Consider the following 55,595-nt stretch of genomic DNA (forward strand, 5'->3'; position numbering starts at 1 on the left):
TACGGGGCGCTGCGGCAACGCGCCCCCGAAGGGGCGCGGGGAACTGCGCGACCAGCCACGACGGCGCCGCACCCGATCACCACCCCATCGCGGCACCCCCGGCGGAACACATACCCTGCACACATGACCCCGCAGGCCGCCACCCCCGCCTACCGCAGGCTGTCCGTCGAGGAGCGGCGCAGCCAGCTGCTCGACGCGGCCCTCTCCCTCTTCGCGCACCGCGTGCCCGAGGACGTCTCCCTGGACGACGTGGCGGAGGCGGCCGGGGTCTCCCGCCCACTGGTGTACCGGTACTTCCCGGGCGGCAAGCAGCAGCTCTACGAGGCCGCGCTCAGGTCCGCCGCCGAGGAGCTGGAGCACTGCTTCGACGAACCCCGCGAGGGCCCGCTGCTGCCCCGGCTGTCCCGGGCCCTCGACCGCTACCTGACCTTCGTCGACCAGCACGACGCGGGTTTCAGCGCCCTGCTCCAGGGCGGCAGCGTGGTGGAGACCTCGCGGACGACGGCGATCGTGGACGGCGTACGACGGGCCGCCGCGCAGCACATTCTCAGCCACCTCGACGTCGCCGACCCCGGCCCCCGGCTCCGGATGACCGTCCGGATGTGGATCACCGCGGTCGAGGCGGCCTCCCTGATCTGGCTGGACGAGGAGAAGCAGCCGCCCGTCGAGGAGCTGCGGGACTGGCTGGTCGACCAGTTCGTCGCCGTGCTGAGCGTGACCGCGCGCCGCGACCCGCAGACGGCCGCCCTCGTCGACGCCCTCGCGGCGGATGGCTGAAACTGGTGCCGTGAAGAGTCAGGACACTCCCTTCGAGGGCGGCCCCATGGACGGGCGGGTGCTGCCCGTGCTGCTCGGCATGACCGGCCACCCCCCGAAGACGTACCGCATCCCGGTCCCGGACCCGGCCGGCGGCCCGCCCACCGTCCTGGTCTACCGCCGCGTGCCCCGTGGCCACAGCAAGCGCCTGGGCCTGACCCAGGGGTGGAAGTACGCGTACGACCCGACGGGCAAGGGCGGCGGCAGCGGTGGCGGCAGGCCGAAGTGGCCGTGGAGCAAGCCGGCCGACACCGACGGGTGACATCGTTGCGCCGAACCGCGCACACATACCGTACAAACCAGCCATACATGTCTGATTATCACCGTGCGGCACGGAGGGTCCGTCCCGCATCGGAGGTGATGACGTGTCAGGAGGGTTTCTGCGCCTGGTCTGTACGGCCGCGGTGGCGGCCCAGGCCGTCCTCGTGCCGGTACCCGCGCTCGCCGCGCCCGATCCGCAACGCCCGGTGGCCGAGCTGCTGACGGACCTGCAGCGGCTGTACCAGGAGACCGAACGGGCCACCGAGGCCTACAACGCGGCCGAGGAACGGCTGCAACGCCAGCGCGCCGAGGTGACCCGCCTGGACGACGAGCTGGCCAGGGCCAGGAACTCGCTGCGCACCAGCAGGACCGACGCGGGCCGGCTGGCCCGGGAGCAGTACCAGAACACCACGGGCATCTCCCCGTACATCCGGCTGCTGCTCGCCCGCGACCCGCAGCACGCCCTCGACGAGGGCCATCTCATCGGCCAGTTGGCCCGCCGGCGGGCCGAGGCGGTGGGACGCCTCGCGGACGACGAGCGCAAACAGACCGACCTGGCCCGCAAGGCCCGCAAGGCGCTCGACACCCAACTCACCCTCGCCGAGGGGCAGAAGAAGCAGCGCGACGAGGTACGGGCCCGGCTGTCCGACGTGGAACGCCTGCTGGCGGCCCTCACCCCCGCCCAGCTCACCGCCGTCGCCGACCTGGAGCGGACGGACACGGCCGCCGCCCAGCGCGAGCTGACCGCCTCCGGCGCCCTGAGCACGACCACGCTCCCGCCGTCCCAGGAGGGCGACCGCGCGGTGCGCTACGCGGTGCGGCAGCTGGGCAAGCCGTACCAGTGGGGTGCGGCGGGCCCGACGTCGTACGACTGCTCGGGCCTCACCTCACAGGCCTGGGGTCACGCGGGCACCCGCATCCCGCGCACCAGCCAGGAACAGTGGGCGCACCTGCCGCACGTGCCCCTGAACCGGCTGCGCCCCGGCGACCTCGTCGTCTACTTCCCCGAGGCCAGCCACGTGGCCCTCTACCTGGGCGACGGCAAGGTGGTCCAGGCCCCCCGCCCCGGCGCCAGGATCAAGATCTCCCCGATCGCCGCCAACCCCATCCTGGGCGCGGTACGCCCGGACCCGAGCGCAAGGCCGTTGGCCCACTACACGCCCCCGACCATCCCCAAGACGGCGGCAGAGGGGCCGGACGAGGTATTCGGCACTGTGCAGCCGACAGTCCCGACACCGACCTAGGAGAGGTGCGGGGCCGTATCGACATGCGGGGCGGACACCGCCCAAGGGGCGCTGGGGGTACCCCCAGCCGAAGGCTGGGCGAGGAACTGCGCGCTCGGCCCCCACTCACCCGCACCCGCAACTCAAGCCAGCAGCCCCGAGCTCTTCCACAAGCGGCGCCCGGCCCCCCGCAGCACCCCGATGTCGTCCAGGAAGTCGGTCAACCGCTTGGCCCCGGTCTGCATGACCTCCCGTCGATGCCCGCTGGCCCGCACCTGCGCCACCGCCTCCCGCCGGTCCAGCCCCACGTTCGTGTACACCTCGGGATTGACGAACGCCACCGAGAACACCCGGGCGAACTCCCCCGAGGTCACCCGGGTGAACTCCTGCGACCACCGCGGAGCGGTCACCATCTGCCGCCGCAGTTCCTCACGGGCGTACCGCACGTGCCGGGCCTCCTCGACCACGTGGATCCGTGTGACCCCCCGGACCAGCGTCTGCACCCGCTCGTCGGGGAAGGTCAGCCGCTGCATCCAGTCCAGCACCTCCTCGCCCAGCAGGGTCGCGGTGAACGACCCCGGCGTGGTCGAGATCGTCTTGAACAGGCGCCCCAGGTTCTGGTGGGCCCGGCTCACCGGGTACCAGGGCGCGTCGCCGCGCTCGATCAGCCGGGCGAACATCTTCGAGTGCCGGCACTCGTCCTCGATCTCGGTCAACGCGTACCGCACGTGCGCGGACGTCGCCGCCTTGTCGTAGACGTGCCGGACCAGCAGCTGCATCAGGATCAGCTCGAACCAGATGCCGAGCGAGGCCAGCGCGGCGGCCTCGTGCTGCGACAGCAGGATCCGCTGCTCCTCGCTCATCCGCTTCCACATCGGCGTGTCGTACAGCGACACCAGCTCCGGCGGCCAGAACCACTTGCCGTCCTCGAAGGGCGCGTCCCAGTCCAGCTCCTTGTCCGGGTCGAAGGAGTGCTTCGCGGAGGAGACGAGCAGCCGTTCGGCCACCTGCTCGCGGTCCTTGAGCAGGCCCAGTGCGTCCCGCAGTCCGTCGACCGCGTCGGCTTCCGTCAGGGTCGTCATGGCTCCCTCACCTCGTTACCCGGGGGTACGTCGTCGTCCGGTCTTATGAGACCGCGTGTCAGCAAGGCGGTCAATCCCCTGCGCGAGACTTGTTGACACCGGATCTACCGCTACCCCGGCCCCCGGATCGGAGCCTCAGAGCCCCAGCACCGCCCGCATCACCGCCCTGGCGATCGGCGCCGCGTCCCCGCCCCCGCTGATCTCCCCGCGGTCGGCCGCCGCGTCCTCGACCACCACCGCCACCGCGACCTTCGGCTCCACGTCCGTGTCCGCCTGCGCCCAGGACACGAACCAGGCGTACGGCACCCCGGAGTTGCCCAGACCGTGCTGCGCGGTGCCGGTCTTGCCGCCGACCGTGGCCCCGCGGATGGCCGCGTTGCCGCCGGTGCCCTCCCGGACCACGTCGACCATGAGTTCCTTCATGCGGACGGCCGTCGAGGGGCTCATCACCTGCCGCACCGGCCCCGAACCGCCGGTGCCCACCGTCTCCCCGGTCGGGCGCTCGGTCCGCTCCACGAGATACGGCGGCCGGGCCATGCCTCCGTTCGCCACCGCCGCCGCGACCATCGCCATCTGCAACGGAGTGGCCCGCGTGTTGTACTGCCCGATCGACGACAGCGCCAGCTGCGCCTTGTCCACGCTGGTGTCGAAGGTGCTGGTCGCGGCCGAGAACGGGATGCGCAGCTTCGTGTCGTTGAAGCCGAACCCCTGCGCGACGTTCGTCATGTCGGCGACCCCCACGTCCACGCCCAGCTTCGCGAAGACCGTGTTGCACGACCACTCGAAGGCCTCCCGCAGCGAGGCGTCCCGGCAGCCGTCCCCCTCGTTGGTCAGCCGGGTCGTCGTGCCCGGCAGCCGGTAGGGGTCGGGGGAGTCGGTCGGCGCGTCCAGATCGGTGACCACCCCCGCGTCCAGGGCGGCGGCAGCGGTGACCACCTTGAACGTCGAACCCGGCGGATAGGTCTGCCGTACCGCCCGGTTGAGCATCGGCTTCTCCGGGTCGTCGTTGAGCCGCGCCCAGGCCGAGGCGACCCTGTTGTCGTTGCCGGACAGTTCGGAGGGGTCGTAGGACGGGGTGGAGACCAGGGCGAGGATCCGGCCGGTCGCCGGTTCGATCGCGGCCACCGCGCCCTTGCGGGTGCCCAGGCCCCGGAAGGCGGCCTCCTGGGCGTACCGGTTCAGGGTGGTCACCACGTTCCCGCCGGGGGTCGGCACCCGGCTGCCGTCGTGCCACAGCGGGAACGGCGACAGCATCGGGTCGGTGCCCGCGAGCAGGCCGTCCTCGGCGTGCTCCAGGAACGTCGTGCCGTACAGCTGGGAGGCGAAGCCGGTGACCGGGGCGTACAACGGGCCCTGCGGATAGGTGCGTTCGTAGCGCAGCTGCTCCCGGCTGTCCCGGGAGCCGGTGACCGCCTCGCCGCCGACCAGGATGTTCCCGCGGGGCAGCCCGTAACGGGCGATCGTGGCACGGCGGTTGGCCGGATTGCCGTCGTAGGAGCGGCCCTGCACGACTTGCACGCGGGCGGCGTTGACGAGGAGGGCGAACAGCAGCAGGGCGCACAGGGCGCGGGCCCGGCGGACGTACGCGGCGGTCCCCTGCTGCCGGCTCACGGGGCCACCCGGCCGTCGTAGTGCCTGCGGGCCGAGTCGCTCACCCGGATCAGCAGGGCCACGATCGCCCAGTTGGTGACGACCGAGGAGCCGCCCTGGGCGAGGAACGGCATCGCCATGCCGGTCAGCGGGATCAGCCCCGTCACCCCGCCCGCGATCACGAACACCTGGAGGGCGACGATCGAGGCGAGCCCGACCGCGAGCAGCCGGGCGAAGGGGTCGCGCAGGGCGAGACCGGCCCGGTAGCCGCGCTCCACGAGCAGACCGTAGAGGAGGAAGATCGCGGAGAGCCCGGCCAGGCCCAGTTCCTCGCCCGCCGTGGCCAGGATGAAGTCCGACTTGGCGGCGAAGCCGATGAGCACGGAGTGACCGAGGCCGAGCCCGGCCCCGAGCACCCCGCCGGCGGCGAACGCGAAGAGGGACTGGGCGAGTTGGTTCGGTCCCTGGCCCGCGGCGATCGAGGCGAAGGGGTGCAGCCAGTCCTCGATACGGCCGTGCACGTGCGGCTCCAGCCGGCCGACGGCGACCGCGCCGACCACGGCGAGCAGCAGGCCGACGGCGATCCAGCCGGTGCGTCCGGTGGCGACGTACAGCATGACGACGAAGAGGCCGAAGAAGAGCAGCGAGGTGCCCAGGTCGCGTTCGAGGATCAGCACCCCGACGCTCACCAGCCAGATGGTGACGATCGGGCCGAGCACCCGGCCCGTCGGGAACTGCATGAACCACAGCCGGCGGCCCGCGTAGGCGAGCGCGCCCCGGTTGGCGGCGAGGTACGCGGCGAAGAACACCGCGAGCAGCACCTTCGCGAACTCGCTGGGCTGGAGGGAGAATCCGGCGATCCGGACCCAGATCCGGGCCCCGTTGACGGCCGGGAAGAAGATCGGGAGCAGCAGCAGGACGAGGGCGGCGGCCACGCAGACGTAGGCGTAGCGCTGGAGGACGCGGTGGTCGCGCAGCATCAGCACGACCACGATGAAGAAGCCGACGCCCAGCGTGGACCAGACGAGCTGGGCGGGGGCCGCGCGGTCGCCCGGGGTCTCCAGGTCCAGCCGGTAGATCAGGACCAGGCCGAGTCCGTTGAGCAGCACGCCGATCGGCAGCGGCAGCGGATCGGCGTACGGGGCACGCATGCGTACGGCGAGATGCGCGACGAGCGCGAGGATCCCGAGGCCGGCTCCGTAACCGGCGGCGCCGGGCGGGACGGTGCCGGTCCTGGCCAGCCCGACCGCGCAGTAGCCGGACACGCAGAGCAGCACGGCCAGCACGATCAGGGCGAGTTCGACGCCCCGGCGCCGGGGGAGGCGTTCGGCGGGCCCGGCGGGCGCGGTCGCCGTGAGGGTGGTTCCGGCCTTGGTCATGTCCGGAACTTACCCACATAGTGCGAGTTGCGTGCTTTGTTGGCTTGCGCCAGCGTGGCGTGGGGCCCGAGGGGCGGATGGCGGGTGCGGGCCCGTCGTGGCTGATCGCGCAGTTCTCCGCGCCCCTGAAAGCAAGTCGGCTGGTCCCACCTTTCTTGGGGGCGCTGGGGGTCCCCCGGCCGAAGGCTGGGGGAGGAACTGCGCGACAAGCCACCACGCGCCCGCAGCCGCACCACGCGCCCGCGCCTCCCACGGAAGCGCCGGCGTCGTCACCGCCCCCCCACGGAAGCGCCGGCGTCGTCACCGCGCCCCCCACGGAAGCGCCGGCGTCGTCACCGCGCCCCCTACGGGAGCGTCAGCACCGCCACCGCGCCCCCGTCCACCGCGTTGGTGAACGACAGCCGCGCGCCCAGCACCTCCGCCTGCCCCACCGCGATCGTCAGCCCCAGCCCGTGCCCCTTGGAGCCGCCCTCCGTCCGGAACCGCTGGGGACCGTGCGCCACCAGGTACTCGGGGAACCCGTCCCCGTGATCCCGCACGGTGACCTCCTTGCCCTCCACCGTCAGCACCACCGGCGCCCGCCCGTGCCGGTGCGCGTTGGCGACCAGGTTGCCCAGCACCCGTTCCAGCCGCCGCCGGTCGGTCTCCACCCACACGTCCCGGACCACCTTCACCTCGGTCTCCGTCCCGGACGCCTGCACCACCCGCTCGGCCAGCGCGCCCAGCGCCTCCGCGTCGGTCTCCAGGCGTTCCCGGCCCGCGTCGAGGCGGGAGATCTCCAGCAGGTCCTCGGTGAGCGTGCGCAGCGCCGCCACCCGGTCCCGCACCAGCTCCGTCGGCCGCCCGGGAGGCAGCAGTTCCGCCGCCGCGTGCAGTCCCGTCAGCGGGGTCCGCAGTTCGTGCGCCACGTCGGCCGTGAACCGCTGCTCGCTCAGCAGCTTGCTCTGCAACGACGCGGCCATCCCGTCCAGCGCGGCGGCGACCGCGGCCACCTCGTCCTGCGGCCGGGTCGGGTCCTTCGTCCGGGGGTCGTCCACCCGCGCGTCCAGATCCCCGGCGCTGATCCGCCGGGCCACCTGCGCGGTGCCGTGCAGCCGCCGGGTCACCCGGGTCACCGCGAACGCGCCCACCAGCAGGGTGGCCCCGATGGCCAGGGCCGACGACCAGAGGATGGACCCGTCGAGCGCGGCGATGGTGCGGGCCTGCTGGGAGTAGTCGACGGCCACCGCCAGCACCCGGTGCCGGTCGGCCGGACCCGCCGCCCACATGATCGGGCGGCCCTCGTCCTTGGAGACCATCGTGCCGCGCTCCCCGTTCAGCGCGAGCGCCCGCAGCGGCGTCGGCAGCCCTCGTGGGTCGACCCTGGCCTCCGGCAGCAGCCTGTCCCCGGCCTCGAAGTCACCGGTCGCCTCCGCGAGCCGGGACAGCGCCTGTTCGCGGGCCTGTGCCACGGTCTGGTCGGTCACCGACACGTGCACCAGCCCACCGAGGAGCGCGGCCAGCGCACAGCACATCACGGTGATGAACACGGCCGACTTCGTCGCGAGCGTCCCGGCCCAGCGGGGGAGCCTCATCAGGCACCCGCCGGGGCCGAAGCCGGGGCGGAGGTCGCGGAGGTCGCAGTGGTCGTCGTGGGGGCGGAGGTCGGGGTGAGGGCCGGTACCGGTACCGGTGCCGGTGCGCGGTGGTGGCGCCCCTTGCCCGTACGCAGGAACTCGTCCCGCGAGAACACCATGGCCTGGCGGTCCGGGTCCCACGCCCAGGTCGTGCGGTACTCGTACCCGGTGATCCCGGCCGGCGACCGTACGATCACCGCCCGCCCGGCCAGCTCGACCCCGATGATCGCGTCGTTGTCGTCGAGCACCTGCACCAGCCGGTGCTTCTCGACGGTGTACACGCGCAGCGCGGTCTGGTTCGTCGGGTACAGCCGGAAGCCGAGCGTCAGCTCGTCCCGCCCGTCCCCGGTCAGGTCCCGGTAGTAGGGCTTCAGCAGCGGACAGTCGGCGCCATCGCCGGCCGCCCCGCACGCCTTCATCCGGTTCACGGTCTCGTGGTACACCCCCTTGGACCCGTAGTCCGCGGGGTCGGAGGCGATCTCGGCGCGCACGACGGCCACCGGATCCACCGCGCGGATGTCGTCCCCGGGAACCGTGATCCCCTTCACGGTGTGCCTGCTGCCCTCGTCGTACGGCCAGGCCGGACTGGCCGCCGGCCGCAGATCGGGCCAGAGCTTCGCGGGACTGATCGCGGTCGGCGTCGCCCCCGCCGCGCGCAGCCCGCCGGAGTCGCCGCAGCCCGCCACCGCCACCGCCAGCAGGGCGACGGCGGCGGCGACGACGGCGCTGCGAAGGGGGCGACGGCTCGGCACGCTGCTCCTGGCTCGGGTACGACGGGGGTCCGGGCCGACGGATCGGGTGACGGCCCCGTACACCTTAGTCGTAGATTCGTATGGAAGTCCGTTTTGCACCGGAGGGGCCGGTGCAGAGGAGAGGCTACTCGGCGAGTTCCTCAAGGAGACGGGCGGTCGGCAGACCGGCCCGGAGGTAGGCGACGAACAGCTCGTTGTGCAGCGCCCAGGGCGAACGCCGGGCCCGCACCAGCCGGATCGCCTCCTCGGCCGTGCATCCCCGGTGCACCAGGGTCTCCGCGACCACCAGGCCCGCCCGGTTGTACCCGCTGTAGCAGCGCACCAGCACCGACCGCCCCGCGTCCAGGGCCTCGCCCGCCGCCCGGGCCAGCCGGATCACCCCCGCCAGCTGTGTTCCGTCCAGCGGTCCGTCGGGTATCGGCCAGACATGGTGTTCCACGCCCGCGTCGGGCCCGTGCCCGGGCACCCGCAGCAGACTCTGCACCAGATCGAACTCGTCCCGCACCACGACGGGCTCCAGCCGCCCCGACCGCCCGCGGAACTCATGACCGCCCATCCACAGCCCGGGCAGCACCTCGCTCCACGGACTGTCCGGAGCCGGGACCTCGTACCGTTCCCCACGGATCCGCATCGGCGCCTCCCCGCTGCGTGCGCCAACCCCAGTCAAAGGTAGCGGGGTTCTTGCCCCTGGAGCACCCCGCCTGTTCCCATGGTCGAGGGGTGATGTCGCAATGAGCGGACTGCGCGTCGTGCCGACCTGGCGCCACGGCCAGGAGCGGCTGTACGTCTGCCTCACGGACGGACGGAACATCGCCTGGTACGACCGTGAGGCGGGCCGGGTCAACCTCCTCGGCGAGGAGCACCTGGACGACGTACTGGAAGCCCTGCGGCCCTTCTTGACCGGCCCGGTCACGGTCGGCCCGCCACCGGTGCCCACGCCCGCCGAACTGGCCCGGCTGACCCTGCACCCGGACGACGACCTGGCACCCAACCGCCCCGGCGAGGCGCTGCTGATCGCGATCGACCGGGACCCCGGCCCCTCCCACCGCCTGCGCCCCGACCCGCGCCGCCGCGCCCTGGCCGCGGAACAGTCCGTGGGCGACGCCCTGGACCGCCTGGACGGCGCCGGCTGGCACGCCCTGCACTCCGTGCCGCTGCCCGGTGGCGACCGCATCCACCACCTGCTGATCGGCCCCGGCGGCATCTTCTGCGTGCACGCGCTCCCCGCCCGTAAGCAGAAGGTGGTGGTGGCCGACCCGATGGTCACCCTCGGCCGCCGCGATCCGCAGCCGCTGCTGCGCCGGCTGCGCGCCGACGCCGACCGGGCCTCGTACGCCCTCACGGCCGAGGTCCGCCCGATCCTCGCCCTCACCGAACCGGCCGACGTGACGGTGCTCGCACCGCCCCGCGAGGCCCGCGTCCTGCGCGACCGCGACCTGCCGGACCTGGCCCGCCTGGGCGGCGTCCTCAAACCGGCCGACGTGGAGGCCCTGCACGCGATGGCACGGGACCGCAACACGTGGGGGCGGGTGTAGGGCGCTCCGCGGAGTGACCGGGCGGCTGCGGGGCGTTCGTGGCACGGGGGCAATGAGTGCTCACGGCACACGGGGGCAGTGAGTGCTCACGGCACACGGGGCAGTGAGTGCTCACGGCAGGGGGGGAGTGAGTGCTCACGGCAGGGGGGCCGAGCGGGCCGCGTCCAGCAAAGGGGCCAGGAGGTCGCCGTGGTCCTGGACGCGGGGCGCGATGTCCTCGGGCCGGAACACCAGCTGCCCCGCGGCCCGGCACTGGGCGACCTCCTCCCACGTCACCGGCGCCGACACCATCGGCTCCCGCCGCGCCCGCACCGTGTAGGGCGTGGCCGTCGTCTTGCGCCCCGCGTTCTGGCTCCAGTCCACGAACACCTTCCCCGGCCGCAGACTCCGCGTCATCCGGTGCACCACCAGCCGCGGCATCGCCCGCTCCGCCTCCACCGCCAGCCCCTTCGCGTACTCGCTGACCCGCTCGCTGCTCGCCCCCCGCACCCCCGCCAGCAGGTGCAGCCCCTTGGACCCGGCCGTCTTCGCGTGCGCCTCGATCCCGTCCGCCGCCAGCCGTTCCCGGAGCCACAGCGCGACCTCGCAGCAGTGCACGACCGTGGCGGGCCGCCCGGGGTCCAGGTCGAAGACGATCCGGTCGGCCTCGTCCGGGGACTGCGCGACCCACTGGTGCGTGTGGAACTCGGTGACCAGGTTCGCCGCCCACATCAGGCTCGCGAGGTCCTGCACCAGCACCATCCGCGCCACCCCCTCCGACCGGTGCACCTCGGTCGTCGTCACCCACTCGGGCGTACCGGGCGGCACGTTCTTGGCGAAGAACACCTGGCCGTCGGGGCCGTCCGGGTACCGGAGGAACGACACCGGCCGGTCCCGCAGATGCGGCAGCAGCACCCCGGCCGTCGTCGCGTAGTAGTGCAGCAGCTCACCCTTGGTGAACCCGGTCGCCGGATACAGCACCTTCTCCAGATTGCTGAGCGCGACCCTTCGCCCCTCCACCTCTGTGATCGGCGTCATACGATGACAATCTCACACAAACCGTACGACCCGGACGGAGGGAAGCCGCACGTGCGATCCATCTGGAACGGCGCGATCTCCTTCGGTCTCGTCAGCATCCCGATCAAGCTGGTGAACGCCACCGAGAGCCACTCGATCTCCTTCCGCCAGGTCCACACCGAGGACAACGGCCGCATCCGCTACCGCAAGTTCTGCGAGCTGGAGGACCGCGAGGTGACCCAGTCGGAGATCGGCAAGGGGTACGAGGACGCCGACGGCACGATCGTCCCGATCACCGACGACGACCTGTCCCACCTGCCCATCCCCACCGCCCGTACCATCGAGATCGTCGCCTTCGTGCCGGCCGACCGGATCGACCCGCTCCAGATGGACGCGGCGTACTACCTGGCCGCGAGCGGCGCCCCCGCGGCGAAGCCGTACACCCTCCTGCGGGAGGCCCTGAAGCGCAGCCACAAGGTGGCCATCGCGAAGTACGCGCTGCGCGGCCGGGAACGCCTCGGCATGCTCCGGGTGGTCGGCGACGCCATCGCCATGCACGGCCTGCTCTGGCCGGACGAGGTCCGCGCCCCCGAGGGCGTCGCACCCGACGTCGACGTCTCCGTCCGCGACAAGGAACTCGACCTTGCGGACGCCCTGATGGACACCCTCGGCGAGGTCGACCTGAAGGACCTGCACGACGAGTACCGGGAGGCCCTGGAGGAGGTCATCGCCGCGAAGGCGGCCGGCGAGACCCCGCCGGAGTCCCCCGAGCCGGCCCCGGGCGGCAAGGTCCTGGACCTGATGGCGGCCCTGGAGAAGAGCGTACGGGCGGCGAAGGAGTCGCGGGGCGAGTCGAAGGGTGAGTCGAGGGGCGAGTCGAGGGGCGAGGAGGCGGAGGTGACGCCGCTGACCGGCGAGAAGTCCGCGTCGAGGACGAAGAAGACGGCGGCGGCCAGGAAGACGCCCGCGAAGAAGACCGCGAGCAAGTCGGCGACGGCGAAGAAGACGACGGCGAAGAAGACCACGAGCAAGTCGGCGGCTAAGAAGACGCCGGCGAAGAAGACGGCCCGCAAACGCTCGGCGTGAGAGCGGGCGTGGGGGTCGGCGTGAGAGCGGGCGTGAGGGCTGGCGTGGGGGTCGGCGTGAGCGCGGGCGTGGGGGCCGGCGTGACCCTCGCCGCGTCCCGTCAGGCGACTTTCCGGGATGGAACGTCGGGCGGCTTTCCGGAAGCCTCGGGCGACTTTCTGGATGCCCGGTGCCTTCAGGCGGCCTTCTGGGAGGCGGCCGCGGCGGGGTGCAGGTCGTCGAGGGTGAGCCGGTGGGCCGGGGGATCGGGCAGGAGGGTCTCCTGGACGACCCGCAGTCCGGGGTCCACATGGAGCAGTTGGCCGGGCCCGAGCGGGCGCCAGTCGGCGTTCTCGTCCAGGCGCTCGCTGGCGACGACGACGGCGGGATGGTCGGTGAGGTGCGCCGAGTGGACCCGCATGCGGCCGTGGCTGCCGCTCTGGTCGAGGTGCCGGCTGCCGTGCTGCCCGCCCGGCCTGCGCTCGAGGACGTAGAGGTCATGGGTGTCCGGGTAGCGCAACGCCCACAGCTCCTGCGGGGTGGTGAGGACGAGGTTCAGGGCGTACACGGGCAGGTTCGCGGCGATCCAGCGGGTCGCCTGCCGGATGCCCTCGGTCACGTCACCGCCGTGGCGCCGGGTCTCCCTGGTGATCAGGGCGAAGTACCGCTCGGAGTCGGTGTCGCCCCGGACCAGCGAGCGGTCGTCGCCCAGGTGGGCGTCGAGTGCGTCGAGGCCTTCGATGACCCCGTTGTGCGCGAAGAGCCGTCCGTCCTGCTCGAAAGGGTGGGTGTTGCGCAGGTCGAGGCTGCCGGTGGAGGCGAAGCGGATGTGCGCGACGAAGGTCGCCGACTCCCGCTGCCGGGCCTCCTGCGCGAAGGCGCGGTCGCGGTAGGCCGCGATGGGCGCCTTGTCGACGTGCGGGGCGCCGTCCGGACCGAACCAGCCGAGCCCGGTGCCGTCGGGATCACGGTGGCTCTGCCGGCTGAGGCTGTCGGGCGCGTCGAGCAGCCAGAACGTGGCGTGCGCGCGGAGCGGGGCGCTGCTGAGACCGAAGAGGCGGCACACGGGACCCTCCTGAGGGCAGGCGGTTCATACTCGGCTCTGCTCTGCTTGGCTCTGCTCTGCGGTGCGTCGGACCCTTCAAAGACCGTACCGCCAAGGGGGAGGACGGCGCCAAGGCACCGCGTCCGTACGTCGGCCCCGCGCCGTCCTCGGCGTCACTGCACGTCCGACGAGGCGAACTGCACGAACCGCTCCAGCACCTCGCGCGCCTGCGTGGCGAGGGCGGCCAGCTCCGTCTTGTCGGCCGCCTTGTGCAGGGTGGAGGTCAGGGCGTAGGCATCCTGTGCGGTGTCGATCACCGGCCGGGCGCTCGCTATGAGCTGGACCCGGAACAACGCGTGCAGGGCGACCCCGCGAAGCCGGTGAGCCTCCGTACGGGCTTCGGGGTACGTGGTGGCACCGCCCGGATCCTGCTCCCTGCGGTGCCAGCGGTCCTGCTGTGCGCGCCGGAACTCCGTCAGCGCTCCGGCGAAGTCGCTGTAGACGGCCATCCGGTCCGCCCGAAGCTGCTGCTGACTCACGAACAGCCGCTCGCGCGCGGACGCGTTGCGCTGGAACGCGAACGTGACAGCGGAGCCCAGCAACGTGCCCACAATGGCGATCAACGCAGAGACGACACCATCCACGCGGGTATCAGACCACAAGACCGTCACTCCGACGGGGTGACGATCCCTCGATACCCGTCGAGGAGGGGGAAGCTGTAGGCGACGTCGTTCCGAGAGAGCTGGGAGAGCACATCTCCCTCACCCAGGACGAGGGAACCAGCGTCACCGTCAACGTCCCGGGGCGTAACCCGTCCATGGCCACCGTCCGCGTGCCGCTCGACCTGCCCGACGCCTGGACGGAGGCGTCACCCCGTGGTGGTGACGAGCTCGTCGAGCACCTGCTCCAGCAGGCTGTAGTCACCGAGGAAACTCTTCACCGAGGCGTCCTCATTGCGCTGAGGGTCCAACCCCGCCCAGTTCAGCTCGTATCCCGCGTCGGCGCTCAGCTGGGCCAGGAACACCCGCTGGGCACGGCCGTTGCCCTCGCGGAACGGGTGGAGGACGTTCATGTCGCCGTACAGCTCGGCCAGTCGGATGACGAACTCGTGCCGGGGGAGACCCCGCAGATGACCGGAGGAGGCGAGACGGCCGAAGACCTCGTCGGCGTAGGTCACCAGGTTTCTCGCCGGGCAGAACGGTGTGCGCTTGGCGATGTTCACCGTGCGTAACTCGCCTGCCCACGCATAGATGTCCCCGAAGACCGCGGCATGGAAAGCCTGAAGATGACGGAGGTCGTACCCGCCGGGCAGGGGGCGTTCGGCGAGCAAGACGAGGCGAGCCCTGGTGATGTCCGCCTCCGCCGCCGCCAACAATTGATGGTCGGTGATGCCGAGTTTGTTGCGCAGCACGCCGTTGGACATGGCGTACGGATCGTTCACCCTGCCCGCCGCTCCGAAGTTTGCTGGTGGCGGGCGATCGCGCGGGCGACAAGGGTGTCCGCGTCGAGGTCGCCCTTCACGTACGCCTCGGTGTCGCGGTCGGAGGCCTCGGAGGCGTGGAGCCCCTCGGCCTCGATGGAGCCGGTGGCCGAGGCGACGGCCGCACGTCGTGCCGCCCGGCCGCTCAGCGCCTCGAAGGCCTCGACGGACAGGAGGACGCCCTGCGGCTTGCGGTGGGCGCCGATGAGGACCGGATCGGCATCCGCGCCGGACTCCGACAGGTCGGTCAGAATCCGCGACAGCCTCGCGCGCGCGTCACTGACGGTCACGACCTCGGGGATCTCCATGCTGTCACCGTACCCATATAGAGTCATGAACCTGTACAGATTCTAGTACGGATTCCGACGGGATGCCCTCCGACCCGCCCGCCATCCCGCCGGCCTGCTCTTCGGCCGGCGTTCCTTGATCTTCACGCGATACCGATCTGCTCAGTGCGTCAGATCCAGCACGGCCGTACAGTGCGGATCGTCCCCCGGCTCCTCGAAGAGCTCCCGCTCCCGCGAGGCGGAGAACACCTCCGCGATCACGGCCGGCCCTGCCTCCGCGAGCCGGACGTCACAGGCCACGACCTCGGGGTCCCCCTGGTGGCGTACGTACAGCCGCATCCGGCCCTCGCTCAGATACAGGAAGCCGACCAGCAGCGACTCGGCCTTCTCCCGTTCCTCATAGCCCGGAACCGGGCAGTTGAGCGCGGTCAGCAGCGTGTGCGCCCGGTCCTCCAGCAGATCCTCGCCGGGCACCTCCTCCGAGAGCTCGATCAGTGGAGTGCCGAAGACGTGGTCCACCTGACCACCGGAGTAAAAGCGCACCTCGCCCGCCTCGTGCCGCACGCGGCTGACGGCCTCCCACGGGAGCAGCACCTCCTCCTGCCGGTGCAAGAGCGGGATCTCATAGATGGTGAGGAGGTCGGTGACGGTCGCCTTCCGCCGGCCGAGCGCGATCCGCACGGTCGGCGCTCCGGCGGGGCCCGGGAGCACACCGCGGACGCGCAGCTTCTTCACGATCGGAGCTTGGGTGTAGAGGATCAGATGCCCGGTCACGTCGGCCTGTGCCACGGCCACTTCCCATGGCGTCATTGCGGGTGTCTCCCTGTTCAGCGCATGAACTTGGCGGCGGACTGGTTCATCCAGTCGGGGCACTTCCTCATGCCCTTGCAGTAGGCGGTGATGACGCCGATCATCTGCCCGCTTCCGGCGTCGTACCGGTTGTCCTGGGTACGACGGGTGACCTGAGCCTTGACGATGATCTTCACCTGGGGGTGCGTACCGTCGAAGGCGTAATCCCACTATTCCAGGCCCCCCTTGCCGTCGTTCTTGTCCACCTTGCCGTTCAGGGGAGCGTTGACGATGCGGCTGGTGCGGATGTCGGCGGTGAACTTGAGCAGGGTGCCGGGTTCACCGCAACCCGTGCGCCGCCGCTGCCGCGAACACAGCCGTCACCCAGGTCCACAGCACCGCGAGCCCGACATGGCCCGCGGTGCGCAGGCGATGGCCGCGCCATGTGCGGGGTGAGAAGTAGGCGAACTCCATGATCCAGCGCAGGCCCCAGAACAGGGTCTGGCCACAGAGCAGGAACGTCGGCAGGGGTGCGCCGGTGAGCAGGGCCGGCGCGAAGGCCAGGGGAAGGGAACCGAGAAGTGCGCAGGTCAATGCGATGAAGAACAGGTGCGCGTAAGAGACCTGGCGGGTGAGCAGGCTGCTGCCGCGCAGGTCGGCGGGCCACCCCAGTATCCGCGGGAGCGCGACGTGCACCAGTCCCATGAAGATCAGGGCGCCCCCGACCAGGCGCAACTGGCCAGTGAGACTGAGAAGTTGGGTCACTTTCGGTCCTTGCTGAAGGCGAATGCCGTGATCAGGCCCGCGAAGCGGCGCTCGGCACTGTGTTCCAGCCCTGCGTGGGCGGCGAGCCGCAACCATTCCTGACGGGGCAGGAAGTGCCAGGCGCCGGGCCCGAACACGGCTGTGTTGGCGGCATCTCGCAGGTGCTCGGCGACCAGCAGTGTGCCGCCGGGCCGCAGCAGCCGGGCGCATTCGGTGAACAGCCGCTCCCGGTCCTGTGCGCGGCGCAGTTCGTGCGCGGCGAAGACGAGCAGGACGGCGTCGGCCGAGTTCGCCGGGTGCGGCAGCGTCTGTGGGCGGCCCGGTGCGGCGTGGCCGGGGGGAGGCACCCGGCGTCGGGCGCGGCGCAGGGACCCCTCGCTCGTCAAGGCCGGGTCGTACAGGTCGATGGCGGTGCGCTGGGCCTCCGGCCAGCGTGCGGCGAGTGGGGCGCTCACCTCGTCCAGGCCGGTGCTCACCACCACGTATGCCGACGGGATGCGAGGCAGTAGGTCCTCCAGCCAGTCGTACGTGTACAGGCCGGAGCGGTCGTAGACGTGCCAGCTCGCCGCCGTGGCGGTGCACAACAGAGCGAGTGCCGCGACCGATCCCGTCCGGGCGAGGGGGCCCAGCGCGCGAGGCAGACGTGGAGCAAGGAGGGCTGCAGCCGCCGCAGTCGCCGCACCCGCTGCGTACTGGGGCCAGTTGTAGGCGATGACGTCGCGGACGCCGGAGTGCCGCAGCGTCACCGTATGGCGCCGTTCTCGGTGCGGCGCACACCGCGGTGCCAGCCGTAGTCGACGCCCGCAACGTGGAAGGCGTTGGCGAGGACGGGGCGGGTTCCGGCGAGCGGGCCGTTGTCGAAGAAGGTCAGCCGGCGCACATCGACACAGACCGGCTGCGGGTCCCACTGCGTACGGAATGCCTTGACCACGATCACGGAGCGGGTCTGGGGTTCGTACTCGAAGGTGTAGGGCAGGGGGCCGGCGAAGCGGCGGGCGGCTCGGGCGTCGGCGAAGGGGCTGTGCGGGGGCAACGGCGCGGGAGCGCTGTGCAGGTCGGCACGCACCAGCAGGTCGGCGTGCCCGTCGGCGCTGTCGACCCGGAATTCCAGGGTGCCGTCCGTGGCGCGCGAACTGATGTGGGCAAGGCGGTAGTTGTAGCGGGTGAACAGGTTGCCGCCCAGCCGCATCAACCGGGCGTCGGTGTCGCTGCGCAGGATGCGCAACCCCCGCATGGTGCGCCCGCCAGGGGTGCGGAAGCGGGTGAAGACGCGGTATCCGGTCAGCAGGAAGTCACGGCCCAGCCGCGCGGGCAGGAACGCCGGCCGCAGGGCACGGGTGTCGACCAGGGCGGCGGCCACGAAGCCGTACTCCACGCCCTTCTCGCCGCGGGGGTACGTGTCAAGTTCCAGGCCCGGCGGCACCAGCTGGCGCAGCGCCTCGGCGGGCAGAGCGTAGGTCAGCACGAGCGAGTGCGCGAAATGCGTGCTCATCGCCATGGGATGACGTTGCACCAAGTGCCTCACGGGTCGATCCTCCTGTCCTCGGCGCCCGAGGGGTCTGCGCCCAGCCGCACGACGCGCACCACGCCCCACAGCGCCGATCGGTCCTGCGCCGCCCAGCCGGGTCCGGTCGCCGTGGGCTCGCGGAAGCTGCGCAGAACGACGATGCCGCCGGGACGCACGGCACGACGCACGGCGGCGCGCAGCCGGCCGGCGAAGGCGGGGCCAGGCCCGTCGAGCACGTTCGAGAGGGTCACCGCGTCATAGCCGGCCCGCGGAGCCTGTTCCAGTGCGTCGACCACGTCGGCGTGGACGAGGCGGACGTCCGGCGCGAACAGCGGCTGTGCCCCGGGAAGTTCGACCCCCGCGAGTAGCCGCCACATCCAGGGGTTAGAGGCATTGGCGTGCCCGGCGACGGTCCGCGCCAGGCGTCGTCCGAGCACCTTGTCGAAGCGTGCCGGGACCACTTGCGCGAACGAGGGGCGCAGCGCGACCGCGAGCGCGCCGCCCGGCCGCAGCGCGAGCCACATCAGATGTCTCAGCCCCGGGCTGTCCAGGGCAGTGCGCCAACGCCGGGCCTGTTCAGCCGGATCGTCGAGGGCGAGGAAGGCGCGCAGTGCGGGCCCGCGCCAGGCCGGCAGCAGCGCGCCGGCCGCTCCACGGCCCAGCCGCATCAGTGTCTCTGCGGAGCCGTCCGTGGTGGTTCTGCCGGCGAGCCGGTCACGTGCGTAGGCGAGTTGTACCGGGTTGACGTCGACGGCTGTCACCTCGTGACCGGCCTGCTGGAGGGCGGCGGCGGTGTCGCCCGCGGAGGCGATGCACAGCACCCGCGCCCCCGCGCTGGGCAGGACGCCGAGCTCGATACCGCAGTCCTCGTACATCCGCCCGAACAAGAGGCGGGGGCCGCCCGACCCGCTGATGATCCGGCCGCGTGCCCATGGTGTGCCGCTCACCGGACCGCCACTCCGGATGAGGTCCGTTCCACCAGCCAGACCAGCGCTACAAAGGCCAGATTCTGGGTGAGCATCCGCCCCGGTTCCGCTATGTGATCCAGGCCGAACAGCAGTCCGCCCGCGTTGAACACCACCACGAGCGCCGTCTGTACGACAGCGGCGGCCCGCGCCCACCGTCCGGAGAGCGCCCACAAACCGATGCCGGCCTCCGCGATCCCGATGACGATCAGCGCCGTCGTCACCGCCCAAGCCGGCATATGGGGAACGTCCCCGAGAATGGCCCGCTGATCGTCCCGCCCCGGCCAGACCTTGCACCACAGGCCCTCGTAGAACCACACCAGAGCAACAGCCCAGCGCGCCAGCACCCCTTGCCACCCCGTCACTACGCTCCGGTCTCCCAGCCCTTCGGGTGGTGCCCCTGCGGCGGGCGGTACATCGGACGCACCGGTGCGAAGCGCGGCCGGAGAAGACCCGACCAGAAAGTCCATGGACACCACTCCCGATCGCAGAATTGAACGCGTTCAAGAACAGTCTACTCATGTACGACCGTCGTAGATCAGGGGCGAGACGAAGCCTCTACCGAGGCCTGATCCGCGAGGACTCGATCGACGAGGGGCTGATCACGTCAAACCCGGCCGCCAGGCGGCGCGGACGCGGCAAGCGCGCCGGCCGCGCAGGACGAGAAGATGACCGTCCAACAGGTCATCACTGATCTGAACCGGCGCGGTGAAGCGTTCGAGATCGAATCCGGTCTGCCTGAGTCCGAGGTGCGCGCAGCGGCCGAAACCGCCGAGGCTGCCGACGCCGAACCGCCTTTGCGGTGGTTCGAGTTCTGCCGGAAGTACGTGGCCGGGCGGTGGCGTACGAGCGCAGCCAAGACCCGTGAGGGCATGGCGGACGGTCTTGCGGCCGTGACGCTCGCTATGGTCAAGCGCGACGATGCGACTCCCGAGAATGAGTCCCTGCGGCTGGCCCTCCGGTGGGGGATCGTGTCCGCGAACGAGGGGGAGGATCCGCCGGCCGAACTCAAGGCCGCGTACGAGTGGGTCACGACGACCGACCGGCCCTTGGGCGACTTGGCCGATGCCGAGGTGTTCGAGGATGTGCTGTACCGCGTCAGCTACAAACTGGACGGCACTCCGGCCGCGGGCGACACGTACAAGCCGCGCCGGCGGGCCCTGAACGCCGCTCTCGAACACGCCGTGGCCACGGGGGAGCTACCGGAGAACCCGCTTCAGCGGATCCGCCGGAAGCGCGTCGGGGCCAATGACGTGGTGGACCCGCGCGTCCTGGTGAACGCCGCACAGGCCCGGCAGCTGCTCACGTCCGTCTCCTGCATCGGGTCGTGGGATCGCTGCCGCGGACGGCGCCTGGTGGCTTTCTACGCGGTCCTGTACTCCGCGGGCCTGCGGCCCGCCGAGGCGGTCGGGCTGAGGCGGTCTGACTGCCACCTGCCGGAGACGGGCTGGGGCACGCCCACGCTGCGGGAGACACGCCCCCGTCTCCGGCAAGCAGTGGACTGACTCAGGCGAGCGGCATGACCGCCGCGGCCTGAAGGCGCGGGAAGCGACCAGCGACCGCCCGGTGCCCATCCCGCCCCTCCTGGTCACCATCCTCCGGGCCCACCTGAAGGGGTTCGGGACCGCCAAGGAAGGGCGCGTGTTCGGCAACGAACGTGCAGGAGTGGTCGGCTCTTCCACCTACTGGCGGGTGTGGAAGGAGGCGCGCGCGTACGCGCTTCCACCGGAGCGCGCGTCGACTCGCCGTCGGCCGGGCGCCCGTACGACCTGCGGCACGCGTGCATCACGCGGTGGCTGAACGCGGGAGTGCCGATTGCTGAAGTAGCCCGGAGGAATAGTCAATTCTTGTGGACGGGCTGGTCCAGCACGCTGCGGCAGTGTGCCCAGGCCGACTCGGACAGCAGCGGCCTCCACCGAGTGAAAAGGTCAAGTAGGTCGGCGCCGTAGCGGCTGCGAACCTCTGGGCTGATTGCGGCGATGTCCAGCTCGTTGGCGGCGGTAAGTTCAGCGAAGTCCCGACGCGCTTCGAGGCTCGGATACATCGGTGCGCCGGTGAACCGATCGACGAATGTGCCTGGATTATCGACCAGTCCGCGGTAGGAGGACTTGCGGTCGCAGGAGGCGTAGAAGTAGACGAGTGCCTCAGCCTCTATGCCGATCGCCTTGACCAGTTCCGCCCGGCGCCCTAGGTCCAGCAGCGCGACCGGGAACCCATCGGTCCCGTAGAACGCGTGACACAGTCCAGCCGATACCAGCGCCGGGCGAGCGCCCCACGAGGCGAGAAGGTCGCTGACTCGCTGCAGGTGCGCCAGCAGCGTTCCGCCGGGGTGCTCGATCCTTTCGGCTCCGGCCGCCTTCAAGATCGCCAGCGCCTCTGCGGTCATCTCAACATCATCCATCCGAACGATCGCCGTATGATCTGAAATCAACCATGATCATAGAGCGGAAAGCTGCCGATCATGCTGCAATCGCGTCAGCTCGTTCGACCAGCAGGCCGCGTTCGAAGCGTGCTCCGGCGCGCACGAGCGGGACGAGGTGGGCGCCGTTGACGGCCCGCCACCGGGCCTGGGCGGACTCGACGAGCTTGAACACCATCGCGAGCCCGGCGGCACGTGAGCCGGCGCCCTTGGTGACTTTGGTGCGGAGTCGGACGGTGGCGAAGGTCGACTCGATCGGGTTGGTGGTCCGCAGGTGGATCCAGTGCTCGGCCGGGTAGTCGAAGAACTCGAGTAGCACGTCCTGGTCGTCGGTGATCTTCTTTATGGCCTTGGGGAACTTGGCGCCGTAGAGCTTGGCGAAGGTCTGGATGGCCTGCTCGGCGTGTTCGCGGTCCTCGGCGTTGTAGATGTCCTGGATCGCCTTCTTCGCGGCTGGCTGGGCCGACTTCGGCATGGCGTCGAGGACATTGGCGGTTTTGTGAACCCAGCACCTCTGCTCGCGGGTGTCGGGGAAGACCTCGCACAGGGCCTTCCAGAACCCGAGGGCGCCGTCGCCGACCGCGAGCACGGGCGGGCGCATGCCCCGGCGGGCGCAATCCCGTAGCAGCGCGGCCCAGGACTCCGAGGACTCCCGGTAGCCGTCGGCCATCGCGACGAGCTCCTTGGTACCGTCCGCGCGGACCCCGATGACGACCAGGACGGCGGCCTTGGCCTCGTCCAGGCGTATGCGCAGGTGGATGCCGTCGACCCAGACGTAGACGTAGTCGGTGCCGGACAGGTCACGCTCCTGGAAGGCTGCGTGGTCGGCCTGCCACTGGGCGGTCAGCCGGGTCACCGTGGCAGGCGACAGGCCAGCCGAGGAGCCGAGGAACTGTTCCATCGCCGGAACGAAGTCGCCCGAGGACAGGCCGTGCAGGTAGAGCAGGGGCAGCACCTCGGCGATCTTCGGGGACTTGCGGCACCAGGGCGGCAGGATCGCCGAGGAGAACCGCTTGCGCTCGCCGGTGGTCTCATCGACGCGCTTGTCGTTCACCCTCGGGGCCTTGACCTCGATCACGCCGGCTGCGGTGGCGACTTTCCTGGGCTGGTGGTAGCCGTTGCGGACCACCAGGCGGCGGCCCACCTCGTCCCGCTCCTCGGCCAATTCGGCGATGTAGGAGTTGACTTCGGCTTCCAGCGCGGCGGCCAGCATCCGCCGGGCACCCTCACGGACGATCTCGTCCAACAGGGAGCCGTCCCGCGTGGAACCGTCGGCATTGACTACGGCGAGCACAGGGCGTGCCTTCCCGGCCGACGCCGCAACGTCGGCCTACTCGATGACCATCACGGGATCATTCGGGAAGGTACGCCCTCCGCGTTCCTCCCGGAACCGATCCACAGGTCTTGAGCATTGCTCAGTAGCCCGACGGGTCGGCAACTCCCCGGAAGTCATCCACCGCAGGTATCACGGTTGTATCGACGGTTACGAGGAGGCCGCGAACGCGAGGATTGCGAAAGTGCTGGAGGAGGAGGGCGACACGGTATAAGGCACGCAACGTTAGGGCCTTGGGAAACAAGTTCCCTCTGGCGCTGGTTCATGCGAGCCACCGTTTCATCGGCATCGCATTCCGCACCGCTGGCGGATCAGTTTTCCAGATTTCAACCAAGTTAGAAGTCCCCCGAGTGGCGCAACCCCGCATCTGGAGTAACCATTGATGCAGGCATTGTGGACGCCACCCGTAGGTGAGGTAAGTCACTGCCCCCGAGGCGAGCGTGCAATGGACCCCAGCATATGTCATGCCGGGCACCCTTTTCCGGAAAGAGCCAGATTCCTGGACCCATCAAAAGGTCAACCCAGAGCTCTCTTGGAGAGGTTGGAGATAATGTCAGTAGTCGACATAGGGTGGACCACGGTAGGCGCCAACGAATCCACCGGATGGTTCAATCACGGCTGGAATTCCAATCAATCAGTCGTGTACAGCATCATCGTCTTCCCGGGGGAGGGCGAGGGTGTGCCCAATCCAGTGGCGCACGCGACACTCACTCAAGGCGAGTCGTTTCAGCATGTAGATGGCACGACAGCCTACAAGTTCTACATACAGAACAATGCGCCGTTTAACTCATGCAACGTGCACGTTCTGGCGCAAGTTGATTCCCTGTGAACGTGCATGTCCGGAAGGCGGAGGGCAATCATGTCGCCAGTGAAGGTCACGATCGTGCACGATGAGGTGGGCCGCATTGTGTCCGTAGCACGCCCCGCACCCGATGCGCAGGTCACGGTGCTGAGCGGCGAAGGGGAGTCTGTGTTGGAGACGGAAGTAGGCGAAGAACTCGTACGTGAGCTGGCGACCGGGAAGCATAGAGTCGACGTCGCAGGCCAACGCGTCGTTCCCTATAACGGGTAGACAAGGACACTTGAACGGCTGGCCCCTTGCACCGCCGCGATCGCAGTGACCCCTGGATGCATCAGATGTACGAGCCCAGCTAAGTGTGCTGAGGCTCCGGCCCGGCTTCGCAAGCGGGGGCGCCATGGCTGCCGCACAGCCAGGAGAGCTTTCCGCTGGGGTTGCACAGCAGCCATGAGTCGCCCTCAGGGTGTGTCGGAGGTGTGTCGCGAACGCTGAGAGACAGCGAGAGAGGGCGGGAGTCAGTGAGACTGACTCCCGCCCTCATCTGTAGGCATCCGCCCTGGTCAGCGCCTTACTTCTGCTGATCCTCGGCGAGTGCCCCCGGCAGGATTCGAACCTGCGCACACGGCTCCGGAGGCCGTTGCTCTATCCCCTGAGCTACGGGGGCGTCTGGCCTTGAGCTGTTGCTCGCGGCGACGGGTAGAACACTACCAGCTCGGTCGGGGTGATCAGGAACGGGTTTCCCGGGGAGCGCTTCCCGGAGGGGCGGAACTCGGGAAAAGCCGGACGCGGTGGCCGGTCCCGACCTACTCTCGAGTTGTGCCAGGGGCGTCCGGCCGGGTCCTCGTTGTGGACGACAACAAGGTCATCCGGCAGCTGATCAGGGTCAATCTCGAACTGGAGGGTCTCGAGGTCGTGACCGCGGCCGATGGTGCCGAGTGTCTGGATGTCGTTCATCGCGTGCGGCCCGACGTGATCACCCTCGATGTCGTCATGCCCCGCCTGGACGGGCTGCGGACCGCCGCCCGCCTGCGTGCCGACCCGCGGACGCGGGACCTTCCCCTCGCCATCGTCAGCGCCTGCACCCAGCACGAGGTCGAGGCCGGGCTCGGCGTCGGCGTCGACGCCTTCCTCGCCAAGCCCTTCGAGCCCGACGAACTCGTGCGGATGGTGCGGGAGTTGCTGGAGCGTCGGAGGGGGCGGGGGAGACGCGGGCCTGCGGGACCCGACGAGGTGCCTGTGGGACCCGACGAGGTGCCTGCGGGATCCGAGGTGGAGGACGGTGCCGTCGAGTACTTCGGGGAGCGGGCGGCCGAAGGCAACCCCGTCTGTCCGTGACCCCGGTGACCCGTGCGACCCCGGCGACCCCGGTGGCCCGGCCGTGGTGAGGGGGAGGGGGGAGGGTGCCGGTATCCCGGTCTCAGGAGGCGCGGCCTCAGGTGGCCCCGGCTCATCAGGATGCCCGGCCCCGTCGGCCCGGCGGCACGCGGATCGTCCACATCGCGGACCCCGGCCCAACCGGCTCGCCTACCCACCCCCTTCCTCCCCTACGCTTGTCCCGTGACCCCCGTCGAGCTCTCCCGTACCGTGCTGCGCGCGGTGCGTCGTGCCGTGGATGAGGGGGAGCTGAGCGTGACCGTGCCGGAGCGGGTCGTGGTGACGCCGCCGGGGCCCGGCGGCTGCGGGGACTACGCCACCAACGTCGCGCTCCAGCTCGCCCGCCCGGCCGGGCAGCCCCCCCTGCGGGTCGCCGAGATCCTGCTGCCCCACCTCGCGGACTGCGCCGGCGTCGGTGACGTCGTCGTCACCGGGCCCGGGTTCCTCAACATCTCCCTCAGCGCCGCCGCCTCCCCGACCGCCACCCTCGTCGCCCGGATCCGCGCCCTCGGGGCCGCCTACGGTCACGGCGACGCCCTCGCCGGGCAGGTGGTCGCGCTCAGGGTGCCGTACGACGTGCGCGCCGAGGTCGTCGCCGACGCGGTGGTGCGGCTCGTCGCCAGTCAGGGCGGCCGGGGCGAGGTCGGGCACGGTGAACCCGTCACCCTGCGGCCCGTACCCGCGCCGGAGGACCCCGCGCCGCTCGGGCCCGACGCCGCCCAGTGGGCCCTGCTGCATCCCGCGGCGCACGACCGGCCCCGGATCACCGCCGACCATCTGGTGCAGCGGGAGAGCAATCCGCTGTTCCGGGTGCGGTACGCCCACGCCCGCTCGCGTGCCGCCGTGCGCGGCGCCGCCCGGCTCGGGTTCGGCGCCGAAGCCGGTGACCTTCCCGACGCGCCCGCCGCCCTCGTCGCCGCCCTCGCCGACCACCCCCGGATCCTCACCGCCGCGGCCACCCACCGCGCCCCCGACCGGCTCGCCCGGCACCTGGTCACCGTCGCCGATGCCGCCCTGCCGTTCCTCGCGACCGTGCTGCCCCGTGGTGACGAGAAACCCTCGGCCGCCCACCGTGCCCGGCTCGCGCTCGCCGAAGCCACCGGGACGGTGCTGGCCGGCGGCCTGTCCCTGCTCGGCATCGACGCACCCGAACACCTCTGAAGAGAGCGCCAGAAGAGCCATGAGCCGTTCCGCACACCCCGCCGGGCCCCGGCACGCCGACGTCCTGCCCGAAGGCCACTACGCAGCTCCGCCCGCCGACCTCAACGCGCTCGACGGCAAGGTGTGGGCCCAGACGGTCACCCGTGACGCCGACGGCGTCGTCACCGTCGGCGGTGTCGACGTGAAGACCCTCGCCGAACAGCACGGCACCCCCGCCTACATCCTCGACGAGACCGACTTCCGCGCCCGCGCGCAGGCCTGGCGCAGCGCGTTCGGGCACGACGCCGACGTCTTCTACGCGGGCAAGGCGTTCCTGTCGCGCGCCGTCGTGCGCTGGCTGCACGAGGAGGGGCTGAACCTGGACGTGTGCTCCGGCGGCGAGCTGGCCACCGCGCTGTCCGCCGGGATGCCCGCCGACCGGATCGCCTTCCACGGCAACAACAAGTCCGTCGACGAGATCACCAGGGCCGTCGAGGCCGGTGTCGGACGGATCGTGCTCGACTCCTTCCAGGAGATCGTCCGCGTCGCCCACATCGCGCAGGGACTCGGCAAGCGGCAGCGGGTGCAGATTCGTATCACCGTCGGTGTCGAGGCCCACACGCACGAGTTCATCGCCACCGCGCACGAGGACCAGAAGTTCGGGATCCCGCTGGCCGGCGGCCAGGCCGCGGAGGCCGTGCGGCGGGCGCTCCAGCTGGACGGGCTCGAGGTCATCGGGATCCACTCGCACATCGGGTCGCAGATCTTCGACATGTCCGGGTTCGAGGTCGCCGCGCACCGCGTGGTGGGGCTGCTCAAGGACATCCGGGACGAGCACGGCGTCGAGCTGCCCGAGATCGACCTCGGCGGCGGGCTCGGGATCGCGTACACCAGTGACGACGACCCCCGTGAGCCGCACGAGATCGCCAAGGCGCTGACCGAGATCGTGACGCGTGAGTGCGAGGCCGCCAAGCTGCGCACGCCGCGCATCTCCGTGGAGCCCGGGCGGGCCGTCGTGGGACCGACCGCCTTCACGCTCTACGAGGTCGGCACGATCAAGCCGCTCGACAACCTCCGCACCTACGTCTCCGTCGACGGGGGCATGTCCGACAACATCCGGACCGCGCTGTACGACGCCGAGTACAGCGTCGCCCTCGTGTCGCGGACCAGCGACGCCGCGCCGATGCTCGCCCGCGTCGTCGGCAAGCACTGCGAGAGCGGCGACATCGTGGTGAAGGACGCGTTCCTGCCCGGTGACCTGGCACCCGGTGACCTCATCGCGGTGCCGGCCACCGGCGCCTACTGCCGTTCCATGGCGAGCAACTACAACCACGTGCTCCGGCCGCCCGTCGTCGCCGTCCGCGACGGCGAGTCCCGGGTGATCGTCCGGCGGGAGACGGAGGAGGACCTGCTGCGCCTCGACGTCGGATGAACCGGCGCGTCGACCGACAGGCGTCGGCTGATCCGCAGTGCGGTCACGGCGGCGGCAACCGCCTGGCGTCGCGCACACGCGGCGACCGACAGGAGTCGCGCACACGCGTCGACCGACAGGCGTCGCGAGCACGCCGTGGCGTATCGGCGTCGACCGACGGGAGTGGAAGATCTTCGGTCCTTCGAGCGGAAGATCTTCTGTCTTCCGGCCCCACAGAATGAAATAGACGTCTCACGATCCGGACCGGGGGTAGAAACCACCGTCCGGTGAGTGAGACTGGTCCAACCGTAGACGGTATGAGGAAACGAGGTCGGATGATGCGTACGCGTCCGCTGAAGGTGGCGCTGCTGGGCTGTGGGGTTGTCGGCTCAGAGGTGGCGCGCATCATGACGACGCACGCCGACGACCTCGCCGCGCGGATCGGCGCCCCGGTCGAGCTGGCCGGTGTGGCGGTACGACGGCCCTCCAAGGTCCGCGAGGGCATCGACCCGGCGCTGGTCACCACCGACGCCACCGCCCTCGTCAAACGCGGCGACATCGACGTGGTCGTCGAGGTCATCGGCGGGATCGAGCCCGCCCGCACCCTCATCACCACCGCCTTCGAGCACGGCGCCTCCGTGGTCTCCGCCAACAAGGCGCTGCTCGCCCAGGACGGCGCCGCCCTGCACGCGGCCGCCGACCAGCACGGCAGGGACCTCTACTACGAGGCCGCCGTCGCCGGCGCCATCCCGCTGATCCGGCCGCTGCGCGAGTCCCTCGCCGGCGACAAGGTCAACCGGGTGCTCGGCATCGTCAACGGCACCACCAACTTCATCCTGGACAAGATGGACTCCACGGGCGCCGGCTACCAGGAGGCCCTCGACGAGGCCACCGCGCTCGGGTACGCGGAAGCCGACCCGACCGCCGACGTCGAAGGATTCGACGCGGCCGCCAAGGCCGCCATCCTCGCCGGGATCGCCTTCCACTCCCGGGTCCGCCTCGACGACGTCTACCGCGAGGGCATGACCGAGGTCACCGCCGCCGACTTCGCCTCCGCCAAGAACATGGGCTGCACCATCAAGCTGCTGGCCATCTGCGAGCGGGCCGGCGACGGCGGCTCGGTCACCGCCCGCGTGCACCCCGCGATGATCCCGCTGACCCATCCGCTCGCCTCGGTGCGCGGCGCGTACAACGCCGTCTTCGTCGAGTCCGACGCGAGCGGACAGCTGATGTTCTACGGTCCCGGCGCCGGCGGCGCCCCGACCGCCTCCGCGGTCCTCGGCGACCTGGTCGCCGTCTGCCGCAACCGGCTCAGCGGGGCAACGGGGCCCGGCGAGTCGGCGTACGCCGCCCTGCCCGTCTCCCCGATGGGCGATGTCGTCACGCGCTACCACATCAGCCTCGACGTCGCCGACAAACCGGGTGTTCTCGCCCAGGTTGCCACCGTGTTCGCCGAGCACGGGGTGTCCATCGATACGGTGCGGCAGACCGGCAAGGACGGCGAGGCCTCCCTCGTCGTCGTCACCCATCGGGCCTCCGACGCCTCCCTCTCCGGGACCGTCGAGGCGCTGCGCAAGCTGGACACCGTGCGGGGTGTCGCCAGCATCATGCGGGTTGAAGGAGAGTAACCAGCAATGACCCACCAGTGGCGCGGAATCATCGAGGAGTACCGGGACCGGCTGCCCGTCTCCGACACCACGCCGGTCGTGACGCTCCGTGAGGGCGGCACGCCCCTCGTGCCCGCGCAGGTGCTCTCCGAGCGCACGGGCTGCGAGGTCCACCTCAAGGTGGAGGGCGCGAACCCGACCGGGTCCTTCAAGGACCGCGGTATGACCATGGCCATCTCCAAGGCCAAGGAGGCGGGCGCGCAGGCCGTCATCTGCGCCTCCACCGGCAACACGTCCGCCTCGGCCGCCGCGTACGCCGTGCGCGCCGGCATGGTCTCGGCCGTGCTCGTGCCGCGCGGGAAGATCGCGCTCGGCAAGATGGGCCAGGCCCTCGTGCACGGCGCGAAGATCCTCCAGGTCGACGGCAACTTCGACGACTGCCTCACCCTCGCCCGCGGCCTGAGCGAGAACTACCCGGTGGCGCTGGTCAATTCGGTCAACCCGGTGCGCATCGAGGGGCAGAAGACGGCCGCCTTCGAGATCGTGGACATGCTCGGGGACGCGCCCGACATCCACGTCCTGCCGGTCGGCAACGCGGGCAACATCACCGCCTACTGGAAGGGCTACAAGGAGTACGCCGATGACGGCGTCTCCTCGAAGACCCCCCGGATGTGGGGCTTCCAGGCCTCCGGCAGCGCCCCGATCGTGCGCGGCGAGATCGTCAAGGACCCCTCGACCATCGCCACCGCGATCCGGATCGGCAACCCCGCCTCGTGGCAGTTCGCGCTGGCCGCGCGGGACGAGTCCGAGGGCCTGATCGACGAGGTGACGGACCGTGAGATCCTGCGCGCCTACCGGCTGTTGGCCGCTCAGGAGGGTGTCTTCGTGGAGCCCGCCTCCGCCGCCTCCGTCGCCGGTCTGCTGAAGGCCGCCGAGCAGGGCAAGGTGGACCCGGGCCAGCGCATCGTCTGCACGGTCACCGGCAACGGCCTGAAGGACCCCGACTGGGCCGTCGCCGGCGCCCCGCAGCCGGTCACGGTGCCGGTCGACGCGGCCGCCGCGGCGGAGCGCCTCGGCCTCGCCTAGAAAACCGCTCAAGGGGTACTCGAAAAGTGCTTGAGAAGTACTCGAGGAGTGCTTGAGAACCACTCGACCCGTTCGGCGCACTCGACCGACCCCGGCCGGGCAACCGGTGAGGAGCCTGTGGCGTCCTGACGAGGGGGCTCCCTACGAAGGGGGCACAGGGGGCTTACGACACGCATCGTGCGCCTCCTGTGCGCCCTATGTCGCCACAGAACCTTCCTTCGATAGGCTGTACCGAACCCGCCCGCTGCATATGCCCGCGCATATGGCGCGGTGCCGCGCCGTCTCCACGGCCCGAGGTTCCTTCACATACCCATCGAATGTCATTCGACCATCACGCAGCTCAAGGAGAGTCATCGAGCGATGGCCGGTCCAGCGTTCCGCGCCGCCGCCGTCCGGGTGCGCACCCCCGCCACCAGCGCCAACATCGGCCCGGGCTTCGACGCCCTGGGTCTCGCACTGGGGCTCTACGACGACGTCGTCGTCCGGGTGGCCGACTCCGGGCTGCACATCGACATCGCGGGTGAGGGCAGCGAGTCGCTGCCACGTGACGAGAGTCACCTCCTCGTACGTTCCCTGCGCACTGCCTTCGACCTGCTGGGCGGACAGCCCCGCGGCCTGGAGATCGTGTGCGCCAACCGCATCCCGCACGGCCGTGGTCTGGGCTCCTCCTCCGCCGCCATCTGCGCCGGCATCGTCGCCGCGCGCGCGGTGACCATAGGCGGCGAGGCCAGGCTCGACGACGCCGCGCTGCTGGAGCTGGCCACCGAGATCGAGGGTCACCCCGACAACGTCGCGGCCTGTCTGCTCGGCGGTTTCACGCTCTCCTGGATGGAGTCCGGCGCCGCCCGGGCGATCAGGATGGAGCCCGCCGATTCCATCGTTCCGGTGGTTTTCGTGCCCGGAAAGCCGGTCCTCACGGAGACCGCGCGCGGACTGCTCCCGCGCTCCGTGCCGCACGTCGATGCGGCCGCCAACGCGGGCCGTGCCGCCCTGCTCGTCGAGGCCCTCACCCGGCGCCCCGAGCTGCTGCTGCCCGCCACCGAGGACCGGCTGCACCAGGAGTACCGCGCCCCGGCCATGCCGGAGAGCGCCGCCCTGGTGGAACGGCTGCGCGCCGACGGGGTCCCGGCCGTGATCTCGGGCGCCGGACCCACCGTGATGGCCCTGGCGGACGCCGACAGCGCCGAGAAGGTGCAGGCCCTGGCCGGTCCGGAGTGGGCCGCCAACAGGCTCGACCTCGACGCGCGAGGGGCGAGTGTGCTGCCGCTCGCGACCTCCAGTGACATCTGACCGCGTGCGATTGCCGGATTTGGAGAGGGGGAATGTTTGTTGGATCCGGTAGTGTTAACCTCAAGTCTGCACCCGACCCCACCATGGCGAGGTGCTTCACGTCCCCGTCCGGGACAGACATTCTTCCGGGAGTCTCCCAAGCCATTCAGCGTTCTGTATGACGTACCTGGGCAGTACGCCGTACGCGGACTCTGAGCAGGCCGCTGGGCACGCTCCGGAACAGGTGCGACCACGCCAACGTGACACCGGGTGCCACGGCTGACGAAGCGCCGTCACCAGAAATTCTCTCCGCCGCTTTGGCGGACCACCGCCCCGGCACGGTCCACACAGCAAGGACCGAAGCCGGACAGCACAACCGGTCGCCGAGCCAGACAGGCCGACGTCCGCTCCAGGGAAGGACCCTTCGTGAGCGACACCACCGATCTGATGGGCGCACGTGTCGAGGAGACCGCTGCCGCGCCCGCCACGGACGCCTCCGCGCCTGCCTCCGGTGCCGGCTCCCGGCGGCGCCGCGGTACCGGCCTCGAGGGCATGGTGCTGGCCGAGCTTCAGCAGGTCGCATCCGGCCTCGGCATCAGGGGCACCGCGCGCATGCGCAAGAGCCAGCTGATCGAGGTCATCAAGGAGGCCCAGGCCGGCGGCGGCGCCCCCGCCAAGGCCGAGGCGGCCACCGAGACCAAGCCGAAGCGCCGGGCCACCTCCAAGGCCCGTACCGGGGACGACACCGCCGAGAAGAAGGCGGAGCAGCCCGCCGAGAAGGCCGTGGCCCAGCAGCAGATCGAGATCCCGGGCCAGCCGGCCGGCTCCCGCGCGAGCGAGGCCGAGCGCGGCGGGGACGACGCCCCCACCGAGCGCCGTCGTCGGCGTGCCACCGCCGAGGCGGGCAGCCCGGCCGCGGGCGGCGCGGAGACGATCGTCGCCGAGGCGAAGGCCGAGACGAAGGCCGAGACGCCCGCGCAGCAGGGCGAGGCGAAGGCCGACGCCGGTGACAGCGAGGCCCGTGGCCGCCGCGACCGCCGCGAGCGCGGCCGTGACCGCGACCGCCGCGGCAAGGGCGACGAGCAGCAGCAGGGCGGCCAGAGCGGCCAGGGCGGGCGTCAGGACCGGCAGGACCGCCAGGACCGTCAGCAGCAGGGCCAGGGCCAGCAGCAGGGCGGCGGCCGTCAGGACCGCAACGTGGGACCGCAGGACGACGACGACTTCGACGGCGGCCGCCGTGGCCGTCGCGGCCGCTACCGGGACCGTCGTGGCCGTCGTGGCCGTGACGAGATCGGCGGCGCCGAGCCGCAGCTGGCCGACGACGACGTCCTGATCCCCGTCGCGGGCATCCTGGACATCCTCGACAACTACGCGTTCATCCGGACCTCCGGCTACCTCCCCGGCCCGAACGACGTGTACGTCTCCCTCGCCCAGGTCCGCAAGAACGGCCTGCGCAAGGGCGACCACGTCACCGGCGCGGTCCGTCAGCCGAAGGAGGGCGAGCGTCGCGAGAAGTTCAACGCGCTGGTCCGCCTCGACTCCGTCAACGGCATGGCGCCCGAACACGGCCGCGGCCGCCCGGAGTTCAACAAGCTGACCCCGCTCTACCCGCAGGACCGCCTGCGCCTGGAGACGGACCCCGGCGTCCTCACCACCCGGATCATCGACCTCGTGTCGCCGATCGGCAAGGGCCAGCGCGGTCTGATCGTGGCCCCGCCGAAGACCGGCAAGACCATGATCATGCAGGCGATCGCCAACGCGATCACGCACAACAACCCCGAGTGCCACCTGATGGTCGTCCTCGTCGACGAGCGTCCGGAAGAGGTCACCGACATGCAGCGGTCGGTGAAGGGCGAGGTCATCTCCTCGACCTTCGACCGCCCGGCCGAGGACCACACCACGGTCGCCGAGCTCGCCATCGAGCGGGCCAAGCGCCTGGTGGAGCTGGGCCACGACGTCGTCGTCCTGCTCGACTCGATCACGCGTCTGGGCCGTGCGTACAACCTCGCCGCGCCGGCCTCCGGCCGCATCCTGTCCGGTGGTGTCGACTCGACCGCCCTGTACCCGCCGAAGCGCTTCTTCGGTGCGGCCCGCAACATCGAGGACGGCGGCTCCCTCACGATCCTCGCCACCGCCCTGGTGGACACCGGGTCCCGCATGGACGAGGTGATCTTCGAGGAGTTCAAGGGCACCGGCAACATGGAGCTCAAGCTCGACCGGAAGCTCGCCGACAAGCGCATCTTCCCGGCGGTGGACGTGGACGCGTCCGGCACCCGCAAGGAGGAGATCCTGCTCGGCAACGAGGAGCTGGCCGTCGTCTGGAAGCTGCGCCGGGTGCTGCACGCGCTCGACCAGCAGCAGGCGATCGAGCTGCTGCTCGACAAGATGAAGCAGACGAAGTCGAACGTCGAGTTCCTGATGCAGATCCAGAAGACGACGCCGACCCCCGGCAACGGAGACTGAGAGTCCCCGTAGATCTTCATAACCGGAAGCCGTCCCCCCTGGTGGGGGACGGCTTCCGGCGTTTCGCGACCGGTGTACGATCACGCCCTTCGGTCCCTTGACCGAACGTCGAACTCCATATCCCCAGGGGGGGACTCAGGTGGGCACACCCACGTCCGGGACCGGCCGTCACAGACGCCGGATACGTTTCGCTCTGCCCGTGGCCGCGGCCTCCGTCGCCGCCGCCGTCACGGCCGCACTGATCTCGACCTCCGCCAGCGCGGCCACCCAGCCGGTGCCGACGGTCAAGCCGGCCGTCAGCGCGCCCTCGCGGGCCACGCTGGAGCGGCGCGCCGTCGCCGCCGTCGCCGCCGTCAACGGCGGGACCACCACGACGAAGCCGTCGAGCGGCGGCTCCGCCGTCACGCCGAAGATCATCGGCGGCGGTACGACCACCATCGCCGCGGCGCCCTGGATGGCCCAGCTCTGGTACGACGACACCAAGGGCACCCCTGACGACACCAGCGACGACGTCGCCTTCTTCTGCGGCGGCTCGGTGATCTCGCCCACGAAGATCCTCACCGCCGCGCACTGCGTCAAGGGCTTCAAGTGGAGCACCACGAGGTCCGTGGTCATCACGGGCACCGCCGCGCTGCCCACCACCAACAGCGACGGCAGTGACAACCTGCACGGCGGCACCCTCTCCGGCGTGCTGCGCCAGTGGAACCACCCGTCGTACACCGTGTCGTCCCACGGTGTCCCCAACAACGACGTCGCCGTGCTCACCCTGGCCGCCCCGGTCAAGGCGACGCCGATCCGGATGACGACCAACACCGACACCGCGTCGTACACGGGCACGGCAGCCAAGACCGCCAAGGTCTACGGCTGGGGTCGCACCAGCTCCACCTCGGACGAGATCTCCCCGACCCTGAAGACGGCCACGCTGCCCATCCAGTCCGACACCACCTGCACGGGCGGCTACGGCAGCTACTACGTCAAGGGCCACATGGTCTGCGCCGGCAAGCCCGCCACCGGCACCGACACGGGCACCACCACGGCCTGCAACGGCGACTCCGGCGGCCCGCTGGTCGTCGGCGGCCGGATCGTCGGCGTGGTCTCCTGGGGCGTCCAAAACTGTGTCGCCAAGGGCGCCTACAGCGTCTTCTCCAAGGTCAGCACCTACGTCGGTGCCGCCTACGCGCAGATCGCCGACAGCAACCTGAGCTACACCGACGGCAAGGCCGACCTGTTCGCCCGCAGGTCGTCGACGAAGACCGGCTACGAGCTGGACTCCAAGGGCACCTCGCTCGCCTCCCGCGTCTCGTGGGGCGACTGGGGCGGCGTCAACCTGATCCTCCAGGCCGACCTGAACCGGGACGGCTTCCAGGACCTCGTCTACCGGGTGTCCTCCACCGGCGACGTGTACTGGGACCACTTCGCGCTCAACAGCGCCCAGACCAAGGGCTCCTGGGTCACGACGAAGCTCTTCACCAACTGGAAGAGCCGCAAGGCCGTCGTCATCCCCGGTGACCTCACCGGCGACTACCTGCCCGACGTCCTCTCCGAGGACTCCAGCGGCGTCCTGTGGCTGTACCCGGGCAAGGGCAACGGCACCTTCGCCGCCGCCGTCCGCATCGGCGGCGGCTGGAGCCAGTACAACCAGCTGCGCGGCGTCGGCGACTTCAACGGCGACGGCAAGGCCGACCTGCTGGCCCGCAGGAGCAGCGGCGGTGACCTGTACCTGTACAAGGGCACCGGCAAGTCCGGCACCGGCCTCTTCTCGGCCCGGGTGAAGGTCCGCTCCGGCTGGACCGGCTTCAACACCCTCGCCGCGGTCGGCGACCTGACCGGTGACGGCAAGGCCGACCTGGTGGCCCGTACGACCGGCGGCACGCTGTACCTCTACCCGGGCACCGGCAAGGGGACCAGCGAGATCTTTGCCACAAGGAAGTCGCTCGGCACCGGTTTCCAGCAGTACGACATCTTCGGCTGAAACGCCTGGTGAGTGGGGTTCGCCCGCACTCGCCCGATGACACGGTGTGCCCATCGCGTGACGCGGTGGGCACACCGCGTCGTGCAACCCTTTCCCGAGTTTCGCTGTCTGACCAGGCGGAGCGACGATGGTCCGGTACGTGCCGATGTTCCCGGTACGCCGGGCCTGACCCTGAAAGCAGGGGGTAACCGACCAGTCGTACGAGAACCGAGGAGCCCATGTCCGCCGAGAGCACGTCAGGGCCGCACATACCCGAGCCCCCCACGACGGCCGTCGGCCGCCGCGGCAAGGGCCGACGCCGCAAGCCGCCCGGCGGTGGCCACCGGGCGCTGCGGGTCACGGCCTGGACGGCGGCGGGCATCCTCGTCCTCGGCGGCACCGGCGTCGGCTACCTGTACTTCAAGCTCAACGGCAACCTCAGAACCGTCGACATCAACCAGATGCTCGGCTCCGACCGGCCCGCCAAGGTCGACAACGGTTCCGAGAACATCCTGGTCCTCGGCTCGGACACGCGCTCCGGCGCCAACCGGAAGCTCGGCGGCGGCGCCGACGACGGCAGCGCCCGCTCCGACACGGCGATGATCGTCCACGTCTACAAGGGACACCGGCAGGCGAGCGTGGTCTCCATCCCCCGGGACACCCTCATCGACCGCCCCTCCTGCACGGACGCGCAGGGCACCACGCACGACGCCGCGACCGGGGTGATGTTCAACTCCGCGTACTCCACCGGGGGCGCCACCTGCGCCGTCAAGACGGTCGAGGCCGTGACCGGCATCCGTATGGACCACTACCTGGAGGTCGACTTCTCCGGCTTCCAGAAGCTCGTCGACGAACTCGGCGGGGTCACCCTCACCACCACCAGGGCCATCGACGACCCGCAGAGCCACCTCGACCTCAAGGCCGGCGAGCACACCCTCGACGGGCAGCAGGCGCTCGGCCTGGTGCGCACCCGGCACGGCGTCGGCGACGGCTCCGACCTGGGGCGCATCCAGCTCCAGCAGGCGTTCGTGAAGGCGCTGATCAACCAGGTCGAGCAGGTGGGGGTGTTCACCAGCCCGAAGAAGCTGTACGACCTCGCCGACACCGCGACGAAGACCGTCACCGCCGACTCCGACCTCGGCTCGGTGAACTCCCTGATCGACTTCGCGAACGGGCTCAAGTCCATCGGTGCGCAGCACATGCACATGGTGACGATGCCGGTCCGGTACGACCCGTCCGACCCGAACCGGGTGGTGGTCGCCGAGGCGAAGGCGAAGCAGGTGTGGGCCGCACTGCGCGACGACGAGCCGATCCCGGCCTCCGCGACCAAGGGGACGGCGACGGGGCAGGCCGAGGGAGTCGTCACGTCGTCGTGAGGGTGCGGGCGGGCTGTGGCTTGTCGCGCAGTTCCTCCCCCAGCCTTCGGCCGGGGGTACCCCCAGCGCCCCTGAAGGGGCGCTGCAGCAGACGCCCCTGAAAGCGTCGCGCCTCGCCCCCTATGGGCGTAGCCCCTGGAATAAAGATCCAAGCCCCCCGGTTTTGGGAGATACGGCCAGCCCTGGCAGACTGGACCGTCGGCCCCGGTTCACGCCCCGCAGCCCGCGACGGCGACCCGGTGCCCTCCCGATATCTAGGAGAACCCCTTGAAGCGCGACATCCACCCCGAGTACGTCGAGACGCAGGTCAGCTGCACCTGTGGCGCCTCGTTCACCACTCGTAGCACGATCACCAGCGGCACCATCCGTGCCGAGGTCTGCTCCGAGTGCCACCCGTTCTACACGGGCAAGCAGAAGATCCTCGACACCGGTGGCCGTGTGGCCCGCTTCGAGGCCCGCTTCGGCAAGGCTGCCGCCGGCTCCAAGAAGTAGCGAGCCCGACTTCGCCGGTCCACGGCACGCCCCCCGTGCGGGGTGTGCCCGGACCGGCGTTTTTGGTCGCCCGCCCTTCCTTCCCCCGTGCCGCAGCAGTATCAGGAGCCAAACATGTTCGAGGCCGTCGAGGAACTCGTCGTCGAGCACGCAGACCTGGAGAAGAAGCTCGCCGACCCGTCGGTCCACGCCGACCAGGCCAACGCGCGCAAGCTGAACAAGCGCTACGCCGAACTCACCCCGATCGTCGCCACGTACCGCTCCTGGAAGCAGACCGGCGACGACATGGAGACCGCGCGTGAACTGGCCGCCGACGACCCCGACTTCGCCGCCGAGGTCAAGGAGCTGGACAAGCAGCGCGACGAGCTCACCGAGAAGCTGCGGCTGCTGCTGGTGCCCCGGGACCCGTCCGACGACAAGGACGTCATCCTGGAGATCAAGGCCGGCGCGGGCGGCGACGAGTCCGCGCTGTTCGCCGGCGACCTGCTGCGCATGTACCTGCGGTACGCCGAGCGCGTCGGCTGGAAGACCGAGATCATCGACGCCACCGAGTCCGAGCTGGGCGGCTACAAGGACGTCCAGGTCGCCGTGAAGACCAAGGGCGGCCAGGGCGCCACGGAGCCGGGGCAGGGTGTCTGGGCGCGGCTGAAGTACGAGGGCGGCGTGCACCGCGTGCAGCGGGTGCCGGCGACCGAGTCGCAGGGCCGGATCCACACCTCCGCGGCCGGTGTGCTCGTCACGCCGGAGGCCGAGGAGGTCGACGTCGAGATCAACCCCAACGACCTGCGGATCGACGTCTACCGGTCCTCCGGGCCCGGCGGGCAGTCCGTCAACACCACCGACTCCGCCGTGCGCATCACGCACCTCCCCACCGGGGTCGTCGCCTCCTGCCAGAACGAGAAGAGCCAGCTCCAGAACAAGGAGCAGGCCTTGCGTATCCTGCGCTCCAGGCTGCTCGCCGCGGCTCAGGAGGAGGCGGAGCGGGAAGCCGCCGACGCCCGCCGCAGCCAGGTCCGCACCGTCGACCGCTCCGAGAAGATCCGCACGTACAACTTCCCGGAGAACCGCATCTCGGATCACCGCGTCGGCTTCAAGGCGTACAACCTGGACCAGGTCCTGGACGGCGACCTCGACGCGGTCATCCAGGCCTGCGTCGACGCGGACTCGGCCGCCAAGCTCGCGGCCGCGTAAGGCACGTACGGCACGTACGGAACGTACGAGTTACGACACGGAGGACCAGCGTGCAGCAAGAATTTGGGGGGCGACCCCCAAGCCCCCGCAGTGTGCTGCTCGCCGAGGTGGCGCAGGCCGCCCAGCGGCTGGCCGACGCCGGCGTGCCCTCGCCGCGCAACGACGCGGAGGAGCTCGCCGCGTTCGTGCACGGCGTGAAGCGGGGCGCGCTGCACACCGTCAAGGACGCGGACTTCGACGCCCGCTACTGGGAGGTCATCGCCCGCCGGGAGCAGCGCGAGCCGCTCCAGCACATCACCGGGCGGGCGTACTTCCGCTATCTCGAACTCCAGGTGGGTCCGGGGGTGTTCGTGCCGCGCCCGGAGACCGAGTCGGTGGTCGGGTGGGCCATAGACGCGGTGCGGGCCATGGACGTCGTCGAGCCGCGCATCGTCGACCTGTGCACCGGTTCCGGTGCCATCGCGCTCGCCCTCGCGCAGGAGGTCCCGCGCTCGCGCGTGCACGCCGTGGAGCTGTCCGAGGAGGCGCTCCGGTGGACCCGCAAGAACATGGCGGGCTCCCGGGTGGACCTGCGCCAGGGAGACGCCCTGGACGCCTTCCACGACCTCGACGGCCATGTCGACCTGGTCATCTCCAACCCTCCGTACATCCCGCTCACCGAGTGGGAGTACGTCGCCCCCGAGGCTCGCGACTACGACCCCGAACTCGCGCTGTTCTCCGGCGAGGACGGCCTGGACCTCATCCGGGGCATCGAGCGCACCGCGCACCGGCTGCTGCGCCCCGGAGGCGTCGTCGTCATCGAGCACGCCGACACCCAGGGCGGCCAGGTGCCGTGGATCTTCACCGAGGAGCGGGGCTGGGCCGACGCGGCCGACCACCCGGACCTCAACAACCGCCCCCGCTTCGCGACCGCCCGCAAGGCGCTGCCGTGAGCACCCCGCATGCGGCGCGTACCCCGCAGGCAGTGTTTCCCGAAGTCCAGAGTTACGTGTACGAGGAGGCCCGCTAGACATGGCACGGCGATACGACACCAACGACGCGACCGACCGCGTGACGGGTCTGCGCGAGGCCGCGTCCGCCGTCCGCCGGGGGGAACTGGTGGTGCTGCCGACCGACACGGTGTACGGCATCGGCGCCGACGCGTTCACCTCGGAGGCGGTCGCCGACCTCCTCGACGCCAAGGGCCGGGGCCGCAACATGCCCACCCCGGTGCTGATCGGCTCCCCGAACACCCTGCACGGTCTCGTCACCGACTTCTCCGAGCTGGCCTGGGAGCTGGTCGACGCGTTCTGGCCGGGCGCGCTCACCCTGGTCGCCAAGCACCAGCCGTCCCTCCAGTGGGACCTGGGCGACACCCGTGGCACGGTCGCCGTGCGCATGCCACTGCACCCGGTCGCCATCGAACTGCTCACCGAGGTCGGCCCGATGGCCGTCTCCTCCGCCAACCTCACCGGTCACCCCTCGCCGGAGACCTGTGACGCCGCGCAGGACATGCTCGGCGACTCCGTCTCCGTGTACCTCGACGGCGGTCCGACCCCGGGCAACGTGCCGTCCTCGATCGTCGACGTCACCCGTGAGGTTCCGCTGCTGCTGCGCGCGGGCGCGATCTCGGCGGAGGAGCTGCGCAAGGTCGTACCCGACCTCGAGGTGGCGAATTGACAGCCCCTGACGCGGGGCGTGGCATAGGCAACGGGGAGCGCGCGGCGGAGATCACGACGACGTTCGTGGGGCTGCCGCGCGACAGCTTCCGCATCCTCCACGTCAGCACCGGCAACGTGTGCCGCTCGCCGATCACCGAGCGGCTGAACCGCCACCTCGTGACCGACCGGCTCGGCACGTTCCTGGGCGGCGGGCTGATCGTGGAGAGCGCGGGCACCTGGGGCCACGAGGGCGCCCCCATGGAGGCGAACGCGGAGGCCGTGCTCGCCGACTACGGCGCGGACGCCTCCGGGTTCGTGGGCCGGGAACTGCTCGACGAGCACGTCATCCGGGCCGACCTGGTGCTGACGGCCACCCGCGACCACCGCGCCCAGGTCATCTCCATGGGCCACTCCGCGGGCCTGCGCACGTTCACCCTGAAGGAGTTCACCCGGCTGGTCCGCGCGATCGACCCGGCGACCCTGCCGCCGCTCACGGACGGCGTGGTCGTCCGCGCCCGCGCGCTGGTCCGCGCGGCCGCCGCGCTGCGCGGCTGGCTGCTGGCCCCGACCGCGGAGGCGGACGAGGTCCACGACCCGTACGGTGCCCCGCTGCCGTTCTTCCAGTCCATCGGCGACGAGATACATGAGGCGCTGGACCCGGTGGTGACGGCGCTGACAGGTGTTCCGGCGCGGATGTAGCGACCCTCCGCACCCGTACGCACAAACCGCGCGTCCGTCGCATACCGGGCCTACATTGGACCTACGTCACCGCCGACCGCCCGGAGCCCGTCATGTCGGTCACCCCTGCCCTCGACGAGGGCGATCTGCTGCTGCGGCGCCAGGACCCCGAGCTGGCCGAGCTCTTGCTGGGGGAGCTGGCCCGGCAGTCGACGTCGTTGCAGCTGATCGCCGCCGAGAACTTCAGTTCCCCGGCCGTGCTGGCGGCGCTCGGCTCGCCGCTCGCCAACAAGTACGCCGAGGGGTATCCGGGCGCCCGGTACCACGGCGGCTGCGAGATCGTCGACGTCGCCGAGCGGCTCGCCGTCGAGCGTGCCAAGGCCCTGTTCGGCGCCGCCCACGCCAACGTGCAGCCCCATTCGGGCTCCTCCGCCGTGCTGGCGGCCTACGCCGCGCTGCTGCGCCCCGGTGACACCGTGCTCGCCCTCGGGCTGCCCTACGGCGGTCACCTCACGCACGGGTCGCCGGCCAACTTCTCCGGCCGCTGGTTCGACTTCATCGGGTACGGGGTGGACGCGGAGAGCGGGCTCGTCGACTACGACCAGGTGCGCGCGCTGGCCCGGTCGCACCGGCCCAAGGCGATCGTGTGCGGATCCATCGCCTACCCCCGCCACCTCGACTACGCCCTCTTCCGTGCGATCGCCGACGAGGCGGGCGCGTACCTGATCGCCGACGCCGCCCACCCGATCGGGCTCGTCGCGGGGGGAGCGGCGCCGAACCCGGTGCCGTACGCCGACGTGGTGTGCGCCACCACGCACAAGGTGCTGCGCGGGCCGCGCGGCGGGATGCTGCTGTGCCAGGCGCCCGAGCTGGCCGAGCGCCTGGACCGGGCGGTGTTCCCGTTCACCCAGGGCGGCGCGCAGATGCACAGCGTCGCCGCCAAGGCGGTCGCGTTCGGGGAGGCGGCGACACCGGCGTTCAGCGCGTACGCCCATCAGGTGGTCGCCAACGCGAAGGTGCTCGCGGCCCGTCTCGCCGAGCACGGGCTCGTGGTCACGACCGGCGGCACCGACACCCATCTGATCACCGTCGACCCCGCCCCGCTCGGCGTGGAGGGGCGCGTCGCCCGGGGACGGCTGGCCGCCGCCGGGATCGTCCTCGACTGCTGTGCTCTTCCGCACGGTGACGCACGCGGGCTGCGGCTGGGCACGGCGGCCGTGACCACCCAGGGCATGGGGGAGGAGGAGGTGACCCGGATCGGGGACCTGCTGGCGGCCGTGGTGCGCGGGACGGAGGTGGGGAGGGTGCGTGACGAGGTGCGGGAGCTCACGGGTAGATTTCCGCCGTATCCCCGCTGAGACGGGGTAGGCGCAGCGTCGTAGGCACCGTTGTGCGCCCGGTTCACAGCCGCACGTGCAACCATCGTCGCTACCCGGAAGTCCCCATCCATATGCGTCCCTCGCTAGGGTGTGGGGCTGTGATGGCCAGCGAGACCTGTGGGGAAGCCCGTGCGTGAATACCTGCTGACGCTCTGCATCACGGCCGCGGTGACGTATCTGCTGACAGGGCCGGTACGGAAGTTCGCGATCGTGGCCGGGGCGATGCCGGAGATCAGGGCCCGTGACGTGCACCGGGAACCCACTCCGCGGCTCGGCGGTATCGCCATGTTCTTCGGGCTGTGCGCGGGTCTGCTGGTCGCCGACCACATGACCAACCTCAACGAGGTCTTCGAGAAGTCCAACGAGCCGCGCGCGCTGCTCTCCGGGGCGGCGCTGATCTGGCTGATCGGTGTGCTCGACGACAAGTTCGAGATCGACGCCCTGATCAAGCTGGGCGGTCAGATGATCGCCGCGGGCGTCATGGTCATGCAGGGTCTGACGATCCTGTGGCTGCCCATCCCGGGTGTCGGCACGGTGGCGCTGACCCCGTGGCAGGGCACCCTGCTGACGGTGGCGCTGGTGGTGATCACCATCAACGCGGTGAACTTCGTGGACGGCCTGGACGGCCTGGCCTCCGGCATGGTGTGCATCGCCGCCGCGGCGTTCTTCATGTACGCCTACCGGATCTGGTACTCGTACGGCATCGAGGCCGCCGCCCCGGCCACGCTGTTCTCGGCGATCCTGATGGGCATGTGCCTGGGCTTCCTGCCGCACAACATGCACCCCGCGCGGATCTTCATGGGCGACTCCGGCTCGATGCTGATCGGCCTGGTGCTGGCCGCGGGCGCGATCTCGGTCACGGGCCAGGTGGACCCGGACGTGATGAACCTGTTCGCCGGGTCCGAGCGCAACGCGGTCCACCAGATGGTGCCGGTCTACATCCCGCTGCTGCTGCCGCTGACGATCATCGCGGTGCCGGCCGCCGACCTGGTCCTCGCGATCGTGCGGCGCACCTGGCGCGGCCAGTCGCCGTTCGCGGCGGACCGCGGGCACCTGCACCACCGGCTGCTGGAAGTCGGCCACTCGCACAGCAGGGCCGTGCTGATCATGTACTTCTGGGCGGCCCTGATCGCCTTCGGGGCGCTGGCCTACTCCGTGAACTCCGCGTCCATGTGGATCGTGCTCGGGGTGGTCTTCTTCAGCGCGGTCGGCCTGGCGCTGCTCCTGCTGCCGCGCTTCACCCCGCGGGCCCCGATGTGGGCGCAGTCCTTCGTGCCGCCGCGTTACCGCCGCCGCAGGGCCGCCCTGGCGGCCCAGGCGCCCGCCGCCGCAACTCCGCAGCCGGCGGCTGTAGTTGCGGCTCCGGAGCGCGGTCAGGCAAACGGTGCGACGGCCATCGGAGCCCGCTCCCGCGTGCTGGACCGGCGCACCTCGGGAAGCTCGCGCTGACCCTCGCCAAGGTAAGAATCTGACTAGAGCATTGCCAAGTCGTGGGGGAGTAAACACCCCCAATACCAGACAGAACGGCCCGGTTTTCGCTCAGACGGGCAGGTTCACTCTCATGTGTGACACCAAGCACACCCAACAGGTAAAGACCTCATCAAATAGTTTGTGATACGGTTCACGAGAACCCCGGACAGAGCCGACGGACGCAACCGCGTTGGTCCATTGGCGTGAGGCAGGCGTGAGGTTTTCGCCCCTCCGACCGGGACTACGCTCGTCCATGACGACACCTGCCCCCTGTGAAAGCGGAGTTGCCGCCATGCCGTCCAATGACGCCCGGATCCTGGCCCAGGCCGCCGTACCCACGGCCGCCGTCGGCGTGCTCGCCGCCGTCGTCGGCGGTGTGGTCGCGGGCGGCAAGGGAGTGATCGGGGCGCTCGTCGGGACGGTGATCGTGATCCTCTTCATGGGGATCGGTCTCTATGTCCTGCAGCGCACGGCCAGGTCCATGCCGCAGCTCTTCCAGATGATGGGCCTGATGCTCTACGCGGCCCAGCTCCTGCTGCTGGTCGTCTTCATGGCCGTGTTCAAGAACACGACGCTGTTCAACCCCCGGGCCTTCGCCATCACGCTCGTGGTCGCCACCCTCACGTGGATCGCCGCGCAGACCCGCGCCCACATGAAGGCCAAGATCCTCTACGTCGAACCGGACAAGGCCGACAAGGCCGAGAAGACCGGGCATTCGTCGTGAGGGGTAGGGCCGGGATAAAGACGTACGAGAGATCCTGCTATCGTCCGGTGCCAACTGCGGCATCGCGGGCGCGGGCATCTGAGCTGACGCCTGCTCAATCGCGAGGCGAGATGCCCCCCAGCCGCCCTCACATCCGTAACACCAGTCCCGTGCCGAACCGCGGCCCTGCGCCGCGCCGACACAACGAGGTTGCCGTACCCATGCGCCACGATGAAGGAGCCCGCGGTGAGTGCTGACCCGACGCAGACGCTCGCTTTCGACACGAGCTGCCACCTGTTCGACGGGTGTGGCTTCCCGGCTCCGGGCCTGCACTCGTTCCTGTTCAAGCCGCTCTTCGGCGACGCGGACAGCAGCGTGTACTTCAACAAGACGATGCTGCTGGCGCTGCTCGGGTCGATCATCATCGTGGGCTTCTTCTGGGCCGCCTTCGCGCGTCCGAAGGTTGTCCCGGGCAAGCTCCAGATGATCGCCGAGACCGGCTACGACTTTGTCCGTCGCGGCGTCGTCTACGAGACCATCGGCAAGAAGGAAGGCGAGAAGTACGTCCCGTTCGTCGTCTCGCTGTTCTTCTTCATCTGGATGATGAACCTGTGGTCGATCATCCCGATCGCCCAGTTCCCGGTCACCGCGATCATCTCGTACCCCGCGGTGCTGGCCGCCCTCGTGTACATCACGTGGGTCGTGCTCACCTTCAAGCGCCAGGGTTTCGTCGGCTTCTTCAAGAACGTCACCGGCTACGACAAGACGCTCGGCCCGGTGCTCCCGCTGTCGATGACGATCGAGTTCTTCTCGAACCTGATCGTCCGGCCGTTCACCCACGCCGTACGACTCTTCGCGAACATGTTCGCCGGTCACACCCTGCTGCTGCTCTTCACGATCGCCAGCTGGTACATGCTGAACGGCATCGGCATCGCCTACTCCGGTGTCTCGTTCGTCATGGTCCTCGTGATGACCGCCTTCGAGCTCTTCATCCAGGCTGTCCAGGCGTACGTCTTCGTACTGCTGACCTGCAGCTACATCCAGGGCGCGCTCGCCGAGCACCACTGAGCGCCAGCCCGACCACCCACCCAGGCATCCGGTGGCCAACCCCCACCGGTCATTGAAAGAGAAGGAAGAACCGGCATGTCCGCTCTCGAAACCATTGCCGCCGGCGTCCAGATCAAGGGCAACCTCGGTTCCATCGGTTACGGCCTCGCGGCGATCGGCCCGGGCGTCGGTATCGGCATCATCTTCGGCAACGGCACGCAGGCGCTCGCCCGTCAGCCCGAGGCCGCCGGCCTCATCCGCGCCAACCAGATCCTCGGCTTCGCCTTCTGTGAGGCGCTCGCCCTGATCGGTCTGGTCATGCCGTTCGTCTACCCGGCCTCCTGACCCGACCGTCGCGCACTTTTAGACGAAAGGCACTGATATGAGCCCCCTGGTTCAGCTGGCGGCGGAGGAGGCCGAAAACCCCCTCATCCCGCCGATCCCAGAGCTCGTCATCGGCCTCATCGCCTTCGTCATCGTCTTCGGCTTCCTCGCCAAGAAGCTCCTTCCGAACATCAACAAGGTTCTGGAGCAGCGCCGCGAGGCGATCGAGGGCGGTATCGAGAAGGCCGAGGCCGCGCAGACCGAGGCCCAGAGCGTCCTTGAGCAGTACAAGGCGCAGCTGGCCGAGGCCCGTCACGAGGCCGCGCGCCTGCGCCAGGAGGCTCAGGAGCAGGGCGCCGCGCTCATCGCCGAGATGCGCGCCGAGGGCCAGCGGCAGCGTGAGGAGATCGTCGCCGCCGGGCACGCCCAGATCGAGGCCGACCGCAAGTCGGCCGCGCAGGCCCTACGTCAGGACGTCGGCCAGCTGGCCACCGACCTGGCCGGCAAGCTCGTCGGCGAGTCCCTCGAGGACCACGCCCGGCAGAGCCGCGTCATCGACCGCTTCCTCGACGAACTCGAGGAGAAGGCCGAGGCGGCTCGATGACAGCGCACGGAGCGAGCCGCGAGGCCCTGGCAGCCGGACGCGAGCGTCTCGACGCGCTCACGGACTCCGTGTCCGTGGACGCGACGCGGCTCGCCGACGAGCTGGCGGCCGTCACCGCGCTGCTCGACCGCGAGGCGGGCCTGCGTCGGGTCCTCACCGACCCGGCGCAGTCCGGCGAGGCCAAGGCCGAGCTGGTCCGCCGCCTGGTCGGCGGGCAGGTCTCCGGGACCACCGCCGACGTGGTGGCCGGTCTGGTCCGCTCCCGCTGGTCGCAGCCCCGCGACCTGGTGGACGCGCTGGAGGAGCTGGCGGACGTCGCCGACCTCACCGCCGCGCAGAAGTCGGGCACGCTGGACGACGTCGAGGACGAGCTGTTCCGGTTCGGCCGGATCGTCTCCTCCAGCACCGAGCTGCGCGCCGCGCTCACCGACCGCAAGGCGACCGGCGCCGCCAAGATCGAGCTGCTGCACCGGCTGCTCGGCGGCCGGGCCAAGCCCGCCACCGAGCGTCTGGTCACGCGCCTCGTGACCGCGCCGCGGGGACGTAGCCTGGAAGCGGGCCTGGAGGCCCTGTCCAAGCTCGCCGCGGAGCGCCGCAACCGCGTCGTCGCCGTCGTCACCTCGGCGGTCCCGCTGAGCGAGCCGCAGAAGCAGCGCCTGGGCGCCGCCCTCGCGAAGCTCTACGGCCGCACGATGCACCTGAACCTCGACGTCGACCCCGACGTCGTCGGCGGGATCCGGGTGCAGGTCGGTGACGAGGTCATCAACGGTTCGATCGCGGACCGGCTCGAGGACGCGGCCCGCCGCATGGCGAGCTAGCACCCAACTCAAGAGTCAGTACGTACTTACGGCCCTGGTTGGGCCGGTGTGCAGAAGAATCCTGGGGGTCGCCCCCAGACCCCCCAAGTGAAACTTCGGGCCCAACAAGGAGAGCAGGGAACCCAGATGGCGGAGCTCACGATCCGGCCGGAGGAGATCCGGGACGCGCTGGAGAACTTCGTCCAGTCGTACCAGCCGGACGCGGCCTCGCGCGAGGAGGTCGGTACGGTCACCCTTGCCGGCGACGGCATCGCGAAGGTCGAGGGTCTTCCCTCGGCCATGGCCAACGAACTGCTGAAGTTCGAGGACGGCACCCTCGGCCTCGCGCTGAACCTGGAAGAGCGCGAGATCGGCGCCATCGTCCTCGGTGAGTTCAGCGGCATCGAGGAGGGTCAGCCGGTGCAGCGCACCGGTGAGGTCCTCTCCGTCGCGGTCGGCGAGGGCTACCTCGGCCGCGTCGTCGACCCGCTCGGCAACCCGATCGACGGCCTCGGCGAGATCGAGACGTCCGGCCGCCGTGCCCTGGAGCTGCAGGCTCCGGGCGTCATGGCCCGTAAGTCGGTGCACGAGCCGATGGAGACCGGCTACAAGGCCGTCGACGCCATGACCCCGGTCGGCCGCGGCCAGCGTCAGCTGATCATCGGCGACCGCCAGACCGGCAAGACCGCCCTGGCCGTCGACACCATCATCAACCAGCGCGACAACTGGCGCTCGGGCGACCCGAAGAAGCAGGTCCGCTGCGTCTACGTCGCCATCGGCCAGAAGGGCTCGACCATCGCCTCCGTGCGTGGCGCCCTCGAAGAGGCCGGCGCGCTGGAGTACACGACCATCGTCGCCGCCCCGGCGTCCGACCCGGCCGGCTTCAAGTACCTGGCGCCGTACACCGGCTCGGCCATCGGCCAGCACTGGATGTACGACGGCAAGCACGTCCTCATCATCTTCGACGACCTGTCGAAGCAGGCCGACGCCTACCGCGCCGTGTCGCTGCTGCTGCGCCGCCCGCCGGGCCGTGAGGCCTACCCGGGTGACGTCTTCTACCTGCACTCCCGTCTCCTGGAGCGCTGCGCCAAGCTCTCCGACGACATGGGTGCCGGCTCGATGACCGGTCTGCCGATCGTCGAGACCAAGGCCAACGACGTCTCGGCGTTCATCCCGACCAACGTCATCTCCATCACCGACGGCCAGTGCTTCCTGGAGTCGGACCTGTTCAACGCCGGTCAGCGCCCCGCGCTGAACGTCGGTATCTCCGTCTCCCGAGTCGGCGGTTCCGCGCAGCACAAGGCGATGAAGCAGGTCTCCGGCCGACTGCGTCTGGACCTGGCCCAGTACCGCGAGCTGGAGGCGTTCGCCGCCTTCGGTTCCGACCTGGACGCCGCGTCGAAGTCGCAGCTGGAGCGTGGCCAGCGTCTGGTCGAGCTGCTCAAGCAGGCCCAGTACCAGCCGATGTCCACCGAGGACCAGGTCGTCTCCGTGTGGGCCGGCACCACCGGCAAGATGGACGACGTCCCGGTCTCCGACATCCGCCGCTTCGAGAAGGAGCTGCTGGAGTACCTGCACCGCAAGGAGCAGGGCCTCATGACCTCCATCAAGGAGGGCGGCAAGATGTCGGACGACACCCTCACCGCTGTCGCCGACGCGATCGCCGAGTTCAAGAAGCAGTTCGAGACCTCGGACGGCAAGCTTCTCGGCGAGGACGCCCCGGCCGCGGCCAAGTGACGTAAGGAAGGGACCTGACTCATGGGAGCTCAGCTCCGGGTCTACAAGCGTCGCATCCGATCCGTCACCGCGACCAAGAAGATCACCAAGGCGATGGAGATGATCGCCGCCTCGCGTGTCGTCAAGGCGCAGCGCAAGGTGCGGGCCTCCGCGCCGTACGCGACCGAGCTCACCCGCGCGGTCACGGCGGTCGGTACCGGGTCGAACACCAAGCACCCGCTGACCACCGAGGCGGAGACGCCGACGCGTTCCGCGGTGCTGCTCCTGACGAGCGACCGCGGTCTCGCCGGCGCCTTCAACTCCAACGCGATCAAGGCCGCCGAGCAGCTGACGGCGCGTCTCGAGGCCGAGGGCAAGGAGGTCGACACCTACATCGTCGGCCGCCGCGGTCTGGCCCACTACAACTTCCGCGAGCGCAAGGTCGTGGAGTCGTGGTCGGGCTTCACCGACGAGCCCTCGTACGCGGACGCCAAGAAGGTCGCGGCGCCGCTGATCGAGGCCATCGAGACGGAGACGGCGGACGGCGGGGTGGACGAGCTCCACATCGTCTACACCGAGTTCGTGTCGATGATGACGCAGACGGCGCTCGACGCCCGGCTGCTGCCGCTGCGCCTCGAAGAGGTCGCGGAGGAGGGCGCCGCCAAGGGCGACGAGATCCTCCCGCTGTACGACTTCGAGCCCTCGGCGGAGGACGTCCTCGACGCCCTGCTGCCGCGCTACGTGGAGAGCCGCATCTACAACGCGCTGCTCCAGTCGGCGGCTTCGAAGCACGCCGCCACGCGGCGCGCGATGAAGTCGGCCACCGACAACGCGGGCGAGCTGATCAACACGCTCTCCCGTCTTGCCAACGCGGCCCGCCAGGCCGAAATCACCCAGGAAATCAGCGAGATCGTCGGAGGCGCCAGCGCCCTGGCCGACGCGACCGCGGGGAGTGACCGATAAATGACCACCACTGTTGAGACCGCGACGGCCACGGGCCGCGTCGCCCGGGTCATCGGCCCGGTCGTCGACGTGGAGTTCCCCGTCGACGCGATGCCGGAGATCTACAACGCCCTTCACGTCGAGGTGGCCGACCCGGCCAACGCCGGCGAGAAGAAGACGCTGACCCTGGAGGTCGCCCAGCACCTGGGTGACGGCCTGGTCCGCACCATCTCGATGCAGCCCACCGACGGCCTGGTCCGCCAGGCCCCGGTCACCGACACCGGCGACGGCATCACCGTCCCGGTCGGCGACTTCACCAAGGGCAAGGTGTTCAACACCCTCGGTGAGGTGCTGAACGTCGACGAGCAGTACACGGGCGAGCGCTGGTCCATCCACCGCAAGGCCCCGAACTTCGACGAGCTCGAGTCGAAGACCGAGATGTTCGAGACCGGCGTCAAGGTCATCGACCTGCTCACCCCGTACGTCAAGGGTGGCAAGATCGGTCTGTTCGGCGGTGCCGGTGTCGGCAAGACGGTGCTCATCCAGGAGATGATCTACCGCGTCGCCAACAACCACGACGGTGTCTCCGTGTTCGCCGGTGTCGGCGAGCGCACCCGTGAGGGCAACGACCTCATCGAGGAGATGGCCGACTCGGGCGTCATCGACAAGACCGCCCTGGTCTTCGGCCAGATGGACGAGCCCCCGGGCACCCGTCTGCGCGTCGCGCTGGCCGGCCTCACCATGGCCGAGTACTTCCGTGACGTCCAGAAGCAGGACGTGCTGTTCTTCATCGACAACATCTTCCGCTTCACGCAGGCCGGTTCCGAGGTCTCGACCCTGCTCGGCCGGATGCCCTCCGCGGTGGGCTACCAGCCGAACCTGGCCGACGAGATGGGTCTCCTCCAGGAGCGCATCACCTCGACCCGTGGTCACTCGATCACCTCGATGCAGGCGATCTACGTCCCCGCGGACGACCTGACCGACCCGGCCCCGGCCACCACCTTCGCCCACCTCGACGCGACGACGGTGCTCTCCCGTCCGATCTCGGAGAAGGGCATCTACCCGGCCGTGGACCCGCTGGACTCCACGTCCCGGATCCTGGACCCGCGGTACATCGCGGCGGACCACTACAACACCGCCATGCGGGTGAAGACGGTCCTCCAGAAGTACAAGGACCTCCAGGACATCATCGCGATCCTCGGTATCGACGAGCTGGGCGAGGAGGACAAGCTCACCGTCCACCGCGCCCGTCGCGTGGAGCGCTTCCTGTCCCAGAACACCCACGTCGCCAAGCAGTTCACCGGCGTCGACGGGTCGGACGTCCCGCTGGACGAGTCGATCGCCGCGTTCAACGCGATCATCGACGGCGAGTACGACCACTTCCCGGAGCAGGCGTTCTTCCTGTGCGGTGGCATCGAGGACCTCAAGGCCAACGCCAAGGAGCTGGGCGTCTCCTGAGCCCCGTGCTCTGACGGAGGGGGCGGGCGCGTCCCGCCCCCTCTCTCACGCCCTCTAGAATTGACCCCAACACCCGGCACCCCCTGCCGGGTGGTGACCCGAGGAGCCACCTTGGCTGCTGAGCTGCACGTCGCGCTGGTCGCGGCCGACCGAGAGGTCTGGTCCGGCGAGGCCACCCTGGTCGTCGCGCGCACCACGTCCGGCGACATCGGCGTCATGCCCGGTCACCAGCCGCTGCTCGGTGTGCTGGAGTCGGGCCCGGTGACCATCCGTACGAGTGAAGGCACCACGGTCGTCGCCGCGGTGCACGGCGGTTTCATCTCGTTCGCGGACAACAAGCTGTCGCTGCTGGCCGAGATCGCCGAGCTGTCGGACGAGATCGACGTCCAGCGCGTCGAGCGGGAGCTGGAGCGTGCGAAGGCGGAGGGCGACGCCACCGCCGAGCGGCGCGCCGACGTCCGCCTGCGGGCGGCGACGGCACGCTGACACCGCACGCTGTGCAATGACGTCATCCAGCCGCGGCTGGGACCTTCGGGTCCCAGCCGCGGCTGAGGTAGATCTGGGTCTTTTTACGTTCCATTACCTAGGAGACGGGGAGGTCGGTGCCGATGGTCCTCGCTCTGACTGTGGCCGGAATCGTGGTCGCGCTGGTGGTGGTGGGACTGTTCCTCTTCGGTCTGCGCCGCAGACTGATCCAGCGCTCCGGCGGCACCTTCGACTGTTCGCTGCGCTGGGACATCCCCGAGAAACCCGACGCCAACGGCAAGGGCTGGAGCTACGGCGTCGCCCGCTACAACGGTGACAGCGTCGAGTGGTACCGGGTCTTCTCCTACGCCTACCGCCCCCGCCGGGTCCTGGAGCGCGCCCAGATCGAGGTGGCCGGCCGCCGGCTTCCCGAGGGCGAGGAGGAACTGGCGCTGCTCTCCGACGCCGTGATCCTCTCCTGTACCCATCGGGGCACCCGCCTCGAACTCGCGATGAGCGAAGACGCGCTGACCGGATTCCTCGCGTGGCTGGAAGCAGCCCCGCCCGGTCAGCGCGTCAATGTGGCGTAGCCACATTCACCCTCCCCCAGACGAAGTGGTGTCCGGAGGAGGGCGAACGTTGCTCGGCGCTCTTACAGGTTGTTGCTGATGGCGCTCACCAGTTCGCCGTTGCTCGTGTCGCCGCTGAACTCCCAGAAGAACGCGCCGCCGAGGCCCTGGGACTTCGCCCAGCTCATCTTCCCGGCGATGGTCGACGGGGTGTCGTACGACCACCAGTTGCTGCCGCAGTGGGCGTACGCCGTGCCCGCGATCGTGCCGGTGGCCGGGCAGGACGTCTTGAGGACCTTGTAGTCCTCGATGCCCTGCTCGTAGGTGCCCGCCGCGGGTCCGGTGGCCGTGCCGCCCGGGGCGTCCTGGGTGACACCGGTCCAGCCGCGTCCGTAGAACCCGATCCCGATCAGCAGCTTGCTCGCGGGCACCCCGATCGCCTTGAACTTGGCCATCGCGTCGGCGGTGGTGTAGCCCGCCTTCGGGATGCCGGTGTACGAGGTGAGCGGGGAGTGCGGGGCGGTCGGGCCGGAGGCGTCCCAGGCACCGAAGAAGTCGTACGTCATCACGTTGTACCAGTTGACGTACTGTGCGGCGCCCGCGTAGTCGGCGGCCTCGATCTTGCCGCCGGCCGAGCCGTCGGCGGTGGTGGCCGCGGTGACCAGGGCGCTGGAGCCGAACCTGGCGCGCAGTGCGGCCATCACGTTCCTGAAGGCCGCCGAGCCGCTGGTGTCGCAGCTCAGTCCGCAGGCGTTCGGGTACTCCCAGTCGATGTCGATGCCGTCGAAGACGTCGGCCCAGCGGGAGTCCTTGACCAGGTTGTAACAGGAGTCCGCGAACGCGGTCGGGTTGGCCGCCGCCTGCGCGAAGCCGCCGGACCAGGTCCAGCCGCCGAAGGACCACAGGATCTTCAGGTTCGGGTACTTGGCCTTCAGCTCGCGCAGCTGGTTGAAGTTGCCGGCCAGCGGCTGGTCCCAGGTGTCGGCGACGCCGCTGACCGACTGGTCGGCGGTGAACGTCTTCTGGTAGTCCGCGTAGGCGTCGCCGATCGCGCACTGGCCGTTGGTGACGTTGCCGAAGGCGTAGTTGATGTGCGTGATCTTCGCGGCGGAGCCGGACGTCACCAGGTTCTTGACGTTGTAGTTGCGGCCGTAGATGCCCCACTCGGTGAAGTAGCCGAGCTTGACCTTGTCACCGGTGGTCGGGGGAGTGGTCGTACCGCCGGTGGTGTGCACCGCGACCGCGCCGCTGACCGGGCCGGTCTGGTTCGCGGTGTCCCGGGCCTGGACGGTGTACGAGTAGTCGGTGCCGGCCGTGAGACCCGTGTCGGTGTACGAGGTGGTGGTGACCGTGGCGACGACCTTGCCGTCGCGCAGCACGTCGTAGTTCTTGACGCCCTTGTCGTCGGTGGCCGCGGACCAGCTCAGCTTCACCGAGGTGTCGGTGATGCCGGAGGCGGTGGGGGTGCCGGGCGCGGACGGGGCCGAGTCGCCGGGGGTGGTGGTGCCCCCGTCACAACTTCCGCCGTTGATCAGGCAGTTGCTCGGCGATCCGGAGCCGGCCCCGTTGAAGCCGAAGGAGACGGAGGCGCCGGGGGCGAGGGTGCCGTTGTAGGACTTGTTCTTGGCGGTCCAGTGGGTGCCGGAGGAGGTGACGTCGGCGTCCCAGGCGGACGTCACCGAGGTCCCGGAGGGGAAGTCCCATTCGACGGTCCAGGAACTGATGGCGGCGGTGCCGGTGTTCTTGACGGTCCACTGGCCGCCGAAGCCGGTGCCCCAGTCCGAGGTCTTGGTGAAGGTCGCGGTCGCGGCCGTCGCGGCCTGGGCGGGGCTCGCGAGGCCGACCAGACCGGCCAGCGGGAGCAACAGGGTCGCGAACCCTGCCGCGGCTCTGTGTCTGAAGCGCATGCTGCGCCTCCCTCTTCGTCGGGGTGACGTGGGCATGACTGAGCCTTCATGCCCATGGTGTCGCGAGAATAGAAAGGTCTGGACCACCGGTCAATAGGTCTGGACCACCCTCGCGACACCGAGGTCGCTCCCCAACTCCCCTGCCGGGGCCGGGACTACCGCTCCCCGCCCGGCACCCACAGCACGTCACCGGTGTCCTTGTTGGCCGTGCGGGCCAGGATGAACAGCAGGTCCGACAGCCGGTTGAGATAGGTCGCCGTCAGCGGGTTCATCGTCTCGCCGTGCGCCTCCAGGGCGGCCCACGTCGATCGTTCGGCCCGCCGCACCACCGTGCAGGCCTGGTGGAGCAGGGCCGCGCCCGGGGTGCCGCCCGGCAGGATGAAGGAGCGCAGTTTCTCCAGGCGCTCGTTGAAGCGGTCGCAGTCCGCCTCCAGCCGGTCGACGTAGAACTGCTCCACCCGCAGCGGCGGGAACTGCGGGTTCTCCACCACCGGCGTCGACAGGTCGGCGCCCACGTCGAACAGGTCGTTCTGCACCCGGGTGAGGACGGCGACGAGCTCCTCGTCCAGCCCGCCCAGCGCGATCGCCGTCCCGATCACCGCGTTCGCCTCGTTGGCGTCCGCGTAGGCCGAGATCCGGAGATCGGTCTTGGCGACCCGGCTCATGTCCCCGAGGGCGGTGGTGCCCTGGTCGCCGGTCCTGGTGTAGATGCGCGTCAGATTGACCATGTGACCAGCCTAGGGCCCTTCTGATGGATCTCCGTGGGAGAAGGAGCGGTGTTCGGTGCGTGCGATCGGCGTGCGGGGTGGCGGGTCATGTGGCGGAGCCACCT

Annotated in this window: 55 protein-coding genes and 1 tRNA gene; 33 read left to right on the forward strand and 23 right to left on the reverse strand. The window is 70.3% G+C overall.

What is annotated here, in order from left to right:
• Positions 1-123: 123 nt before the first annotated feature.
• The 3 genes from AB0958_RS28700 (at position 124) to AB0958_RS28710 (ending at position 2,321) form a co-directional block, all read left to right on the forward strand.
• Positions 124-777 carry a TetR/AcrR family transcriptional regulator gene (locus AB0958_RS28700; protein ID WP_366893381.1) on the forward strand — a complete coding sequence of 218 codons (654 nt, stop codon included), beginning with the start codon at positions 124-126 and terminating at the stop codon, positions 775-777.
• Positions 770-1,078 carry a hypothetical protein gene (locus AB0958_RS28705; RefSeq protein WP_366893382.1) on the forward strand — a complete coding sequence of 103 codons (309 nt, stop codon included), beginning with the start codon at positions 770-772 and terminating at the stop codon, positions 1,076-1,078. The genes AB0958_RS28700 and AB0958_RS28705 overlap by 8 nt, the downstream gene beginning before the upstream one ends.
• Before the next feature lie 103 nt (positions 1,079-1,181).
• Positions 1,182-2,321, forward strand: a complete 1,140-nt coding sequence (locus AB0958_RS28710) for an NlpC/P60 family protein (RefSeq protein WP_366893383.1) — start codon at positions 1,182-1,184, stop codon at positions 2,319-2,321.
• A 122-nt stretch (positions 2,322-2,443) separates the two neighbouring features.
• Here AB0958_RS28710 and AB0958_RS28715 read toward each other — a convergent pair whose 3' ends face one another.
• The 6 genes from AB0958_RS28715 to AB0958_RS28740 all read right to left on the reverse strand — a co-directional run bounded on the left by AB0958_RS28715 (position 2,444) and on the right by AB0958_RS28740 (position 9,350).
• Entirely contained in the window at positions 2,444-3,382 is a 939-nt protein-coding gene (locus tag AB0958_RS28715; RefSeq protein ID WP_366893384.1) for a diiron oxygenase, read from the reverse strand.
• Positions 3,383-3,517: 135 nt separating this feature from the next.
• Positions 3,518-4,993: a penicillin-binding transpeptidase domain-containing protein gene (locus AB0958_RS28720; RefSeq protein WP_366893385.1), complete on the reverse strand. Its 1,476-nt coding sequence runs from the start codon at positions 4,991-4,993 to the stop codon at positions 3,518-3,520.
• A complete protein-coding gene (locus tag AB0958_RS28725) occupies positions 4,990-6,351 on the reverse strand; it encodes an FtsW/RodA/SpoVE family cell cycle protein (RefSeq protein ID WP_366893386.1) in 1,362 nt (453 codons plus the stop codon). Before AB0958_RS28725 ends, AB0958_RS28720 begins: the two co-directional genes overlap by 4 nt.
• A 344-nt stretch (positions 6,352-6,695) precedes the next feature.
• A complete protein-coding gene (locus tag AB0958_RS28730; RefSeq protein WP_366893387.1) occupies positions 6,696-7,925 on the reverse strand; it encodes a HAMP domain-containing sensor histidine kinase in 1,230 nt (409 codons plus the stop codon).
• The gene (locus AB0958_RS28735) at positions 7,925-8,719 is read right to left on the reverse strand and encodes a hypothetical protein (protein WP_366893388.1); all 795 of its coding nucleotides are present in this window, start codon (positions 8,717-8,719) and stop codon (positions 7,925-7,927) included. Before AB0958_RS28735 ends, AB0958_RS28730 begins: the two co-directional genes overlap by 1 nt.
• Positions 8,720-8,843: 124 nt before the next feature.
• Positions 8,844-9,350 carry a protein phosphatase gene (locus AB0958_RS28740; protein WP_366893389.1) on the reverse strand — a complete coding sequence of 169 codons (507 nt, stop codon included), beginning with the start codon at positions 9,348-9,350 and terminating at the stop codon, positions 8,844-8,846.
• A gap of 100 nt (positions 9,351-9,450) precedes the next feature.
• Here AB0958_RS28740 and AB0958_RS28745 point away from each other — a divergent pair, with 100 nt between their 5' ends.
• Positions 9,451-10,254 carry a nuclease-related domain-containing protein gene (locus AB0958_RS28745; RefSeq protein ID WP_366893390.1) on the forward strand — a complete coding sequence of 268 codons (804 nt, stop codon included), beginning with the start codon at positions 9,451-9,453 and terminating at the stop codon, positions 10,252-10,254.
• Between the two features lie 135 nt (positions 10,255-10,389).
• On the opposite strand, the gene ligD is transcribed toward AB0958_RS28745, so the two are convergent.
• Positions 10,390-11,271 carry a non-homologous end-joining DNA ligase gene (gene ligD / locus AB0958_RS28750; protein ID WP_366893391.1) on the reverse strand — a complete coding sequence of 294 codons (882 nt, stop codon included), beginning with the start codon at positions 11,269-11,271 and terminating at the stop codon, positions 10,390-10,392.
• Between the two features lie 51 nt (positions 11,272-11,322).
• Here ligD and AB0958_RS28755 point away from each other — a divergent pair, with 51 nt between their 5' ends.
• Positions 11,323-12,336 carry a Ku protein gene (locus AB0958_RS28755; RefSeq protein ID WP_366893392.1) on the forward strand — a complete coding sequence of 338 codons (1,014 nt, stop codon included), beginning with the start codon at positions 11,323-11,325 and terminating at the stop codon, positions 12,334-12,336.
• 175 nt (positions 12,337-12,511) lie between these two features.
• Here AB0958_RS28755 and AB0958_RS28760 read toward each other — a convergent pair whose 3' ends face one another.
• From AB0958_RS28760 to AB0958_RS28810, 11 genes are all read right to left on the reverse strand, one after another.
• Positions 12,512-13,381 (reverse strand): class II glutamine amidotransferase, encoded by an 870-nt coding sequence (locus tag AB0958_RS28760; protein WP_366893393.1) that lies wholly within the window; start codon positions 13,379-13,381, stop codon positions 12,512-12,514.
• A 152-nt stretch (positions 13,382-13,533) separates the two neighbouring features.
• On the reverse strand, positions 13,534-13,983 hold the full coding sequence (locus AB0958_RS28765) for a hypothetical protein (protein WP_366893394.1): 450 nt from the start codon (positions 13,981-13,983) through the stop codon (positions 13,534-13,536).
• 245 nt (positions 13,984-14,228) lie between these two features.
• Entirely contained in the window at positions 14,229-14,801 is a 573-nt protein-coding gene (locus AB0958_RS28770) for a Fic family protein (RefSeq protein WP_366893395.1), read from the reverse strand.
• Positions 14,798-15,148, reverse strand: a complete 351-nt coding sequence (locus AB0958_RS28775; RefSeq protein ID WP_366893396.1) for a type II toxin-antitoxin system Phd/YefM family antitoxin — start codon at positions 15,146-15,148, stop codon at positions 14,798-14,800. The genes AB0958_RS28770 and AB0958_RS28775 overlap by 4 nt, the downstream gene beginning before the upstream one ends.
• A gap of 141 nt (positions 15,149-15,289) precedes the next feature.
• A complete protein-coding gene (locus tag AB0958_RS28780) occupies positions 15,290-15,937 on the reverse strand; it encodes a hypothetical protein (RefSeq protein WP_366893397.1) in 648 nt (215 codons plus the stop codon).
• Between the two features lie 17 nt (positions 15,938-15,954).
• Complete coding sequence (locus AB0958_RS28785) at positions 15,955-16,113, reverse strand: hypothetical protein (RefSeq protein WP_366893398.1); 159 nt, start codon at positions 16,111-16,113, stop codon at positions 15,955-15,957.
• Positions 16,114-16,255: 142 nt separating this feature from the next.
• Entirely contained in the window at positions 16,256-16,681 is a 426-nt protein-coding gene (locus tag AB0958_RS28790; RefSeq protein WP_366893399.1) for a hypothetical protein, read from the reverse strand.
• Positions 16,678-17,427 (reverse strand): methyltransferase domain-containing protein, encoded by a 750-nt coding sequence (locus AB0958_RS28795; protein WP_366893400.1) that lies wholly within the window; start codon positions 17,425-17,427, stop codon positions 16,678-16,680. The genes AB0958_RS28790 and AB0958_RS28795 overlap by 4 nt, the downstream gene beginning before the upstream one ends.
• The gene (locus AB0958_RS28800; protein WP_366893401.1) at positions 17,424-18,179 is read right to left on the reverse strand and encodes a DUF2071 domain-containing protein; all 756 of its coding nucleotides are present in this window, start codon (positions 18,177-18,179) and stop codon (positions 17,424-17,426) included. The genes AB0958_RS28795 and AB0958_RS28800 overlap by 4 nt, the downstream gene beginning before the upstream one ends.
• 23 nt (positions 18,180-18,202) lie before the next feature.
• Complete coding sequence (locus AB0958_RS28805; protein ID WP_366893402.1) at positions 18,203-19,135, reverse strand: hypothetical protein; 933 nt, start codon at positions 19,133-19,135, stop codon at positions 18,203-18,205.
• Positions 19,132-19,623, reverse strand: coding sequence for a DoxX-like family protein (locus AB0958_RS28810; RefSeq protein ID WP_366893403.1), 492 nt, complete (start codon positions 19,621-19,623; stop codon positions 19,132-19,134). Before AB0958_RS28810 ends, AB0958_RS28805 begins: the two co-directional genes overlap by 4 nt.
• Positions 19,624-19,821: 198 nt before the next feature.
• On the opposite strand from AB0958_RS28810, the gene AB0958_RS28815 reads away from it, so the two are divergent.
• Positions 19,822-20,658, forward strand: coding sequence for a hypothetical protein (locus AB0958_RS28815; RefSeq protein ID WP_366893405.1), 837 nt, complete (start codon positions 19,822-19,824; stop codon positions 20,656-20,658).
• A 335-nt stretch (positions 20,659-20,993) separates the two neighbouring features.
• Here the strand turns inward: AB0958_RS28815 and AB0958_RS28820 are convergent, their stop codons facing one another.
• A complete protein-coding gene (locus AB0958_RS28820; RefSeq protein WP_366893406.1) occupies positions 20,994-21,539 on the reverse strand; it encodes a DUF6817 domain-containing protein in 546 nt (181 codons plus the stop codon).
• Between the two features lie 73 nt (positions 21,540-21,612).
• Positions 21,613-22,866, reverse strand: coding sequence for an IS256 family transposase (locus tag AB0958_RS28825; protein WP_366893407.1), 1,254 nt, complete (start codon positions 22,864-22,866; stop codon positions 21,613-21,615).
• 679 nt (positions 22,867-23,545) lie between these two features.
• On the opposite strand from AB0958_RS28825, the gene AB0958_RS28830 reads away from it, so the two are divergent.
• Complete coding sequence (locus AB0958_RS28830; RefSeq protein WP_366893408.1) at positions 23,546-23,734, forward strand: hypothetical protein; 189 nt, start codon at positions 23,546-23,548, stop codon at positions 23,732-23,734.
• Positions 23,735-24,296: 562 nt separating this feature from the next.
• On the opposite strand, the gene AB0958_RS28835 is transcribed toward AB0958_RS28830, so the two are convergent.
• Positions 24,297-24,368, reverse strand: a tRNA-Arg gene (locus AB0958_RS28835).
• A 152-nt stretch (positions 24,369-24,520) separates the two neighbouring features.
• Between AB0958_RS28835 and AB0958_RS28840 the strand changes: the two genes are divergently transcribed.
• The 26 genes from AB0958_RS28840 (at position 24,521) to AB0958_RS28965 (ending at position 52,877) form a co-directional block, all read left to right on the forward strand.
• Positions 24,521-25,039 (forward strand): response regulator, encoded by a 519-nt coding sequence (locus tag AB0958_RS28840; RefSeq protein ID WP_366893409.1) that lies wholly within the window; start codon positions 24,521-24,523, stop codon positions 25,037-25,039.
• A gap of 222 nt (positions 25,040-25,261) precedes the next feature.
• The gene (gene nrtL, locus AB0958_RS28845) at positions 25,262-26,239 is read left to right on the forward strand and encodes an ArgS-related anticodon-binding protein NrtL (RefSeq protein WP_366893410.1); all 978 of its coding nucleotides are present in this window, start codon (positions 25,262-25,264) and stop codon (positions 26,237-26,239) included.
• Positions 26,240-26,258: 19 nt separating this feature from the next.
• Positions 26,259-27,650 carry a diaminopimelate decarboxylase gene (gene lysA, locus AB0958_RS28850; protein ID WP_366893411.1) on the forward strand — a complete coding sequence of 464 codons (1,392 nt, stop codon included), beginning with the start codon at positions 26,259-26,261 and terminating at the stop codon, positions 27,648-27,650.
• Between the two features lie 317 nt (positions 27,651-27,967).
• Positions 27,968-29,257: a homoserine dehydrogenase gene (locus tag AB0958_RS28855; protein ID WP_366893425.1), complete on the forward strand. Its 1,290-nt coding sequence runs from the start codon at positions 27,968-27,970 to the stop codon at positions 29,255-29,257.
• 6 nt (positions 29,258-29,263) lie between these two features.
• Positions 29,264-30,322 (forward strand): threonine synthase, encoded by a 1,059-nt coding sequence (gene thrC / locus AB0958_RS28860; RefSeq protein WP_366893412.1) that lies wholly within the window; start codon positions 29,264-29,266, stop codon positions 30,320-30,322.
• 360 nt (positions 30,323-30,682) lie between these two features.
• The gene (gene thrB / locus AB0958_RS28865) at positions 30,683-31,612 is read left to right on the forward strand and encodes a homoserine kinase (RefSeq protein WP_366893413.1); all 930 of its coding nucleotides are present in this window, start codon (positions 30,683-30,685) and stop codon (positions 31,610-31,612) included.
• Positions 31,613-32,017: 405 nt separating this feature from the next.
• Positions 32,018-34,054 carry a transcription termination factor Rho gene (rho, locus tag AB0958_RS28870; RefSeq protein WP_366893414.1) on the forward strand — a complete coding sequence of 679 codons (2,037 nt, stop codon included), beginning with the start codon at positions 32,018-32,020 and terminating at the stop codon, positions 34,052-34,054.
• A 199-nt stretch (positions 34,055-34,253) separates the two neighbouring features.
• A complete protein-coding gene (locus AB0958_RS28875; RefSeq protein WP_366893415.1) occupies positions 34,254-36,026 on the forward strand; it encodes a trypsin-like serine protease in 1,773 nt (590 codons plus the stop codon).
• 218 nt (positions 36,027-36,244) lie between these two features.
• Positions 36,245-37,381 carry an LCP family protein gene (locus AB0958_RS28880; RefSeq protein ID WP_366893416.1) on the forward strand — a complete coding sequence of 379 codons (1,137 nt, stop codon included), beginning with the start codon at positions 36,245-36,247 and terminating at the stop codon, positions 37,379-37,381.
• Positions 37,382-37,648: 267 nt separating this feature from the next.
• Positions 37,649-37,873, forward strand: a complete 225-nt coding sequence (gene rpmE / locus AB0958_RS28885) for a 50S ribosomal protein L31 (RefSeq protein WP_062155333.1) — start codon at positions 37,649-37,651, stop codon at positions 37,871-37,873.
• A 114-nt stretch (positions 37,874-37,987) separates the two neighbouring features.
• Positions 37,988-39,064 (forward strand): peptide chain release factor 1, encoded by a 1,077-nt coding sequence (prfA, locus tag AB0958_RS28890; RefSeq protein WP_366893417.1) that lies wholly within the window; start codon positions 37,988-37,990, stop codon positions 39,062-39,064.
• A gap of 92 nt (positions 39,065-39,156) precedes the next feature.
• Entirely contained in the window at positions 39,157-39,996 is an 840-nt protein-coding gene (prmC, locus tag AB0958_RS28895; protein ID WP_366893426.1) for a peptide chain release factor N(5)-glutamine methyltransferase, read from the forward strand.
• A gap of 79 nt (positions 39,997-40,075) precedes the next feature.
• Positions 40,076-40,723 carry an L-threonylcarbamoyladenylate synthase gene (locus AB0958_RS28900; RefSeq protein WP_358983049.1) on the forward strand — a complete coding sequence of 216 codons (648 nt, stop codon included), beginning with the start codon at positions 40,076-40,078 and terminating at the stop codon, positions 40,721-40,723.
• Positions 40,720-41,403 carry a protein-tyrosine-phosphatase gene (locus tag AB0958_RS28905; RefSeq protein WP_366893418.1) on the forward strand — a complete coding sequence of 228 codons (684 nt, stop codon included), beginning with the start codon at positions 40,720-40,722 and terminating at the stop codon, positions 41,401-41,403. Before AB0958_RS28900 ends, AB0958_RS28905 begins: the two co-directional genes overlap by 4 nt.
• A gap of 92 nt (positions 41,404-41,495) precedes the next feature.
• Complete coding sequence (glyA, locus tag AB0958_RS28910) at positions 41,496-42,740, forward strand: serine hydroxymethyltransferase (protein ID WP_366893419.1); 1,245 nt, start codon at positions 41,496-41,498, stop codon at positions 42,738-42,740.
• 150 nt (positions 42,741-42,890) lie between these two features.
• Positions 42,891-44,210 (forward strand): MraY family glycosyltransferase, encoded by a 1,320-nt coding sequence (locus tag AB0958_RS28915; RefSeq protein ID WP_366893420.1) that lies wholly within the window; start codon positions 42,891-42,893, stop codon positions 44,208-44,210.
• Positions 44,211-44,523: 313 nt separating this feature from the next.
• Positions 44,524-44,955 carry a hypothetical protein gene (locus AB0958_RS28920; RefSeq protein WP_366893421.1) on the forward strand — a complete coding sequence of 144 codons (432 nt, stop codon included), beginning with the start codon at positions 44,524-44,526 and terminating at the stop codon, positions 44,953-44,955.
• Between the two features lie 210 nt (positions 44,956-45,165).
• The gene (gene atpB, locus AB0958_RS28925) at positions 45,166-46,002 is read left to right on the forward strand and encodes a F0F1 ATP synthase subunit A (protein ID WP_132888905.1); all 837 of its coding nucleotides are present in this window, start codon (positions 45,166-45,168) and stop codon (positions 46,000-46,002) included.
• A 75-nt stretch (positions 46,003-46,077) separates the two neighbouring features.
• A complete protein-coding gene (atpE, locus tag AB0958_RS28930; RefSeq protein WP_132888906.1) occupies positions 46,078-46,326 on the forward strand; it encodes an ATP synthase F0 subunit C in 249 nt (82 codons plus the stop codon).
• A 37-nt stretch (positions 46,327-46,363) separates the two neighbouring features.
• Positions 46,364-46,909 carry a F0F1 ATP synthase subunit B gene (locus tag AB0958_RS28935; protein ID WP_360524971.1) on the forward strand — a complete coding sequence of 182 codons (546 nt, stop codon included), beginning with the start codon at positions 46,364-46,366 and terminating at the stop codon, positions 46,907-46,909.
• Positions 46,906-47,727: a F0F1 ATP synthase subunit delta gene (locus AB0958_RS28940; RefSeq protein ID WP_132888908.1), complete on the forward strand. Its 822-nt coding sequence runs from the start codon at positions 46,906-46,908 to the stop codon at positions 47,725-47,727. Before AB0958_RS28935 ends, AB0958_RS28940 begins: the two co-directional genes overlap by 4 nt.
• A 126-nt stretch (positions 47,728-47,853) precedes the next feature.
• Positions 47,854-49,443: a F0F1 ATP synthase subunit alpha gene (gene atpA, locus AB0958_RS28945; protein ID WP_366893422.1), complete on the forward strand. Its 1,590-nt coding sequence runs from the start codon at positions 47,854-47,856 to the stop codon at positions 49,441-49,443.
• A gap of 21 nt (positions 49,444-49,464) precedes the next feature.
• Entirely contained in the window at positions 49,465-50,385 is a 921-nt protein-coding gene (locus AB0958_RS28950; RefSeq protein WP_132888910.1) for a F0F1 ATP synthase subunit gamma, read from the forward strand.
• Entirely contained in the window at positions 50,386-51,822 is a 1,437-nt protein-coding gene (atpD, locus tag AB0958_RS28955) for a F0F1 ATP synthase subunit beta (RefSeq protein WP_358983031.1), read from the forward strand.
• A 111-nt stretch (positions 51,823-51,933) separates the two neighbouring features.
• Positions 51,934-52,308, forward strand: a complete 375-nt coding sequence (locus tag AB0958_RS28960; RefSeq protein WP_132888912.1) for a F0F1 ATP synthase subunit epsilon — start codon at positions 51,934-51,936, stop codon at positions 52,306-52,308.
• Between the two features lie 122 nt (positions 52,309-52,430).
• Entirely contained in the window at positions 52,431-52,877 is a 447-nt protein-coding gene (locus AB0958_RS28965) for a DUF2550 domain-containing protein (RefSeq protein WP_132888913.1), read from the forward strand.
• Between the two features lie 62 nt (positions 52,878-52,939).
• Here AB0958_RS28965 and AB0958_RS28970 read toward each other — a convergent pair whose 3' ends face one another.
• Both AB0958_RS28970 and AB0958_RS28975 read right to left on the reverse strand, forming a co-directional pair.
• Positions 52,940-54,763: a glycoside hydrolase family 18 chitinase gene (locus tag AB0958_RS28970; RefSeq protein WP_366893423.1), complete on the reverse strand. Its 1,824-nt coding sequence runs from the start codon at positions 54,761-54,763 to the stop codon at positions 52,940-52,942.
• 155 nt (positions 54,764-54,918) lie between these two features.
• Positions 54,919-55,491, reverse strand: a complete 573-nt coding sequence (locus AB0958_RS28975; protein ID WP_366893424.1) for a cob(I)yrinic acid a,c-diamide adenosyltransferase — start codon at positions 55,489-55,491, stop codon at positions 54,919-54,921.
• Between the last annotated feature and the right edge of the window lie 104 nt (positions 55,492-55,595).

Source organism: Streptomyces sp. NPDC006655 (assembly GCF_040703965.1).
Lineage (GTDB): Bacteria > Actinomycetota > Actinomycetes > Streptomycetales > Streptomycetaceae > Streptomyces.

What these genes read in the sequence shown, in the direction of transcription:
- AB0958_RS28700 (WP_366893381.1), top strand. Translation starts at nt 124, where the DNA reads ATGACCCCGCAGGCCGCCACCCCCGCCTACCGCAGGCTGTCCGTCGAG.
- AB0958_RS28705 (WP_366893382.1), top strand. Translation starts at nt 770, where the DNA reads ATGGCTGAAACTGGTGCCGTGAAGAGTCAGGACACTCCCTTCGAGGGC.
- AB0958_RS28715 (WP_366893384.1), bottom strand. Translation starts at nt 3,382, where the DNA reads ATGACGACCCTGACGGAAGCCGACGCGGTCGACGGACTGCGGGACGCA.
- AB0958_RS28725 (WP_366893386.1), bottom strand. Translation starts at nt 6,351, where the DNA reads ATGACCAAGGCCGGAACCACCCTCACGGCGACCGCGCCCGCCGGGCCC.
- AB0958_RS28730 (WP_366893387.1), bottom strand. Translation starts at nt 7,925, where the DNA reads ATGAGGCTCCCCCGCTGGGCCGGGACGCTCGCGACGAAGTCGGCCGTG.
- AB0958_RS28740 (WP_366893389.1), bottom strand. Translation starts at nt 9,350, where the DNA reads ATGCGGATCCGTGGGGAACGGTACGAGGTCCCGGCTCCGGACAGTCCG.
- AB0958_RS28745 (WP_366893390.1), top strand. Translation starts at nt 9,451, where the DNA reads ATGAGCGGACTGCGCGTCGTGCCGACCTGGCGCCACGGCCAGGAGCGG.
- ligD (WP_366893391.1), bottom strand. Translation starts at nt 11,271, where the DNA reads ATGACGCCGATCACAGAGGTGGAGGGGCGAAGGGTCGCGCTCAGCAAT.
- AB0958_RS28775 (WP_366893396.1), bottom strand. Translation starts at nt 15,148, where the DNA reads ATGGAGATCCCCGAGGTCGTGACCGTCAGTGACGCGCGCGCGAGGCTG.
- AB0958_RS28780 (WP_366893397.1), bottom strand. Translation starts at nt 15,937, where the DNA reads ATGACGCCATGGGAAGTGGCCGTGGCACAGGCCGACGTGACCGGGCAT.
- AB0958_RS28800 (WP_366893401.1), bottom strand. Translation starts at nt 18,179, where the DNA reads ATGGCGATGAGCACGCATTTCGCGCACTCGCTCGTGCTGACCTACGCT.
- AB0958_RS28810 (WP_366893403.1), bottom strand. Translation starts at nt 19,623, where the DNA reads ATGGACTTTCTGGTCGGGTCTTCTCCGGCCGCGCTTCGCACCGGTGCG.
- AB0958_RS28815 (WP_366893405.1), top strand. Translation starts at nt 19,822, where the DNA reads ATGACCGTCCAACAGGTCATCACTGATCTGAACCGGCGCGGTGAAGCG.
- AB0958_RS28820 (WP_366893406.1), bottom strand. Translation starts at nt 21,539, where the DNA reads ATGACCGCAGAGGCGCTGGCGATCTTGAAGGCGGCCGGAGCCGAAAGG.
- lysA (WP_366893411.1), top strand. Translation starts at nt 26,259, where the DNA reads ATGAGCCGTTCCGCACACCCCGCCGGGCCCCGGCACGCCGACGTCCTG.
- AB0958_RS28855 (WP_366893425.1), top strand. Translation starts at nt 27,968, where the DNA reads ATGCGTACGCGTCCGCTGAAGGTGGCGCTGCTGGGCTGTGGGGTTGTC.
- thrC (WP_366893412.1), top strand. Translation starts at nt 29,264, where the DNA reads ATGACCCACCAGTGGCGCGGAATCATCGAGGAGTACCGGGACCGGCTG.
- thrB (WP_366893413.1), top strand. Translation starts at nt 30,683, where the DNA reads ATGGCCGGTCCAGCGTTCCGCGCCGCCGCCGTCCGGGTGCGCACCCCC.
- AB0958_RS28880 (WP_366893416.1), top strand. Translation starts at nt 36,245, where the DNA reads ATGTCCGCCGAGAGCACGTCAGGGCCGCACATACCCGAGCCCCCCACG.
- prfA (WP_366893417.1), top strand. Translation starts at nt 37,988, where the DNA reads ATGTTCGAGGCCGTCGAGGAACTCGTCGTCGAGCACGCAGACCTGGAG.
- AB0958_RS28900 (WP_358983049.1), top strand. Translation starts at nt 40,076, where the DNA reads ATGGCACGGCGATACGACACCAACGACGCGACCGACCGCGTGACGGGT.
- glyA (WP_366893419.1), top strand. Translation starts at nt 41,496, where the DNA reads ATGTCGGTCACCCCTGCCCTCGACGAGGGCGATCTGCTGCTGCGGCGC.
- AB0958_RS28920 (WP_366893421.1), top strand. Translation starts at nt 44,524, where the DNA reads ATGCCGTCCAATGACGCCCGGATCCTGGCCCAGGCCGCCGTACCCACG.
- atpB (WP_132888905.1), top strand. Translation starts at nt 45,166, where the DNA reads ATGAAGGAGCCCGCGGTGAGTGCTGACCCGACGCAGACGCTCGCTTTC.
- atpE (WP_132888906.1), top strand. Translation starts at nt 46,078, where the DNA reads ATGTCCGCTCTCGAAACCATTGCCGCCGGCGTCCAGATCAAGGGCAAC.
- AB0958_RS28935 (WP_360524971.1), top strand. Translation starts at nt 46,364, where the DNA reads ATGAGCCCCCTGGTTCAGCTGGCGGCGGAGGAGGCCGAAAACCCCCTC.
- AB0958_RS28940 (WP_132888908.1), top strand. Translation starts at nt 46,906, where the DNA reads ATGACAGCGCACGGAGCGAGCCGCGAGGCCCTGGCAGCCGGACGCGAG.
- atpA (WP_366893422.1), top strand. Translation starts at nt 47,854, where the DNA reads ATGGCGGAGCTCACGATCCGGCCGGAGGAGATCCGGGACGCGCTGGAG.
- AB0958_RS28950 (WP_132888910.1), top strand. Translation starts at nt 49,465, where the DNA reads ATGGGAGCTCAGCTCCGGGTCTACAAGCGTCGCATCCGATCCGTCACC.
- atpD (WP_358983031.1), top strand. Translation starts at nt 50,386, where the DNA reads ATGACCACCACTGTTGAGACCGCGACGGCCACGGGCCGCGTCGCCCGG.
- AB0958_RS28965 (WP_132888913.1), top strand. Translation starts at nt 52,431, where the DNA reads ATGGTCCTCGCTCTGACTGTGGCCGGAATCGTGGTCGCGCTGGTGGTG.
- AB0958_RS28970 (WP_366893423.1), bottom strand. Translation starts at nt 54,763, where the DNA reads ATGCGCTTCAGACACAGAGCCGCGGCAGGGTTCGCGACCCTGTTGCTC.
- AB0958_RS28975 (WP_366893424.1), bottom strand. Translation starts at nt 55,491, where the DNA reads ATGGTCAATCTGACGCGCATCTACACCAGGACCGGCGACCAGGGCACC.